The 52007-nt window shown below is 54.7% G+C and carries 48 protein-coding genes and 1 pseudogene; 30 read left to right on the plus strand and 19 right to left on the minus strand.

Going from position 1 to position 52007, the window contains the following annotated elements; genetic code table 11:
- From AACY49_RS31995 to AACY49_RS26925, 8 genes and pseudogenes are all read right to left on the minus strand, one after another.
- Positions 1-123 (minus strand): transposase (locus AACY49_RS31995; protein ID WP_445262664.1); only part of this gene is annotated, 123 nt, incomplete at its 3' end.
- Positions 124-513: 390 nt separating this feature from the next.
- Positions 514-2835 (minus strand): lipase family protein, encoded by a 2322-nt coding sequence (locus AACY49_RS26895; protein ID WP_339527374.1) that lies wholly within the window; start codon positions 2833-2835, stop codon positions 514-516.
- Positions 2832-3626, minus strand: a complete 795-nt coding sequence (locus tag AACY49_RS26900) for a hypothetical protein (RefSeq protein ID WP_339527375.1) — start codon at positions 3624-3626, stop codon at positions 2832-2834. The genes AACY49_RS26895 and AACY49_RS26900 overlap by 4 nt, the downstream gene beginning before the upstream one ends.
- Positions 3623-4471 (minus strand): DUF4123 domain-containing protein, encoded by an 849-nt coding sequence (locus AACY49_RS26905; RefSeq protein WP_339527376.1) that lies wholly within the window; start codon positions 4469-4471, stop codon positions 3623-3625. The genes AACY49_RS26900 and AACY49_RS26905 overlap by 4 nt, the downstream gene beginning before the upstream one ends.
- Positions 4468-6495: a type VI secretion system tip protein TssI/VgrG gene (gene tssI, locus AACY49_RS26910; protein WP_339527377.1), complete on the minus strand. Its 2028-nt coding sequence runs from the start codon at positions 6493-6495 to the stop codon at positions 4468-4470. Before tssI ends, AACY49_RS26905 begins: the two co-directional genes overlap by 4 nt.
- Before the next feature lie 282 nt (positions 6496-6777).
- Positions 6778-6984: a hypothetical protein gene (locus AACY49_RS26915; protein ID WP_258696632.1), complete on the minus strand. Its 207-nt coding sequence runs from the start codon at positions 6982-6984 to the stop codon at positions 6778-6780.
- Positions 6985-7243: 259 nt separating this feature from the next.
- Positions 7244-8068 (minus strand): annotated as a pseudogene (locus AACY49_RS26920) (aldehyde dehydrogenase family protein); the annotation flags it as partial.
- 1 nt (position 8069) lies between these two features.
- A complete protein-coding gene (locus AACY49_RS26925; RefSeq protein WP_339527378.1) occupies positions 8070-9083 on the minus strand; it encodes an AraC family transcriptional regulator in 1014 nt (337 codons plus the stop codon).
- 248 nt (positions 9084-9331) lie between these two features.
- On the opposite strand from AACY49_RS26925, the gene AACY49_RS26930 reads away from it, so the two are divergent.
- The 6 genes from AACY49_RS26930 to AACY49_RS26955 all read left to right on the plus strand — a co-directional run bounded on the left by AACY49_RS26930 (position 9332) and on the right by AACY49_RS26955 (position 14890).
- On the plus strand, positions 9332-10081 hold the full coding sequence (locus AACY49_RS26930; protein WP_320391195.1) for an EAL domain-containing protein: 750 nt from the start codon (positions 9332-9334) through the stop codon (positions 10079-10081).
- Between the two features lie 138 nt (positions 10082-10219).
- Positions 10220-10582 carry a metalloregulator ArsR/SmtB family transcription factor gene (locus AACY49_RS26935; protein WP_339527379.1) on the plus strand — a complete coding sequence of 121 codons (363 nt, stop codon included), beginning with the start codon at positions 10220-10222 and terminating at the stop codon, positions 10580-10582.
- 47 nt (positions 10583-10629) lie between these two features.
- Entirely contained in the window at positions 10630-11634 is a 1005-nt protein-coding gene (locus tag AACY49_RS26940) for an ArsJ-associated glyceraldehyde-3-phosphate dehydrogenase (RefSeq protein ID WP_339527380.1), read from the plus strand.
- A gap of 9 nt (positions 11635-11643) precedes the next feature.
- Positions 11644-12864 (plus strand): organoarsenical effux MFS transporter ArsJ, encoded by a 1221-nt coding sequence (gene arsJ / locus AACY49_RS26945; RefSeq protein ID WP_258696627.1) that lies wholly within the window; start codon positions 11644-11646, stop codon positions 12862-12864.
- 336 nt (positions 12865-13200) lie between these two features.
- On the plus strand, positions 13201-13800 hold the full coding sequence (locus tag AACY49_RS26950) for a serine protease (RefSeq protein ID WP_320394537.1): 600 nt from the start codon (positions 13201-13203) through the stop codon (positions 13798-13800).
- 187 nt (positions 13801-13987) lie between these two features.
- Positions 13988-14890: a universal stress protein gene (locus AACY49_RS26955; protein ID WP_339527381.1), complete on the plus strand. Its 903-nt coding sequence runs from the start codon at positions 13988-13990 to the stop codon at positions 14888-14890.
- Here AACY49_RS26955 and AACY49_RS26960 read toward each other — a convergent pair.
- Together AACY49_RS26960 and AACY49_RS26965 are read right to left on the minus strand one after the other, a co-directional pair.
- Positions 14884-15300: a hypothetical protein gene (locus tag AACY49_RS26960; protein WP_258696625.1), complete on the minus strand. Its 417-nt coding sequence runs from the start codon at positions 15298-15300 to the stop codon at positions 14884-14886. The genes AACY49_RS26955 and AACY49_RS26960 overlap by 7 nt on opposite strands.
- Positions 15301-15370: 70 nt before the next feature.
- On the minus strand, positions 15371-15493 hold the full coding sequence (locus AACY49_RS26965; protein WP_258696624.1) for a hypothetical protein: 123 nt from the start codon (positions 15491-15493) through the stop codon (positions 15371-15373).
- Between the two features lie 216 nt (positions 15494-15709).
- On the opposite strand from AACY49_RS26965, the gene AACY49_RS26970 reads away from it, so the two are divergent.
- Positions 15710-16546, plus strand: a complete 837-nt coding sequence (locus tag AACY49_RS26970; RefSeq protein ID WP_339527382.1) for an undecaprenyl-diphosphate phosphatase — start codon at positions 15710-15712, stop codon at positions 16544-16546.
- Positions 16547-16613: 67 nt separating this feature from the next.
- Here AACY49_RS26970 and rfaH read toward each other — a convergent pair whose 3' ends face one another.
- The 3 genes from rfaH to galU all read right to left on the minus strand — a co-directional run bounded on the left by rfaH (position 16614) and on the right by galU (position 18458).
- Positions 16614-17120: a transcription/translation regulatory transformer protein RfaH gene (rfaH, locus tag AACY49_RS26975; RefSeq protein ID WP_258696622.1), complete on the minus strand. Its 507-nt coding sequence runs from the start codon at positions 17118-17120 to the stop codon at positions 16614-16616.
- The gene (locus AACY49_RS26980; protein WP_339527383.1) at positions 17117-17548 is read right to left on the minus strand and encodes a phosphomannomutase; all 432 of its coding nucleotides are present in this window, start codon (positions 17546-17548) and stop codon (positions 17117-17119) included. The genes rfaH and AACY49_RS26980 overlap by 4 nt, the downstream gene beginning before the upstream one ends.
- 76 nt (positions 17549-17624) lie before the next feature.
- Complete coding sequence (gene galU / locus AACY49_RS26985) at positions 17625-18458, minus strand: UTP--glucose-1-phosphate uridylyltransferase GalU (protein ID WP_320391189.1); 834 nt, start codon at positions 18456-18458, stop codon at positions 17625-17627.
- A 163-nt stretch (positions 18459-18621) separates the two neighbouring features.
- Here galU and AACY49_RS26990 point away from each other — a divergent pair, with 163 nt between their 5' ends.
- The 20 genes from AACY49_RS26990 to AACY49_RS27085 all read left to right on the plus strand — a co-directional run bounded on the left by AACY49_RS26990 (position 18622) and on the right by AACY49_RS27085 (position 39986).
- On the plus strand, positions 18622-18786 hold the full coding sequence (locus AACY49_RS26990) for a hypothetical protein (RefSeq protein WP_339527384.1): 165 nt from the start codon (positions 18622-18624) through the stop codon (positions 18784-18786).
- 320 nt (positions 18787-19106) lie between these two features.
- Complete coding sequence (locus AACY49_RS26995; RefSeq protein WP_258696619.1) at positions 19107-19547, plus strand: low molecular weight protein-tyrosine-phosphatase; 441 nt, start codon at positions 19107-19109, stop codon at positions 19545-19547.
- A gap of 45 nt (positions 19548-19592) precedes the next feature.
- Positions 19593-21821, plus strand: coding sequence for a polysaccharide biosynthesis tyrosine autokinase (locus tag AACY49_RS27000; RefSeq protein WP_339527385.1), 2229 nt, complete (start codon positions 19593-19595; stop codon positions 21819-21821).
- Positions 21822-22111: 290 nt separating this feature from the next.
- A complete protein-coding gene (locus tag AACY49_RS27005) occupies positions 22112-23275 on the plus strand; it encodes an acyltransferase family protein (protein ID WP_339527386.1) in 1164 nt (387 codons plus the stop codon).
- 17 nt (positions 23276-23292) lie between these two features.
- Positions 23293-24543, plus strand: coding sequence for an O-antigen ligase family protein (locus AACY49_RS27010; RefSeq protein ID WP_339527387.1), 1251 nt, complete (start codon positions 23293-23295; stop codon positions 24541-24543).
- Positions 24536-25594, plus strand: coding sequence for a glycoside hydrolase family 5 protein (locus tag AACY49_RS27015; protein WP_339527388.1), 1059 nt, complete (start codon positions 24536-24538; stop codon positions 25592-25594). The genes AACY49_RS27010 and AACY49_RS27015 overlap by 8 nt, the downstream gene beginning before the upstream one ends.
- 20 nt (positions 25595-25614) lie before the next feature.
- Positions 25615-26790 (plus strand): oligosaccharide flippase family protein, encoded by a 1176-nt coding sequence (locus AACY49_RS27020; RefSeq protein WP_339527389.1) that lies wholly within the window; start codon positions 25615-25617, stop codon positions 26788-26790.
- Positions 26787-27851 carry a polysaccharide pyruvyl transferase family protein gene (locus tag AACY49_RS27025; RefSeq protein ID WP_339527390.1) on the plus strand — a complete coding sequence of 355 codons (1065 nt, stop codon included), beginning with the start codon at positions 26787-26789 and terminating at the stop codon, positions 27849-27851. The genes AACY49_RS27020 and AACY49_RS27025 overlap by 4 nt, the downstream gene beginning before the upstream one ends.
- Positions 27852-27871: 20 nt before the next feature.
- The gene (locus AACY49_RS27030; RefSeq protein ID WP_339527391.1) at positions 27872-29017 is read left to right on the plus strand and encodes a glycosyltransferase family 4 protein; all 1146 of its coding nucleotides are present in this window, start codon (positions 27872-27874) and stop codon (positions 29015-29017) included.
- Entirely contained in the window at positions 29010-30116 is a 1107-nt protein-coding gene (locus tag AACY49_RS27035; RefSeq protein ID WP_258696611.1) for a DUF1972 domain-containing protein, read from the plus strand. Before AACY49_RS27030 ends, AACY49_RS27035 begins: the two co-directional genes overlap by 8 nt.
- A 53-nt stretch (positions 30117-30169) precedes the next feature.
- Positions 30170-31573 carry a mannose-1-phosphate guanylyltransferase/mannose-6-phosphate isomerase gene (locus tag AACY49_RS27040; RefSeq protein WP_339527392.1) on the plus strand — a complete coding sequence of 468 codons (1404 nt, stop codon included), beginning with the start codon at positions 30170-30172 and terminating at the stop codon, positions 31571-31573.
- A gap of 81 nt (positions 31574-31654) precedes the next feature.
- Complete coding sequence (rfbB, locus tag AACY49_RS27045; RefSeq protein WP_339527393.1) at positions 31655-32725, plus strand: dTDP-glucose 4,6-dehydratase; 1071 nt, start codon at positions 31655-31657, stop codon at positions 32723-32725.
- Positions 32726-32770: 45 nt separating this feature from the next.
- Positions 32771-33649: a glucose-1-phosphate thymidylyltransferase RfbA gene (gene rfbA / locus AACY49_RS27050; protein ID WP_339527394.1), complete on the plus strand. Its 879-nt coding sequence runs from the start codon at positions 32771-32773 to the stop codon at positions 33647-33649.
- Positions 33646-34185, plus strand: a complete 540-nt coding sequence (rfbC, locus tag AACY49_RS27055) for a dTDP-4-dehydrorhamnose 3,5-epimerase (RefSeq protein ID WP_339527395.1) — start codon at positions 33646-33648, stop codon at positions 34183-34185. The genes rfbA and rfbC overlap by 4 nt, the downstream gene beginning before the upstream one ends.
- Before the next feature lie 430 nt (positions 34186-34615).
- Positions 34616-34894: a hypothetical protein gene (locus AACY49_RS27060; protein WP_339527396.1), complete on the plus strand. Its 279-nt coding sequence runs from the start codon at positions 34616-34618 to the stop codon at positions 34892-34894.
- A gap of 86 nt (positions 34895-34980) precedes the next feature.
- Positions 34981-36093: a polysaccharide biosynthesis/export family protein gene (locus AACY49_RS27065; RefSeq protein ID WP_258696605.1), complete on the plus strand. Its 1113-nt coding sequence runs from the start codon at positions 34981-34983 to the stop codon at positions 36091-36093.
- Between the two features lie 14 nt (positions 36094-36107).
- Positions 36108-36767: a YjbF family lipoprotein gene (locus tag AACY49_RS27070; RefSeq protein WP_339527397.1), complete on the plus strand. Its 660-nt coding sequence runs from the start codon at positions 36108-36110 to the stop codon at positions 36765-36767.
- Complete coding sequence (locus AACY49_RS27075) at positions 36764-37531, plus strand: capsule biosynthesis GfcC family protein (RefSeq protein ID WP_339527398.1); 768 nt, start codon at positions 36764-36766, stop codon at positions 37529-37531. Before AACY49_RS27070 ends, AACY49_RS27075 begins: the two co-directional genes overlap by 4 nt.
- An 8-nt stretch (positions 37532-37539) precedes the next feature.
- Entirely contained in the window at positions 37540-39630 is a 2091-nt protein-coding gene (locus AACY49_RS27080; protein ID WP_339527399.1) for a YjbH domain-containing protein, read from the plus strand.
- Complete coding sequence (locus AACY49_RS27085; protein ID WP_320391174.1) at positions 39627-39986, plus strand: VanZ family protein; 360 nt, start codon at positions 39627-39629, stop codon at positions 39984-39986. The genes AACY49_RS27080 and AACY49_RS27085 overlap by 4 nt, the downstream gene beginning before the upstream one ends.
- A 405-nt stretch (positions 39987-40391) precedes the next feature.
- On the opposite strand, the gene AACY49_RS27090 is transcribed toward AACY49_RS27085, so the two are convergent.
- The 5 genes from AACY49_RS27090 to AACY49_RS27110 form a co-directional block, all read right to left on the minus strand.
- Entirely contained in the window at positions 40392-41786 is a 1395-nt protein-coding gene (locus tag AACY49_RS27090) for an undecaprenyl-phosphate glucose phosphotransferase (RefSeq protein ID WP_339527400.1), read from the minus strand.
- Positions 41787-42284: 498 nt separating this feature from the next.
- A complete protein-coding gene (locus AACY49_RS27095) occupies positions 42285-42953 on the minus strand; it encodes a winged helix-turn-helix domain-containing protein (protein ID WP_339527401.1) in 669 nt (222 codons plus the stop codon).
- 38 nt (positions 42954-42991) lie between these two features.
- A complete protein-coding gene (locus AACY49_RS27100) occupies positions 42992-43747 on the minus strand; it encodes an EAL domain-containing protein (protein ID WP_339527406.1) in 756 nt (251 codons plus the stop codon).
- A gap of 12 nt (positions 43748-43759) precedes the next feature.
- Positions 43760-44491: a winged helix-turn-helix domain-containing protein gene (locus AACY49_RS27105; RefSeq protein ID WP_339527402.1), complete on the minus strand. Its 732-nt coding sequence runs from the start codon at positions 44489-44491 to the stop codon at positions 43760-43762.
- Between the two features lie 604 nt (positions 44492-45095).
- A complete protein-coding gene (locus AACY49_RS27110) occupies positions 45096-45509 on the minus strand; it encodes a VOC family protein (protein WP_339527403.1) in 414 nt (137 codons plus the stop codon).
- Between the two features lie 236 nt (positions 45510-45745).
- Here AACY49_RS27110 and AACY49_RS27115 point away from each other — a divergent pair, with 236 nt between their 5' ends.
- Both AACY49_RS27115 and AACY49_RS27120 read left to right on the plus strand, forming a co-directional pair.
- Positions 45746-47557, plus strand: coding sequence for an ABC transporter ATP-binding protein (locus AACY49_RS27115; protein WP_339527404.1), 1812 nt, complete (start codon positions 45746-45748; stop codon positions 47555-47557).
- A gap of 254 nt (positions 47558-47811) precedes the next feature.
- Entirely contained in the window at positions 47812-49296 is a 1485-nt protein-coding gene (locus tag AACY49_RS27120) for a hypothetical protein (RefSeq protein ID WP_339527405.1), read from the plus strand.
- 71 nt (positions 49297-49367) lie between these two features.
- Here AACY49_RS27120 and AACY49_RS27125 read toward each other — a convergent pair whose 3' ends face one another.
- Positions 49368-49883: a methylated-DNA--[protein]-cysteine S-methyltransferase gene (locus tag AACY49_RS27125; protein ID WP_258700757.1), complete on the minus strand. Its 516-nt coding sequence runs from the start codon at positions 49881-49883 to the stop codon at positions 49368-49370.
- Positions 49884-50035: 152 nt separating this feature from the next.
- On the opposite strand from AACY49_RS27125, the gene ggt reads away from it, so the two are divergent.
- Complete coding sequence (ggt, locus tag AACY49_RS27130) at positions 50036-51763, plus strand: gamma-glutamyltransferase (RefSeq protein WP_258696594.1); 1728 nt, start codon at positions 50036-50038, stop codon at positions 51761-51763.
- The last annotated feature ends 244 nt before the right edge of the window (positions 51764-52007 follow it).

Raw genomic sequence — 52007 nt, forward strand, 5'->3', positions numbered from 1 at the left:
GACGGCGGTCTCACCAATATTCAGGTCGCGGCAGACCTGCGGAACGGCCAGTCCCTGGTCCTTGATCATCTTTACCACTTGCAGTTTGAAGCTGTCGTCGAATGTTCTGCGTTTGCCAGTCATGAAAGAATCCTCGATAGATGCATTCTCCACCTATCGAGGTGTCCGGGGAAATTAGACCACTGCAGGAGCATGGGTGTTGGACATTGAACTTGAATTCTTCACGGAGAATTTAGTGGATAAACCGGTCGTCCTCGGTGCGCGGGCTCACCGGAGGAAACGGATCGTAATCCGGCAGATCGTCGTGCCCGGGGATGTTTATCAGCGCGTTGGTTTTTCGTAGCGCAGGCTTAAGTTTGCTCTATTGTTCTGGCGGTAACGGCTGTGACCAGCTCCTCCACCCGATCTCGCCGGGTCTAAACTCTGTCGGAGCCCGGCGTGTCGAGGGAGTATTGGGGGCGTTTCTTCTAGCCCACAGCAACATGAGAGACGCGCTGTCTGTGGGTATAAGAGCTAGGCAATCGAATCAATATCCAGGTAGCAAGGGGCTCCCACGGTGTGGCCACCCGTTATCGCCGCTATCGCCCGGTCATCGTCGTAGGCTGGTGGGGGGGACATTGCCAGCTGTTCCTGAGTTGTATTCTCCGGATGAGCTTTCCAACGAGGCAAATCGCCCTCAATCAGTTCGGGCAGTCCAGCGAATAAACCATACACATGGGACTCGGTGACAGGCTCGCCACGTAAAATGTCCAGTCGCGTCCGCGTTGTGCCTATGTTCTCGATTTCTTGTTGAAGGGCGGCCTTCGTCGCTGCTTGACTATCGATATATCTGTCGGGGCTCGCCGCCAGGCGTCTCTCCAAAGTGAGCAATTGCCGCTGGACGTTCTTTAACGCCCCATCCACCAGTTCAAACTCATTGTCAGTAACTAATGTGCGATTGAATTCTTGAGCTTCCTGCCAGCGGCGTAGGCTGGCCCAGCAGTTTGGAATGTAGCTGAGGACCATTTTGTGGTCTGCATTATCAACAATTTGTCGTAGGAATGAACCGCGATCCGGTAGGCCGTCGGTTGCCTTCAGCGCTTTGGCACAGCCGTGGTCATTGATAGTGCTGCAACCTGGCATCCAGAGGATCGAGGACTTTTTGCCAGCTCCAAAGTTGACCGGCATAAAGTGTCGCAGAGTACCGTGGTGGGTATAAGGCTCACCGGTAATGTTGATCATGCCCAACGCAAACCATGACACCCCGACAGGCGGACTGATCACCGTAACGACACCCTGTGCGATGTACTCCCGCTTGGTGGACGTGTTCATCCATGTCGATGGAACGCTTGGCACCGGATCGTTGTGGTTGACGGTGCGGTGGTGAATCAGGGGCGAAGCCCCCTCAACGAAGACTTTGTCACCGGCCCGTGGGGCACCGTAGGTGTAAAGCACAATGTCATAAGTAAAATCCGGTCGACGTCGCAGCATTTCAGACACTATCAGCGCAATCGCTCCACCCAGACTGTGCCCGGAGATGACCAGCTTTTGCCCAGTGTAAAATTTATCCAGGTAACGGACTGCAAAGTCATAGGCCACCTTGGCCGCACCATAAAATCCGTTATGCACTTTGCCAGGCCATTTGCCAAAGGGCACCTGAGTGGCATCCATGTCGCGCAGGGCATCCGCCCCACCGGCGGTGCCCCGGATCGAGATCAAAATCAGCGTATCGTGGTGGGTAATGAAGGCTTGGGTATCGGTGCCTTCGTCAGATGCGCTGTCATCAAAGCAGTGAATGCTGGCCGGATTTTCCTGTTTTTCACCTAGGCTTGGGCTATTAACTTCCGAGTACAGCTCTGGGTCGAAGGGCACCATTTCCAGGCGTTTGGAGTACGGCACCTCTTCATACAGAGGGTAATAGGCTTTGCTCCCCGCCTGCGCTGCATCCACCTGCCAAAGCTCGTCAAATTTTGAAAGAGCGTCACCAAACCAATTGCCAATGCTCGGTTGCAAGGGAAAGCTCACGCTGTCTTTTTCTACCGGGAGTGAGGTGGGTTGCTGTCCAAAGTCGCTGTAACTCAGAGTCGACATCAGCGCAAGTTGGTAGAGGTTGAGTGCGCAGAAATCGTTGCTAGGCGATAGCATTGGGCGCAAGGCGCGTAGCGGACGCACCTCCAGCACGGTGTGCCGGTTCGGCATCAAGGCGACGCCTAGTGGTGTGCGTGCAGGTGGTGCATTCCCCAGCTCCGCCATAGCCGAATCATGCGGCGTGACGTCCACGTTCTTTCCACCATCAATGAAGCCAGTTTGCTGGGTCTTGGGGTTTTTGACCTGAGATTTTTGCCGAAACAACGAAAACACATGGGTATTGGGTGGAAAATGGCGCTGCACTTTGGGGGGCAGATGCGCCGAATGATCCACCAGCTCGCGCACTTCAACCTGGTAAAGGGTATTAGCCTCGCCCTGTGCCGGGTTGGCTTCTGTGCGGGCGCCCGACTTATTAAAAAAACGGGTTTTTTCGGCCCGTACTTGCAGTTCGGTGATGGGCAGCGGGTAGTGTGGTCTGTTTATTAAATCCTTATAAAGTTTGTCAGCTCCTTGGTAAGGCTGATTCAGTTTCAGAACCACCGGGCCGCAATAATGGTTATCCACCTTGCCGGATCCGGACGCATCCAGTTTGCCGGTGTAGCTGACATTTTCGTAATCGGTGACCTCGTAGGCCAAACCGGCATAGGGTTTGCCATCACCCAGTTCATCCACCAATTGAAAACTGGTCGAGTGCCCACGTAACGGGCACGTATGAATACGACCGTCAAAGGACGGTTTGTCACTGTCTTTCAGGGGAGCAAGGCTCATGGGGTCACTTCCTTGTTTTCGGTGCAACCCGGATAAATGCTGCAGTTGCGACCATCAGGCATTTTGAAGGTGCTGAAGTCCTTGTAGTTACCATTGCAGTAAGCATGTTGATCTTCAAAATTGTCGCCCATACAACGTTTCCAGCCTCCAGGCACCTTGACCCAGGTATCTCCCCAGCCAGGTTTTTCCTCATCAGCCAGCTTGATCTTCAATTTCACGGTTTTGCCCGGCAACTGATCGAGGGTGTACGCGGCAAACGGACGACCTTTGGTGACATTGCCCTGGGCATCGGTGTTTTTGCAGTCAAGAATTTTTACAATGCGGCGCTTAAGGCCAACCGTGCGGAACAACCACTGGCACTGACCCGAAAACTGGCTTTCTCCGACTGCGTTGAAGGTGCCCTTGTCGCTGGAGTCGAGGTAATCCCGCACCACGATAAGTCCTGAATCTCCGCCGAAATCACCACGGTCCTCACCGTAACTCGCGTTAATGTCGAGTTGGATTTTGTCCAGCACCAACTCGCACCCTTTGCGGGTGCGGTGTATTTCGATCTGCGTATCAGGCTTATATTCGGTTCGCCACTCACGGTTGAACTGCGGTTTCAGGTTGTCACGTTTGCCCAAGTCGCAGGACTGACCGGGGACCGGCACGTAAGTCACGGACGCGACATAAGCAAAGTTCGGTGGCAGGTCAGCGATAAAAGTAAAGGTGTCGGACTTGCCGGTGGCTGAGCAGCCGACGGTCATGGCCATGCAACTGCCAAGGATCAAACTGTGAATGACACGTTTCATACGGAGGCATCTCCCTGCCAATACAGCGTTTCCTGATAAACCCGGTCAAAGTGCATCGTCGGGGTTTCGTTTGGCTGGGGTAGCCAGCTTTTTGGTGGGGCGTAGTCCGGCGCCTGCAAGCTTTGCGTCAGCAAAAAATGAATGCTGTCCGGTTCCTGCCAACCCCAGGTGTGCGCCAGGTCGAACTGGCCGCGTAGCCAAGTATCAATGTCCTGCTCCTGTGCCAGGCTGAGCAAGTTGTCGGTGTGCTCGCGGATAAGGTAACGCCGCGTGTTGTCGAACTGTACGCCCTTGAATGTGGCTTCGGGCATAGGGGTATGACACCAGGCGGGGTCTGTTGGCAGAGGGTACTGACTGGGCGCGGGGTTGTCAGTGATCGTCCATTGCTCAACCTGCCAATAACAGACGCTGGCCATCGATCCCAGATACTCTGGACGCTGTTCAGGTTGCAGGTAGGCCAGCGCACGTGCCAATACGCGGTTATCGTGGAAACGATAGACGGCTTGGTGGGGGCGCTCACCCGTCACCAGACGCTCTCGCCAATGGGCACTCAGCACATCGAGATCAGTGTTTTCAGCGCTGGCCAGCCAACCCCAGTTGCGCTCTGGCGACGAAAGCAACGTCCGGAGCGCGGGGATATCAAACGAATCGAGCTCAAACAGGTACGGTCCGTTTGTCGCCAGCGACTCAGCTGGAGTACCAATGTACAGGTTGCGGTAGCGCTGAGCTCCCAGCTCGCTGACCAACGTATTGCGTTCATCTTGCTGCCCGAGGGAATCCAGCACCAAGTAAAAGCGCCGCCCTGTCGCGGACTGTTCGTGTATCCATTGCTCCAACGTGCTCATGCGTTGTCTCCAATACTGCACAGGCCATCGCGACAAGCCTCGCATAGCGGGCAGTAGTCAGTCGCTTTCTGTTGGGTCTCTAAAACGAGAGATAGCGGACTGAGGATTATGGCGGGCAACTCACTAGCCAGCGCCTCTGTTGCTTGTAGTGGCGCCATACCGGGCATGGGCGCACCACCCAATACAATGGGTACGCTGCTGAAGATGCCCCCAGCACTGATCACTATGTGTTGACCTCCGGCTGCAAGCGTCAGGGATGCACCGGCATTGATCACCACGTTGGTGGCGGTGACATGGGCCTGCGAGCCTGCCTTGATCACCAGTGTCCCATCCGCCGTGGTGCTGCTGTTGCCGGTGATGGAGATCAGTTCGTTGCCGCCAATCACGGTGTTGCGTTGACCGTCGGTGGTGTGGGTTTCATCGCCCTTGATCAGGCTGGTGCTGTTGCGCCCGACCTGCTCCGCGCGGTCGTTGTCGATCTGGCTGGTGCTGTCGTTGCGGATTAGTTGTTCGAAGTCACGCTCGGCGCGCAGGTAGACTTTTTCCTGACCAGCGCGGTCCTCGATCATCAGCTCGTTAAAACCACCTGAACTGGGCGAGCTGTGGCTGCGCAACACGGTCTTGGTCTTGTTCGCCGGCAAGGGATATGGCGTGGGGGTAACCTTATTCACCACGCACCCGGTAATTAGCGGCAGGTCGGGGTTGCCTTCTAAATAGGTCACCACCACTTCCATACCGATCCGCGGGATGGTCACTGCACCAAAGTTTTCTCCCGCCCAACTGGACGACACTCGCAGCCAGCAACTGCTCTTGTCGCTGTTGAGTTCAGCGCGGTCCCAGGGCAGCTCGACGCGGACTCGCCCAAAATCGTCGCAGAAGATTTCTTCGCCCACAGGTCCCGTTACACGAGCAGTCTGGCTCACCAACACTGTCTTACGCGTGACAAGCGGCGGACGGTAAAACACATCCCAAGGAATCGCGCTGAAGCTGTTGCGGTAACCTTGGGTAAAACCGTCTTCGGGCTTAACGTCGCTGGTGATTGATTCCTCCAGAGACTGAGGTTGCTTGCCCGAATGCGTCACGCTGAGCAACAGCCACAACTCGTTACACGCTTTGCGAGGGTGCTCGGTCAGAGTAAAGAAGTGGCCACTGCGCAGGATCGGCTGGTCGCTTTTACCCTCGGCCAACTGGTAGTCGCTACGGTGTCGCTCCAGGGCTTGCCGGGCCAGCTGTTTGCCGAGCTTTTCATTTTCGATCAGCAACGGATAGCGATAATCCTCCAGCGCAGGAGTGGCCTCGACCGCCATTCGACTTTCCAGCAGCAGGCTTGGGCGTTGTAAATCATAGCCCCGGCGCGTGGCCGTGCTGGTACGGGTGCTGAAGCGCATGGAGAACTGGCTGACGACCGGATGATCCGCCGCCAGTCCAGCGCCTTGCTGATAGGGCGTGTCCCCCAGCTTGGGGAAATAGGTCTGATCATCGGTGAATACGAGCAGGTGGCCATCCTGGCTGTGTTGGTGGTGCCACGAAACACCATCTTCACTGCATAACCTCTGGATGAACTCGAAGTCGTTTTCACCGTATTGAGTGCAGTATTCGCGCTCTGGGCTGGTGCTGACATGAAAGGCGTACGCATCAGCCTGAAGACCATGCCCCTGGAGCACCTGGGCCACTATCTGCGGCACCGTCAGGTGCTGGAAAATCCGCTGGTTGTGGCTGAACTGCAAGTAATGCAGCGCCGGCACCAAGGTCAGGTGATAACGGGTCAGGCGTTTACCCGCTTCCCCCACGAAAACATCTTCGATACGCCCATGTATACCTTCGCCATTCAGGCCAAACTGGAGAAAAGCCGACTGGCTGAGCAAGCTCTCCAGATCGAAATCAGGGTACTCGCTGACCAGTTCAACATGGATAGCGTACAAGCTGCTGATAGCTTCAGAGCCGTGAAAGGCCAGTACCTTGAAGTCGTTACGAACAGAGGGAATCAGTAACGTGAAGTGCGCAGCATTGGCCGGCGCAAACATACGCTTATCCTTAAGCTGAGAGAGGAGGCAAAACGCGATGTCCAGGCCATACCTAGCCTAAACAAGCTCAAATTTCCAAGCACGCTAACAAGGCTGCAGAAAAATTGATGTAGGAAACGTTCTAAAATGTTTCAGAAATTTCCAAATATTCAGAATGTTTTTTCTGTGAACGACAGGGACAGTGAAAATGATGCTGAGTTCATTTTTGTGCGCTTTACATATGGTCGAAGTGAAAGTCCATTTTCCAGTTTTAAAACCCGGTGCCCGGCATTTACCTGTTTCTTAATGAAGAGTCGAAATCCTTCGACTCTCTCCAATCCGGATGCGATCAAGCGCCCGGTTTAGTGCGTCCAAGGCATCAAGGAGGGCCTTCGCCTCAGCTTCCCGGCCATCACCCCAAAGGCGTTCTGCCATTTTGTTCAGGGCCTGGATGGAGCGCTCAATTTCAGCAGCAGTCGCTGCTTTGCTTTCCAGCTGTTTCTTCAGCATTGAGTAACCTTTCTGCAGGGCAGTACTTGCCTTCAGTTGCTAGCTCAGAGTATCGGCCACCAGAACACAGACGAACAGCCTCGGTCGTGGGCATCGGCACCGCATCGATCTGCTGTTAGTCCAGTCCCCAGCATGGGGCGCCAGGGGGACGAGTGTCCGAATCACTCCATCCCGCCCCTATAATTCAAAAGGGTCGCGAGATTTTATCTCGCGACCCTTTTTATTTGTCTCGGTTTTGACGCCTTGGTTATTGATGCAATCAGCGTCGATCCAACCAAACCGTCTGCGCATTACAAAACTCCCGCACCCCAAAATGCGACAGCTCCCGGCCAAAACCACTCTTCTTCACACCACCAAACGTGACACGTGGGTCCGTCGCGCAGTAGCCATTGATGAACACGCCACCGGTTTCCAGTTCACCAGCCATCTGCTCCGCAAGCTGAACATTACCTGTGTAGATAGTTGAAGCGAGTCCGAATTCGCTGTCATTGGCCAACTCCAGCGCATGGGCGGCATCGCGTGCGGTGATGATGGAGGCCACCGGGCCAAACAGTTCCTGTTTGAATGAGGTCATCTGGTCGGTGACGTCAGCGAAGACGGTGGGCTCGTAAAAGTTGCCGGGGCCTTCAGCTTTCTTGCCACCCATCAGCAATGTCGCGCCTTCTTCCAGGGTGTCGCGAACTTGACGATCCAATTCCAGCACACACTTTTTCAAGGCCGCACCGGCCTGTGCGCCAATGGCAATGCCGGCCCGGACGCTGCCGGTGAGTGTCACCGCTGCGATGCGTGGATCGGCGATTGTCGTGGAGACGCCGTCCGGCGTGACATTGATGACCTCGAAAACGCCTTCGGGAAAGTCAGCGTGTTTGAAGGCATCCCGCAACAGATAGGCGCAGCCCATCACGTTGGGTGCATGTTTGAGGACGTAGGTGTTGCCAGCGATCAGCGCTGGAACGGCGCCGCGCAGGACCTGCCAGATCGGGAAGTTCCACGGCATCACGGCGAGAATCGGGCCGAGCGGGCGATATTCAATGCGTGCCTTGCCACCCTCGACCATTGTTGGTTCGGCGCTCAGCATGGCAGGGTCAGGACTCTTCGCGATAGCGCCCCGGGGTCATGCCGAACCAGCGCAGGCAGGCTTTATGAAAGCTGCTCTGATCGCGAAAACCCAGCAACGCGCCGATGTACTTTACGCTGCGCACCGAGTTGCGCACCGAGTTGCGCAGGAAGTTGTGCGCGAGCATCAGCCGCGCCTCGTCCTGTAGCGCGGAGAAGTGCATGTCTTCATTGCTCAGGCGCCGTTGCAGGCTGCGCGCGCTGACCCCGACCACCTGGGCGATTTTGTCGAGGTCGCTGGGCACGCCTTGGGCCAAGCGTTCGGACAGCACCCGCCGAACCCGCGCGGTCATCGAGTCGTTGAGCAGCACGTTCAAACGCGCGCGAGCGTATTCGACATGCAAGACATCCAGTGCCGGATCGGCGGTGGGCAAGGCAATCGAGCAGTCGTCGATGCTGAACGTCAGGCTGTTGTACGGCGCGTCGAACAGCAGGTTGTTGCCCAGCAAGCGTTCCAGTCGGGTGGTGTCTGCGGGTTCGGGGTAGGTAAAGGTCGCTGCCAGGGGCTGGGGTTTGTGCTTGGGCAACAGCCAGTGGACCAGCCCCAGGGTTTGCGCGGCACCAGCGTCGATGAACGGGCGGGGCGTCAGCGACGGCTCCATGCTGATGTCGAAACCGATCAGCCTCAGCGCCTGGGGTTTGCGTTCCAGGCACATGCAAAAGCCGTTGCTGATCAGTGAGTGATAGTCCACCAGACGTTGCAGGGCAGTGCCCAGCGTGGCACAGGACATCACTGCATAACCGAGCACCTCCAGATTGGCCGGGTGCGCCCGGGTATAGGCCAGCAGGCCGATGTCCGGATTGCCGGTACGCTTTGCCGCTTCTGCCATCACCTTATAGACCAGCTCCAGCCCGACTCCCTTGGGGTTTGCAAAGACCTCCTCGCTGCTGTCGAACTGCTTGAGCAAGGCTTCTACGTTTGCACCTCCGTCGGTCAAGACATCGGCAAGCACCCGAAAACTGGCGCTAGTCATTCTGTGCATAGTTCTTCCTGGGCTGATAGCTAAGTGATATCGCGCGAGCGGCGCATGATCGCAATAAACAAATGACCACAGTCGATTAACGGGACAACCACGTTTCCGAGGACAAACGAAAGGTATCCGGGAACACTTCCTGACGCAGTGAGGCGGGGGGATTATGGCCGGCAGTCAACCCTTGCAGTCGCAGGAGCGCCGCTCGGCCTGGTCACACTCAACCGGCGGCAGGCCGCTGCTTTGTCCACGGATGTGTCATGCACAGAGTCAGAAACTTTTACAGTGAGTTGGCACTCGGCCGGTTGGTGCTGGCGTTTCAGCCGGTGGTCTGGTTGCCCGACAGTAATCGGGTGCTGTACCAGGAAGGGCTGTTGCGGCATATCGATGCGCTGGGAGACGGGGTCTATCCCTTTGCGATGCTGGAGAAACACCAACTGATGCGTGAGCTCGACCGCAGTGTGGTGCATGGCGTGATCGACAGCTTGCTGCTGGACGAGCACCTGCGACTGGGCTGCAACATCTCTGCGCAAAGTGCCATCGTCGACCACTACTGGCAGGAGATCTTCGCGCAGTTGCGTGATGCTCCCTCGGTGGCCGCGCGGCTGGTGATTGAAATCACCGAAAGCGCCACACCGCCCAGCACCTTGGCGGCGATCGAGTTCGTTCTGTGCTTGCGTGAACTTGGCTGCCGGGTGGCCATCGACGACTTTGGCGCGGGTCTGGGCACCCTGGAATTCATTCGCCAGACCCGGCCGGACATCGTCAAGATCGATCAGGGTTACATCCAGCGTGCACGCCTGGAAACCAACAACGCCCAGACCCTTGGCCACCTGTTGCAACTGTGCAAGACCCTGGCGCCGTGCGTGATCATCGAAGGGATTGAGTCCGAAGCCGACCGCGCTCTTGCCACCGCCTGCGGCAGCGAGTGGGGGCAAGGTTATCTATTCGGTCGTCCGCAGATTGATGCGTTGGGCGCGCGCTGCCTGTTGCAACCCATATTGTTGTAGAGACGGTCCGGGGCAGTCTGACGCTTACGACGATTGACCGCTGGTGCTTTACCGTACATGCGGAAAAACATATATTCGGGGAAACGCATATAAGCTGACGCTCCACTGTGACGCAAAGCCCAAACCCCGAGAACCGAAATGGCTGCCCCTCTGACGCCGACCACTGTTTTCAAATGCCTGGCTGACGACAACCGCGTCCGCATGATGCTGCTCATCGCCCGTGAGGGAGAGCTGTGCGTCTGCGAGCTGACCTGTGCGTTGAATGAGAGCCAGCCCAAAGTCTCCCGGCACCTGGCACAGTTGCGTACAGGCGGATTGCTGGCGGACCGTCGGCAAGGCCAGTGGGTTTACTACCGGCTGCACCCGAATCTTCCTGACTGGGTGCATCAGGTGCTGACCGTGGTGCTCGAAGCCAACAAGCACTGGCTGAGCCCGGATGCCAAACGCCTTGAACAAATGGGCGACCGTCCTGAACGGGCAGCGGCTTGCTGCCCGGCTTGATGATTTCCAAAGCACCCTCCCTGACAACAGCAACAGAGCACCTCAACATGACTATCAAAGTGGGCATCAATGGTTTTGGCCGCATCGGTCGCCTCGCCATGCGCGCCGCGTGGCGCTGGCCGGAGTTTGAGTTCGTGCAGATCAACGACCCGGCAGGCGACGCGGCGACGCATGCGCACTTGCTGAACTTCGACTCGGTGCATGGCCGTTGGAATGATCAGGCAAGCGCCGAGGGTGACTGCATTGTCATCGACGGCAAACGCATCAAGGTCACCGCCAACAAGGCGATTGCCGATACCGATTGGTCGGGCTGCGATCTGGTGATCGAAGCCAGCGGCAAGATGAAGACCGTCGCGGTGCTTCAGGCTTATCTGGACCAGGGCGTCAAGCGCGTGGTGGTCAGCGCTCCGGTGAAAGAAGAGGGCGCGCTGAACATCGTCATGGGCGTCAACCATCAGCTGTTCAAACCGGCCGAACATCGCATCGTCACCGCGGCTTCGTGCACCACCAACTGTCTGGCGCCGGTGGTTAAGGTGATCCATGAAAAACTGGGTATTCGCCACGGTTCGATCACCACCATCCACGACCTGACCAACACACAAAGCATCCTCGATCAGCCGCACAAGGATCTGCGCCGTGCGCGGGCTTCGGGCATGAGCCTGATCCCGACCAGCACCGGCTCGGCCACCGCCATCGCCGAAATTTTCCCGGAGCTGCGCGGGCGTCTGAACGGTCACGCCGTACGAGTACCGTTGGCCAATGCTTCGCTGACTGATTGCGTGTTTGAGGTCGAGCGCGTCACCACGGTTGGCGAAGTGAATCAGTTCCTCAAGGATGCGTCCGAGAACGAACTCAAAGACATCCTCGGTTTCGAGGAGCGTCCACTGGTGTCCATCGACTACCGCACCGACCCGCGCTCCTCGATCATCGATGCGCTGTCGACCCTGGTCATCAACGGCACCCAGGTCAAACTCTATGCCTGGTACGACAATGAATGGGCTTACGCAAACCGCACCGTCGAATTGGCCAGAATGGTTGGCCTGGCTGTTTAAGGAGCGTTGATGAAAGCCTTGTCAGCCCTCGCTCCGCCAGTGCGGCAGTACCTGCTCGTGACGGGCAATTACTGGGCCTTCACCCTCACCGACGGTGCCTTGCGCATGTTGGTGGTGCTGCACTTTCACGCGTTGGGCTACAGCCCGCTGCACATCGCGGCGTTGTTCCTGTTCTACGAACTTTTTGGCGTGATCACCAATCTGGTGGGCGGTTATCTTGGTGCGCGTCTGGGGCTGAACCGAACCATGAACATCGGGCTGGGGATGCAGGTTGTGGCGCTGTTGATGCTGACAGTGCCAGTGGCTTGGCTGACGATCCCCTGGGTGATGGGGGCTCAGGCGCTGTCGGGGATCGCCAAAGACCTGAACAAGATGAGCGCCAAAAGCTCGATCAAACTGCTGGTGCCCGACGGGCAACAGGGCAAGCTTTATCAATGGATAGCCGTCCTCACCGGCTCGAAGAATGCCCTCAAGGGTGTCGGTTTCTTTCTCGGTGGGGCATTGCTCGCCCTGATCGGCTTCAGAGGGGCGTTGCTGGCCATGGCCGCCGTTCTTTCGCTGATCTGGTTCAGTAGCGTGATCCTGTTAAAAAGGGATCTGGGCAAGGCGAAAGCCAAACCAAGGTTTCGCGACATCCTCTCCAAGAGCCGTGCCATCAACATCTTGTCGGCAGCACGAATGTTCCTGTTCGGTGCCCGCGATGTCTGGTTTGTGGTGGCTTTACCGGTGTACTTGAGCAGTGTCTTTGGCTGGGATTTCTGGAAGGTCGGTGGATTCCTGGCGGCCTGGGTGATTGGCTACGGCATCGTGCAATCGTTCGCGCCACGGATTACCGGCAAGCAACGAGGACATGTCCCAGATGGCCGCGCTGCGTTTGTTTGGGCGCTTGCTTTGGCAGGCTTTCCCGCAGCAATCGCTCTGGGGCTGAACACCGGGTTATCGCAACAATGGGTGCTGTTGGGCGGATTGATGATTTTTGGTGCGCTGTTCGCGGTGAACTCCTCTCTGCACAGCTACCTGATCGTGTCCTACGCCAAGGAAGACGGCGTGTCGCTGGACGTGGGCTTTTACTACATGTCCAACGCCATGGGACGGCTGATCGGCACCGTGCTCTCTGGCTGGGTTTTTCAGGTCTTCGGGCTGGGAGCGTGTTTATGGATATCCAGCGCATTTGTTATATTCGCGGCACTGATTTCCATTAGGTTGCCGAGGCATTCCAAAGTGATCTAAATCGCTCTGAAGGCGCTGTTTCACGCGTTTTACTCGTCATAGTGCAACTTTCATTTTTATTTGTTTTGGCGTTCCTGACGCTTTTCAGGCGCCAAATATTTGCAGTTTTTTATATGGATCGAAAAGCGATTGCTCTTAGTGCAATTAATTCATACGCACTATTGCAATCTAAGCCATACATTACCAACCCGATCAGGCAGCAAGGAAAACTACAACAACCTCATCACTAAAAAACTGACACAACAAAAACAGAAATCTCCTTATAAGTCGGTGAACATCATGATTAAAGTCATGGCCTACTTTTTAATAGGAGCTGGTATTGCAGGATGCAACGGTATGGTGAAACCCGACTTGTCGGGACCTGCCAATGATTCATATTTCTCAGTCTTCTCAGGCTTTCCCTTGCCCTATCTGTACACGGCCTCGGCTGTGCAATGGAACGAGGACTACGCCGTCACCACCCGCCACACCCCACTCATCCGCAACGTGAAATACAGCTGCAGCACCGGCTGCGACCTGGTCTTCATCAAGCACAAGGCCGACGGCCATTATCCGTCATGGCGCGCACCGCGCGTGGGTGAGCACATCACTGCCGTGGGGACGAGCCCGTATATGACAACGGTCAGCGGGGAAGGCAAGGTGTATCCGGCACCTTTCATCAACAGTGATGAAGGCAGCGGAGAACGCTATGCCATCCATGATGCCCCGATGATCAAGGGGATGTCGGGTGGGCCCGTCATCGCCAGTGACGGCAACATTGTCGGTATTAATGTCGGTTTTTTCTCCACCACACTTCACGATGTGAGTTTTCACCCTGGGGTAAAGGGCGCGGAGCGGATCAGCATCTTTATCCCGTACTCGATCATTCAGCGTGAGTGGCGGCTGATGCAGGCACAGCTTAATGATCCGCACGGCGCGAAATATGCGCAGAAGTAGCGTCGGGTCATCACCGAATCCGGATCATCGGATTCGGTGCGAGGTGGCACGTCTATCACTCGCTTATTCAATCCAGGCGTATATTGATAGTGTCGATCCAGGTCGTTGAGGCGATAGCAATTCGTCGTGGTGTGGCAGGTGAGAGCGCTGGGGGAGTTAGATTTCCCGGAGTGTCTGGAGGTGTTACATGAGCCAATATCAACGACTCTTTCTGATAGCCGGTCCAGCCATGCGTCACACCCCGGCGCTGGAGCGAGCTGTCGCCATTGCCGAAGCCACCGGTGCCGCGCTGCACATCACAGTGTTTATCGAAGACTCCCACCTCCTGGGTTTGATGAGCACAGGTACGCGGTTTCGTGAGGTCTGTCAGCAAGAGAACGAAAAATGGCTGAAAGATGAGGCCGATCTGATCCGTGGGCGCGGCATCGCGGTGAGCACCGAAGTGCTGATAACGCACAACGCACTGCAAGAGATTCTTCGACATGTGACAGAAATGCCGGCGGACCTGGTGATCAAGGACGTGCAGCACGAGTCGGCGCTCAAGCGCGTGTTCATCACGCCTCTGGATTGGCACTTGTTGCGCGAATGTCCGGTGGCTGTCCATCTGGTCAGTGAAGTCAGGTGTCCGCTGCCGAGGGTGATAGTGGCGGCCGTCGATCCGTCGCGCCCCGAGACGCAGATCACCGGCATCAACGACCGCATTATCCAGGCGGCGAACGGATTGGCGATGCAATGCAATGCGGAGTTGCATCTGCTGCATGCCTACGATCTATCGCTGACTCATATGTCCGATGCAGGCGCCGGAGCCGTGACAATGCCAGGCTTCAGCAGCGATGTGCGCAAGTCTCTGCATAAGTCATTCATCGCCTTGGCCGACCACTTTGGCGTGCCCACCGAGCGACAACACTTCGTTGCAGGGCCGCCTGGCAAAGCGCTGGCTGACTTTGCAGCGCATCATCGGGCCGATGTGATCGTCATGGGCAATGCGCATCGCAAGGGACTGGGCAACTGGGTGGGCAGTACGACGGAGCATGTGTTGTATCGAGTGCCCTGCAACATCTTCGCGGTCACGGGGCAAGTGGATCAGTGAATGGATCCGTTGTTCAATGACTCGCTAAGAGCGCCTCGGCGGCTGGAGCGGGATTTTTTGAGGGCATGTGCCGAGATATCCCGGTAGGTATCGCAATCGGTTGCCGCAAGGAGCTTTCCACCGTCCTTCAAGGTGGCCATGAAGGTCACTTCAGTGCTGTTGCCGGCGAGCAGATAGCCGGCGATGGCGCCGACTGGCCCCAGCAACATCGCGCCTGCAATGCCCAGGCCTATGGCGCTCTTTATATTCTTGTTGGACTCCGTGTTCTGGACCGTCAGATCTTTGAATTCCGAGACCGGGAAACTTTTCCCCAGTCGTGGTTTAAGGGCTGTCTTGAGCGTAATGGTACCCGAGTGATACTCCCCGTCGCACTGCGGGAAATCACCGGCGAGCACTGTGATCTTTGCCATATGGAGTGTTCTCTGGGCGATCATTTTTGGGGTGGACATTGCGCGCGTCCAAACTCAAAACGTCAACGATCTAACGATGAGTGGCAGCCGCAGGCCCCGAAACACAGCGACCAATCTCATCCATGGCACAGCCGAGGGCCGTGATGTTCTGGTTGATACGGTCGAGCAGGGCGGGGACAGGATCGTCTGGCATGGTTATTCCTCCAGTCAAGAAAGGAAAGCGTAGCAGGTGAACGGGAGCCGTATACGCGGCGATAGCCCTGTCATGGACGTTTTATAACGTTTGGCAAAAGCGGGCGGAGAGTGCGCTTTAATCCTGCGTTGGTCCGACAGGTTTGATCGCGATCAGGATTTAGAGGCTTGGCATCATCAACAGACCTTTCGGCTGAGAGGGACTAACGGGGGATTAATGGACTTCTGGACCACCACGCAAGTATCGATTTTAGGGTTGGTTGAAGGGCTCACAGAGTTTTTGCCCATCTCCAGTACAGGACACCAGATCATTGCCGCGGACTTGCTCGACTTTGGCGGTGAGCGAGCCATGGCGTTCAATATCATTATTCAGTTGGGGGCTATTCTGGCGGTCGTCTGGGAGTTCCGTCACAAGATTCTGGACATCACCACCGGCTTGCCGACCCAGCGTAATGCGCAACGCTTCAGTCTTAATTTGTTGATCGGCTTCCTGCCGGCGGTTGTCCTGGGGGTGATGTTCGCCGACAAGATCCATGAGTATCTGTTCAACCCTATCACTGTGGCCGTGGCGCTGGTGATTGGCGGAATCATCATGTTGTGGGCGGAACAACGCGAGCATGTGGTGGTGATCGATCATGTGGACGAGATGCGCTGGACCGATGCCTTGAAAGTCGGTTGTGCACAGTGCCTGGCGATGATCCCCGGCACTTCGCGCTCGGGATCGACGATTATCGGTGGGTTGCTGTTTGGCCTGTCACGCAAGACGGCTACCGAGTTTTCGTTCTTCCTGGCGATGCCGACAATGGTGGGGGCCGCGGTGTACTCGGGCTATAAGTATCGCGATCTGTTCCAGGCCGCCGACTTGCCAGTGTTTGCTCTGGGTTTTTTGGCCGCGTTCTTCTTCGCGATGATGGCCGTGCGCGGTTTGCTCAAGTTCATCGCCAACCATAGTTATGCGGTGTTCGCCTGGTACCGGATCGCGTTCGGTTTGCTGATCCTGGCGACGTGGTTTTTGGGTTGGGTCGACTGGAACCACCTCTCGGAAGGGGTGTAGGTTTTCCATGCCTGCCTTTGTGGCGAGCGAGCAAGCTCCCTCGCCACGTGTGGGCTGCTGAAAGTATCTAAAGCTTGTTGACCCGCGCCAGTGGCAGGCTGATTTTCTGTTCACGCTGCAGGAAATTCATCATCAGCAGCACCCGTTCCTCGCCGTCCATGGCCAGGAACACCGCTTCGAGATCGCAGAACGGGCCTTCATTGATGCGCACGGTATCTCCGTGTCTCAACAACGTTGTCACGATCGCCTGACTGTCCCGTTCCTGGAGTTCATCGATCAGTGCATCGCGGATTGGCAGCGGCTGACCGCCGAACCCGACGACTCGCGAAACACCGCGGGTCGAGCGCAGCGGACCCCAACTGTCCTGAAGGCTCAGTTGAATAAACAGATAGCCCGGAAACAGCGACTCGCTGATCACCTTGCGCTGGCCCCGCAAAATGCGCTCACGTCTGTAGGTCGAGCGGAAACAGGCATAGCCCTGGCGCTGCAAATGTTCTTCGGCGCGCTCATCTTGTTTGGGTTTGCACTGGAGCAGATACCAGGCTTTGGTGGCGTGTTCTGCAATCGCGTTCATTTAGAGGCCTCCTCTGCGTTGATCTGCTCCAGCAATTCGGCGGTCTTGCGCTGCATTAACGAGCTGTCGCCACGACTTTCCACGGCCAGGCACACCACGCAACCCTTGTCCGAGAGGCGCAAGCTGAAGCGCCAGTCGGCAAAGACCAGATTCAGTCCGTCGCTCTCGTTGATGTCGAGGGCATCGGCGGCGTAACGCTGCTTGATGCATGCCAGCAGTGCGGGGCCATCCTTGACGTGACGATGGACTTCCCCGGAAGAAGGGAAAGCGCCGATGCGCTCCACCAGCAGCACTGGCGGCTTCTGCACGCGGGGGAAAATCAGTTCCGACGCATAGGCGCGCACGATCAGGTAGGCGAGGTTGTGTTTAAGGTCAGCGCCATACGGGGGGCGACTGTCATCTGCCTTGAAACCGCTCAACGTATTCATAGAGGCTTCGTCCATAGGGTAATAAAGACCATAAAATCGATTCGGTTAAGCACACGCTTGTCAGGGGGCAGCGCCGTCACAGGGTGTTCTGATGCAGGTGCTCGAAGCAGAAGTTGGTGGCTTCGATGTAACCTTCGGCGCCGCCGCAATCGAAACGTCGGCCTTTGAATTTGTAAGCCAGGACGCAGCCGTTCTGGGCCTGTTTCATCAGCGCATCGGTGATCTGGATTTCACCGCCCTTGCCAGGTTCAGTGTCAGCAATCAGGTCGAAGATATCGGGGGTCAGAATGTATCGACCGATGATGGCCAGGTTGGACGGGGCGTCTTCCGGACGGGGCTTCTCGACCATGCTGTTGACCCGGTAAATACCCTCGCGAATCAACTCGCCGGCAATCACGCCGTATTTCTGGGTCTGCTCATGGGGCACTTCCTGGATCGCCACGATCGAACAGCGGAACTGTTCGTAGAGCTTGATCATTTGCGCCAGCACCCCATCGCCCTCCAGGTTCAGGCACAGATCGTCGGCCAGCACCACGGCGAATGGCTCATCACCGATCAACGAGCGGCCGCTGAGAATCGCGTGCCCCAGGCCCTTCATCTCCACCTGACGGGTATAGGAGAAACTGCAGGTATCGATCAGCTCACGAGTGCCATGCAGGAACTTTTCCTTATCGGTGCCACGAATCTGATGTTCCAGCTCGTAACTGGTATCGAAATGATCCTCCAGCGCGCGCTTGCCGCGGCCGGTGACGATGGCCATATGTTGCAGGCCGGCGTCGCGTGCTTCCTCGACGGCGTACTGGATCAGCGGCTTGCTGACGATCGGCAGCATCTCCTTCGGCATGGCCTTGGTGGCGGGTAAAAAGCGGGTCCCATAACCGGCAGCGGGGAACAGGCATTTACGAATCATGGAAGCGTCCTTGAAAGTAGACTGATGGAGTGGCTGATGGCAGTAGGAAAGATTCGATCCGGATGTCGGAACCGGTCACGCTGAGGAGTGCGGGCTCGAAATGGCCCGATCACTCGAGAAAAATGTTCGCAACGCTACAGGGGCAACGAAAGGCCCGTGCGCCATGTTTCTCGTCAGGCGCGGGCAGGGGGAATATCGGGTGGCCGGCGAGCATGCCCGGTTGTTCCATGGCATGTTCCTGACGCAATCCGCTGTAAAAAAAGTTATTGCCCAAGGCGCCCTTTACCCAACGACTAACCGAATGTCCGACACCCTGGCAATGCACTAGCGGAACAGCTATACATTAGCCATTCGCTATTTCGGTGTAATTTAGATTGAACGAACGCGGGAAAACGGCAACTGTTAGAAATTGTCTGGATAAAATCCTGAACTGTTATTTTCAGTGCCTGAAAGCGAAATGTTATTTTTTGTCTGGAGAAAAAGTTGGGGGTGGTTTAGGTGCCATGGTAATAAATACGCATCGATTGTTTTAATGTTTCTTCTGCAGTTACCGGGTTTTTAAATACCTGAATTCATTCGTAGATTAAAGCTCTTATGTTCGGCAAGTGTTAGGTCACCGCCAATGTTGACAAGACGGGGAAGGTTATCTTGCTTAAAAGGGTTTTGATTGTTTGTGTCGGCAATATTTGCCGCAGTCCCACCGCGGAGCATTTGCTGCGCGGGGCACTTGTCCATTCCGATATTCAGGTCAGCTCGGCTGGTCTGGCCGCCTTGGCAGGCAAACCCATCGAGCCGACGGCACACGCTGTACTCGAGGAGCATGGTCATCTGCCCCATGAGCACCAGGCCGTCCAACTCACGTCTCAAGCCGTCAGCGAGGCGGACTTGATTCTGGTGATGGAGCGACGGCATGTCAGCGGGGTGCTCAACATTGCCCCTGAGGCGCGAGGCAAGGTGTTACTGCTGGGCAAATGGCAGGACGATCGCGAAATCAGCGACCCCTACCGTCAAGGCAAACCTGCTTTTGTGCATGCTTATGCGTTGATCGAAGAAGCCGTACACGCATGGGCACAGCGTCTAGCACGCTGATGGCCACTCCTTTTTGAATCGTAATCAAGGCAAAGAATCCGACTTATGCAGCAAGCACCGGTAGTCAACGTGCGGGACGACGACAATGACGAGATTGATCTTCTCGGCTTGTTTGGAACACTCATCGACCATAAATGGCTGATTGCCGCGATTACCGGTGCCTTCATGGTGACCGGTGCCGCGTACGCGGTGCTGGCGACCCCGGTATATCAGGCGAACGCGCTGCTGCAGGTTGAAGCGAAAAAGAACGACTTGCTGGGCTTCTCCGATGTCAGCAGCATGTTGGGGAAAGAGTCGCCTTCCGCGACTGAGATCGAGCTGATCAAGTCTCGTGCGGTGATTGGCAAGACAGTCGATGAGTTGAAACTGGCCATTATCGTAGAGCCCAGTTACTTCCCCATTATCGGTGAGTTCATTGCGCGTCGTTTTAAAAATGCTAGCCCGGATGAAGTCGCCAGTCCATGGTTGGGTATGACGGGTTACGCCTGGGGTGGCGAGTCGTTAAAAATAGCTCGCCTTGAGCTGCCACAAGATAAGTTAGCCAAAAAACTGACCTTCATTGCCGGTGAAAACGGGGCTTTCCAGCTGTTCAATGAAAGTGACGAACTTTTGGTTGAAGGGCAGGTGGGAGAGGTTGTCGATCAACGCGGCGTTAAATTGCTTGTCGAAGAGTTGCGGGCCAACCCCGGAACCCGGTTTCGTATCGTCCGCAAACCACGGTTGACCAGTATTCTGGATTATCAGGAAGCACTGGATGTCATCGAGCGTGGGAAAGAGTCGGGCATCATCGGGTTGGCGCTGGAAAGTACCGAGCCGGAATTGGCGGTAAAAATCCTCAATAAGATTTCCGAACTCTACGTCGAGCAGAACGTACAACGGACTTCTGCCGAGGCCGAGCAAAGTCTGGAGTTTTTGAAAGAACAGCTGCCCCAGGTCAAGAATGATCTGGAGAAGGCCGGCAACGCGCTCAATTCGTACCAGACGCGCACCAAGTCCGTGGACATCAGCCTGGAAACCAAAGCGATCCTGGACCAGATTGTATCGTTGGACACGGCTATCTCTCAGCTAAAACTCCAGCAAGCCGAGATGGATAGAAAGTTCACCCGTCAACACCCGGCCTACCGTGCGCTGCTCGCTCAGATTGCTGAACTGAGCAGCAAACAACAGCGTCTGGCCGAGAAGGTCCAGGACCTTCCCTCGACCCAGCAAGAACTGCTCAGCCTGACTCGTGACGTCGAAGTGGGTACGGCGATCTATACCCAGCTGCTGAATAAGTCCCAGGAGCTCGATGTCATGCGCGCCGGGACGGTGGGCAACGTGCGTTTGATCGATACGGCGGATGTGAACCTGATCAAGCCGATCAAACCCAAAAAAATCCTCATTGTTCTGATTGCCACCTTTCTTGGTGGGTTCCTGGCCGTGTTGCTGGTTCTGCTGCGCAAGGCCTTGAATCGCGGGCTGGAAAGCCCGGAAGCCATTGAGCAGCTTGGGCTCCCGGTATACGCCTCCATTCCCTACAGCATGCTGCAAAAAAATGCAGATGAAAAAAGTACGCGTGGAGGGAAGCGTTCCGGCAGCAGCCAATCGGTGCTGGCCGTTAACCACCCTACCGACCTGGCTATTGAAGCGCTTCGCAGTTTGCGCACCAGCCTGCATTTCGCGATGCATGAAGCTGACAACAATCGTCTGATGATTTCCGGCCCTAGCCCGCAAGTCGGTAAAACCTTCGTATCGGTCAATCTGGCAGCCGTGATCGCCCAAACAGGGCAGCGAGTCTTGCTGATCGACGTCGATATGCGTAAAGGCTATATCCACAAAGTCATGAATTCCCACAGCACCAACGGGCTTTCCGATGTCTTGGCCAAACGCTGCGATCTGAAAACCGCGATCCACAAAACAGACATCGACAATTTCGACTTCATCAGCCGCGGTCAGATACCGCCCAACCCTTCGGAACTGTTAATGCATCAAAACTTCACTGAGCTGCTGTCGCAGGTCAGCGAAATGTATGACTTGGTCATCCTGGATACCCCTCCGTTATTGGCAGTGACCGATGCGGCGATTGTCGGCAGACAGTCAGGTACAAACTTGATTGTTGCGCGCTTCGGTTTTAATCCCTCCAGAGAAATAGAACTGACCATTCGCCGGTTCGCGCAAAACGGCATCGAGTTGAGAGGCGCCATTTTCAATGGGGTAGAAAAACGCGCTTCGGCAAAATACGGGTACGGTGCTTACGGTTATTACAACTACGAGTATCAATCGGATAATAGTTAAATCGAGTGCGGCCCGGGTCCGTAAATCTTTCCGGTTTTTTGAGTTGTTTTGATTGTGTGAGGTATCAGCACCTGACACCCCACCCGGGTGGCAGGGGTAACGAGCTGATACCCATGTTGCCCGACAAAAAATACATCGTGTTCTCAGGAAATTGACTATAAATCCTGGGGCGGTAGCGTGGTTTTTTCGAAAAAAGTCTGAAGAAAAGCCTGTTTCTCGGATTGAGCTGATTGGCAAGTAATGGGTGTGCAGTTCCAAGTGACTCCTCCTGATGGATAGTTGAGAAAAAGATGGCCATGGCAAATAAACAGGGATTCTACGTAGAGCTGGAATCGATTCGAGGGTTGATGGCGTGGTGGGTCGTTTTTGGACACCTGTATTCCTGCTTTCGTCAGGCGATAGGCAACGTACCTCCTATCATCAATGAAGTGTTGTTGGCCACGGCTATTCCAGTCGATATTTTTATTTGTCTAAGCGGCTTTTTTATCGCCAAAGCCCTGAACGGGAAAAGTAGCGACTATAAACCCTATATTGTTCGGCGCGCTTTCAGAATCATTCCGATTTATCTGCTTGCCATGTTCCTGGCTGCCTTGTTGTTTAATGAGAGGATGAGTGTTCGCATGGAGATGCCATGGAACACCCCTGGGCAATTAGCAGCGGTTGAAAACTATTGGTCGACCATCAGTGACAATGTGGCCGCTTACTTGATGCCTTGTTTAATGTTGCTTCAGGGGCTGATTCCGGACCAGGTCCTGCCCCATGCAGGAGATGCCTTTTTAGCGCCAGCGTGGAGCCTGACACTGGAGTGGCAGTTTTATCTGATTGCGCCGTTGTTAGTGGGGGGCTTTTTGCTGAAACGCGGGAAAGAACTGCTTGTGGCGTCAAGTTTGCTTGCGCTGCTGCTTCTGACTCACTCTGGCCTGACATTCTCTTACGGCAGCTTCATCCTTATAAAATTACCTGTTTTCATTATTGGTATGTTAACCCACGATTTGATTCGCCGTGGCGAGGACGAACTGAAGAATGGACTTTTGATCATTGTCATCGTCTTGGGGATAGGTCTTATTAGCCGATCCCTTGCCAATTTTGCGTCTATCACTTTATGGTCAGTATTGGCGATCGTGTTCAAATTGAACGGCCGATTCAGGCAGCCGTTGATCACCAGAATGCTGGAGTTGTCTAAAGCCCCACTCAGGAACAAGATGCTGGTCAAACTGGGTGTGCTGTCGTACTCCACGTATTTGATTCATATCCTGATTATCGACGCCGTGATGATTGTCGCGAGAGCGTTCGGTTATCTGAGCAGTGACTTGGTTGCGCTCTTCATCGCGCTATCAATAGTCTTCACTTATGCGGCTTCATCGGTGATTCATCGGTATATCGAGACGCCCTTTATTGATATCGGTAAAAGAATAGCCACGTCAGTCTATTCTCGAGAACTAAAATGCCAGTAAGGGTCCTCGTCAACTATATGCTGTTTCCGTTGCTTCTCGTAGCGACGGCCTTCAACCTGAGATATCGATTGACGGGGGCTGATATACACCTGGGGGGCGCGGAGCTTTCCATAGCACCCTACGATATTTTTCTATTTCTGATACTGGTTTCCATCATTTTTTTCAGTAAACAAATCAATCTGGAAAAAATCAAAATTGACCGCATAACGGCGATGGCAATATTTTTTGTCGTGTTGTCCTCCGTGTCGATCATTAATTCGGAAGCGGTAAGCTTTACCGTGTATGAAATTTTAAGGCACTGGAAGATCATCGTACTGTTTCTTGTGGTGAGATCGGTTTTCCAGGATGGCAAGTCCATGGAGAAGTTCACCAGGGTTGCCGCGTTATTGATACTCTTCGAAACATTGTATGCGGCGTATCAACTGGCAACCGGCGATGTCACGGAAGATGCCCAGCAAGTTAAAGAACTTTTCGTAGAAAATGGAATCACCCGGGTCACGGGTACATTAAGACACCCGGCGTTGCTGTCTCTGTTTACGGTGCTGTTATTACCGTTCTGTGTCTATGGCGCGGTAAATGGAAAGGGCCGGCTGCTGTATATCGGTGCAATTGCAGCAGGCTTTGTGGTTATTTGCTTGACCTACTCAAGAACTCAAATTGTATTGTACTTTTTTGTTGTAGGGCTTTGCCTTTTCTATTTTAAGCGTCCGAATGGCAGCTCGATTCTAAGAAACAAAAAAATCATTTATACCTCTGTGATTTTTTCTTTGGTGATTATGGCAGGTGCCATTTATAACCTGGAAAACCTCTACGCACGATTTTTTGATGCACCTGAGTCGAGTACGACCTCAAGGCTGATTTTGGCAAAAATTGCGCTCAATATGTTTGTAGAACATCCACTCATCGGTGTGGGGTGGAATAATTTTGTAGATGTCATGGAACAGTACGATGAGTTCGGTGCATCTAAAAGCTTCAGGTACCCGGCTCACAATATGTATTTGCTGGTCATGGCCGAGACAGGACTGATAGGGATTATTAGTTATTTGGCTCTTATATATGGAATTTACAAAGTTCATAAGAATACGATCAAAAGGGCAGGTGATGTTTCTGTAAGTAATGCCTCGGCGGCCGCGCTGGTCTCTATTATCGCGATATTAATAACCGGTATCCAGGGTTGGTCATTCCGGGCGGATAGCATACAGGCAATCATCTGGATCAATTTTGGAATCATTTGCGCCCTTAATGACAGAGCGAAACGACATGCTTAGACGAGTTTTCCTGTGTGTCATGCTTTTGGCGGTTGCTTTTAACGTCTCGGCATCGACTCGAAGTGCTCTGGATTATAAGGCGGGCATGCCGTTACGAGGATTCAACGTCGATTTGAATTTAAGTGAGCGGGACTTTAAAAGCTTGGATGATCTGAATGTCAATGCGGTGCGTGTGGCGTTTGCATCACATCCATTGTTTGATGAGAGGGGTGGGTTGGACAGTGCGGCAATCGCTGTACTTGATAACTATATTCGGTATGCAAAGAAATACAATATTCTGATTCTGATCGATATTCATACTTTTCCTGGCAATGTCAAAAAATACTCGGGTTCGATAGGCGACGAATATTGGCGTAATACCGACTTGATGAGTGAGCTGATCAAGAGCTATGCGCAACTGGCCGAGAAGTTGAAAGACGAAAGCATGGTCATTGGTTATGACATTGTGAACGAACCGGCGCAGGCTGACCTTTCGAACTACCTAGGTTTTCTAAAACAGGTATCAGAAACAATCTTGAAGATTTCGCCAGGTAAACTGGTATTGATCCAGCCCCGCATCACCATTCAACCGAATGGAATTCCTAACGGGCAGCGCTCCAACTGGAGTGAGATCACTCACCTGATTGATGACAAAACAGTCGTTGGCAGCCTGCACTATTATGATCCAGGGGATTTCACTCATCAGGGTGTTCATCAGTTTCCTGTCAATCAACGCCTGCCATTTTTGCTTAGAAGTGAAAAGAGCTTGAGGTTGTATTTCAGAAAAACACTGTCTCGGATTTTAAATCACCCGGGGCCGGTGATAGTGGGTGAGTTCAGTGTGTCGAATTATAGTCCGGTGGATGATTCTGAACTGTACATGAATACATTGCTTGATCTGTTTGAGCGCAACGGCTGGAGCTGGTTTTATCACTCTTATAAAGAGGCAGACATCTGGAACCCCGAACTGTCGCTGACAAAAAGAGGTTTGGCCCCGGACGGCGCATCCAAGAAATACTTGCTGTTGAAGGCGCACTTTAGATTAAACGATCGATTTCAGGCCGCTGACTAATCGCGAGCAGGACACTTTACTTGAAAGCAATTCAACTGTTGATCTCATCGTTTGGCGCCGCGGGTGCGACTTTTTTACTTCAAGTTCTGCTCAGCAGGACTTTGGACGCCGCCAGCTTTGGCCTTATATCATTTTCCAATGCGATTACCATCACGCTGGGAGCGCTGGCGTTCAGCGGCATAAATAGTTTGTTGTTGAGGCGTGTCAGCCGGGCTCCGTCCGAATATACCGGGTATATGCAAATTGCCTATGTTTGCCTGTTGCTCAATACACTGGGCGCTTATGTCATCAGCATGGCGCTGTTGTATGGAGCAGGCATAGGTCTTCTGGAGTCGGTCTTGCTGGCGACAGGTGTTGTAGCACTGTCTTCTCAGGCGATCGTGATCACTCAAGGTCAGCTCAAGAGCAGTCCCCTGCGGATCTCGTTTGGCCAGGTAGTGGTGCCGCTTTCAAGGATATTGTTGGTTGCGGCAATTTTCTATTCGATGGTCCCGAATTTTACCACCGCCGCGGCAGCCTTGGGGGCGGCTAACATTCTTTGCCTGATGTTGTGTGTCGCCTTGATAACACGGCACGGAAAAAAAGCAGGTGTGAAAATTCGAGACTTTTTGAAAGACTCCATTAAATACTCGTTGAATGGCGCCCTGAATATAGCTCAGTTGCAAATTCCCATCTCCTTGTTAGGGGTGATCTACGGCTCTACCTATTCTGGCTATCTGGCGATTTGTAATACGTTGCTCACGGCGCTGTATATAGCCCCTAATACGGTATTTAATACCTATCTAATAAAGAAATACCATGCGCTTTCAAGTGCTGAAAAATCGATACCTGTAAAACATTCATTGTATTCCTTTGCCGTGGGGGCTGTTTTTGCGGGTGGCTTGAGTTTCTACTCCCGAGAGCTTATTCATTTGCTGTTTGGCGGTGAATATGGTTATGCGGCCCAGGTGTTGCAAATAGCGGCGTTGTCTATTCCGTTCAGGTTTTTCGCGACACCTTTTGGCGCTGCATTATTGAGCGAGGAGTGGGTGAGTAAAAAGATAATGGTCGCCAGTATCGGGATGGCGTTACAGGTCGGCTTGTTTGTTTTGTTAATGCAATTTGAAGCAAAAGGCATTGGTGCAAGTATCTTGGCTAGTGAGTTCTTCATAGCGGTTTCGTACTATATTCTTTATAGAAAGAGCATGCGAGTATGAATGTTTCTATTATCGGCTATTATGGGGATAACTTTGGTGATCTGCTGATGCTGAAGTCACTCCTGTCTTTGAAGAAGCCAGGTGCGGTGTTTACCGTACTAACTTACGGGGATGGTCAGTCACTCAGGAAGCAAAGCTTCATTAGCGATAATGATGTGGGAGTGGTGGAACTTAATAAGGCCAACACATTGGCCGCTTACAGAAAGGTAATAAACAGTTCTGCGATCATCTGGGGCGGTGGTACTTGCTTCATGGATGAGGGGGGTACCGGTGGGATCAAGTACATGGCGCTGGCCCGCTTGTTCGGCGCGAATGTTATCTATGCAGGCATTGGGGTAGATAACCACAAAAAATTGAAAACCCGGCTGATTTTGTTTTTGGCAACGTTAATAGCTAAAGCGCTTTACATAAGAGATTCGGCTTCGCTGCAAGCCGTTAAAAAAATAAATCCGTGGATGCGCTCCGGAAAAATAAAACAATCTGTGGACTTGGCGTATGCGCTTGATATAGGCGATGTCGAGGGCGCGGGTGATCTGGAGGGCGCGGATGATTACATTATCTTGTGCTTACGTGATCTTGAAGGATATGGCGAACAATCCAGTGGCGATATCTATAGGCAGTTATTAGGTGTTTCAATAAAGGCGTGTAGAGCGTTGGGTGTTAATAGGATCGGCGTACTGAATGCGGACGCCGAAGTTGATGCGGGCGTATCGCTGTACGCCGAGCGTGAGTTGGAAGATTGCGGGTTCTCGGTATTTAAAATTCCAGGCAGTGATATTGATCGGTCCATCGACTGTATTAAAAATGCCAGGCATGTGATCAGTGCCCGGTTGCACCCTGCGGTGGTCGCTTATTCGGTAGGGACTCCCTTCTCTTTGTATAACTATTCAGACAAGAATAAAAAGTTTACCGCTGAGACGCACACCGATGAGTGTTTGATTCACAGGGGGGCGATAAACAGATTTGTACCTCAATACAAAATCGGTTCCGCGGGCGAAAAAAACACGCATAGACAGCTGGCGCAATCGACTGTTCACGAAATATACCAGTTGTTAAATTGATCTGAATAAGGATTCTCCTCATGGGTCACTTGAATTATTTCATCATTGAACCGGTAGGAGGGCATGGTGGAATGAATTATTACAACACCGGCCTTGGGCAAGGATTGGTTCTGAATAACGCCACTGTACATCTCTACACTTGCCCTGAATCGCAGGAGCAAAGCTCAAGTAATTTCACGATAAATAAGTTCTTTAAAGGGGTCTACGGTAAGTCTAATAAAGTTATCAGGCTCGCCAGGTTCGTCACGGCGTTGACGAGATCCATCATTGATATAAAGAGGAAAGGCGGAAAAATTTGCCATTTGCATTTTTTTCAGTACTCGCTGCTCGAGTTGATAACGTGCAACCTGTTGAAGTTTAGTGGGATAAAAATAGTTGCCACGATTCATGATGTTGAATCGTTTTCAGGGAGTTCTCTGACAAGAACCCATACTTCCATATTGCGAGCGCCGGAGGAGTTTATTGTTCATAACGAGTTCTCTCGGCAAGAATTACGGTCGGTGATTTCCGCGCAGGGTATCAATAAAAAGATAGCTATTATTCCTCACGGTAACTACCTTCCGTTCGTGAAAAGGCGAGAGACCGTTTTGTCTCGCCAGCACTTATCATTGCCCGTCGATAAAAAGCTCATACTCTTCTTTGGTCAGATAAAAAAGGTCAAGGGCCTGGATGTTCTTTTGAGTGCAATGGAGATTGTGTCGAAACTTGAGCCTGATGCCGTGTTGCTCATCGCCGGTAAAGTATGGAAGGATTCGTTTCAGCACTATGAAGACATAATAAAATCAAAAAACATATCGGGTGTGGTGATTCCACATATTCGCTATATCAATGACGAGGATGTCGACTTTTATTATTCCTCTGCCGATATCGTGGTCCTGCCCTATAAGAAGATCTACCAAAGCGGCGTACTGCTAATGGCGATGTCGTACGGCTGTATTACCGTGTCTTCACGTCTGCCCGCCATGGTTGAAGTTGTGGATGACAGTCGAAATGGCTTTTTGTTTGAAACGGATGACCCACAGGATCTGGCTCGGCAAATACTTGCAGCACTGGGCTCAGATGCTGCAGAGGACATTTCGCAGAACGCTCGAGCCGCGATGATCGAAAAGCATGATTGGACGCGCGTAGCGCGTCAGCACATTAAGGTATTTGAAACTTATGAATAGGCACTTGTTGATTCTAGGGATAAGAGGCATTCCGGCACAGCATGGCGGCTTCGAGACATTTGCCGAAAAGCTGGCGGTCTACCTGAAGGAAAGGGGTTGGAGAATTACCGTTTATTGCCAGGAAAGCGGCAGTGGCGCCATAACGGAAACCGAATGGCAAGGTATTCGTCGTGTTCATATACCGGTCTCCAGAGAGGGTGCGCTGGGTACTGTTATTTTTGATTTCAAGGCTGTGCGTCATGCGTTGAGTGAAAAAGGTTTGTTTTTGACGTTGGGGTATAACACCGCCATTTTTAATCTGCTGCAACGTGCGAAAGGCCAGACCAATATAATCAATATGGACGGCATTGAATGGCGTAGAGAAAAGTGGGGGGCGATTGCCAAGACCTGGTTCTGGATAAATGAGCGATTGGGTTGCTGGATAGGTAATCATCTGGTCGCCGATCATCCGAAGATAAAAGACCACCTTGCCACTCGAGTCAGTGCCGATAAGATCACCATGATTCCCTATGGTGGCGATGAAGTGAAAACGGCGTCTGTCGAAGTGTTGGCAGGTTTCGGCCTGGAACCGAAAAACTTCTCTATTATTATTGCCAGGCCTGAACCGGAAAACTCTTTTTTCGAGATGGTCGATGCGTTTAGTTCCTCGGTCAGGAATCATAAACTTGTGGTGCTTGGAAACTTTACGCCGAGCACGAACGAATATCACAAGAAGGTGATGGACGCCGCAAGTGATGAGGTGATATTTCCTGGCGCCATCTACGATTCGAACATCGTTCAGGCACTCAGGTATTTCAGTCGTTTCTATCTCCACGGTCATCGTGTTGGCGGAACCAACCCGTCTTTGGTCGAGGCGCTTGGCGCTGGCTGCGCAATTATTGCCCACGATAACCCATTTAACCGTTGGGTCGTGGGTGAGGGTGCAGCCTACTTTTCGGACAAACAATCTCTTTCGTGCCTGTTGGATGAATGGCTGGCGGATGAAGACAGAATTGCGGATATGAAAGAAGTCGGTGCCGCGAGATTTGTCGAGTGTTTCAAGTGGGAAAAAGTGTTGAGTGCGTATGAACAGCTTTTCATTGAATGGCGACCTTCATAAGTCATCCATTACTTCGATCTAATCCAGGCTGTTACTTTTCGATGAGGTGCTAAATGATTCCGGTTATTTTATCTGGAGGTTCTGGCTCGCGCCTGTGGCCGCTTTCGCGACAACTGAACCCCAAGCAGTTTTTGTCTTTAATAGATACCAATCTCTCTTTGTTGCAGGCCACCATTCAGAGACTTGATGGGCTGGAGATACAGCCCCCCAGGCTCATCTGCAACGAAGAACATCGGTTTCTGGCCGCTGAACAGTTGCGAAAACTGGGCATGGGAGATGCCAATATCCTGCTTGAGCCCGTCGGTCGTAATACGGCGCCAGCGGTGGCGTTGGCCGCGCTGCAGGCAACGGTCGAAGGTCAAGACCCGATGCTGCTGATTTTGCCGGCGGATCACACCATTAAAGATGTCGACGCTTTTCAAGAGAGCATCAGGGTCGCGCTTCCGTTGGCGATGGAAGGGAAGTTAGTGACCTTCGCAATAGTGCCCACCTATCCTGAAACGGGGTATGGCTATCTTGAGAAGGGCGACGATATCGGTGGCGGTTTCAGAGTGAACCGTTTTGTCGAGAAACCCGATCTGGCGACGGCTCAAGCGTACGTGCTCACGAACAATTTCTTCTGGAACAGCGGCATGTTCCTTTTTCGCGCGAGCCGTTATCTGGAAGAGTTGCAAAAATTCCGGCCCGATATTTTGTCTGCCTGTATCGAGGCCTTGGGCAACGGTTCGCAGGATTTGAATTTCACTCGGGTGGATCGGGCTTTGTTTTCTGCGTGCCCCGAGGACTCTATTGACTACGCGGTAATGGAAAAGACCGACGACGCGGTGATGGTCGCGATGAATGCCGGATGGAGTGACATTGGCTCCTGGTCTGCGCTCGCCGATGCCTTTGCAAAAGATGCTGACGGTAACGTGCTCAAGGGGGATGTCTTCGCCGAGAACACATTCAATACCTATGTTCATGCGAACAGCCGCTTGATCGCGACCATTGGCGTTGAAGGACTGGTCATCGTTGAAACCAACGACGCCATTCTTGTGGCCCGCAAGGATCAGGTGCAAGACGTTAAAAAAGTAGTGGAACGGCTCAAGCAATCCGATCGGCATGAGTACTCGAACCACAGAGAAGTTTATCGCCCGTGGGGTATGTATGACTCGATAGATAAAGGCGCTCGGTATCAAGTGAAACGTATCACGGTGCAGCCGGGAGCGAAGCTGTCTGTGCAGATGCATCACCACCGCGCCGAGCACTGGATCGTCGTTAGCGGTACGGCCAAAGTGACCAACGGTGAGCAGACCTATCTGGTCTCCGAGAATCAGTCGACTTACATCCCGATCGGTCAAGTGCATGCGCTCGAGAACCCGGGTGTCATTCCTCTTGAGCTGATCGAAGTTCAGTCCGGCTCCTACTTGGGCGAGAACGATATCGTGCGGTTTGAAGATAAATACGGCAGGGCATGAACCTCCGTCATCCATTGGGTTAGCCGACAGCGGTGCGGGTCACCGATTTAATCTTTCATTTCGCCGTCAGGATCTCCACTCATGTTTAAAAAAATCCTCGTAACCGGTGGGTCCGGTTTCATTGGATCAGCAGTGGTACGCCACCTGATAAGTGAAACCACCTGCAGGGTCGCGAACGTTGACAAGTTGACCTACGCAGGCAATTGCGACTCCCTGTCGAGCATCGACGAGTCGCCGCGCTACCACTTCTTCAAGGTCGATATCTGCGACGCTCAGGCACTGGATCAGGTATTCACGGTATTTCGACCGGATGCAGTCATGCACCTGGCCGCAGAGTCCCATGTCGATCGTTCCATCGACGGTCCTGCGGACTTTATCCAGACCAATATTGTTGGCACCTATACCTTGCTCGAAGCGACCCGGCGTTATTGGAGCGGGTTGTCGGAAGAACTCAAACAGGCTTTTCGCTTCCACCATATCTCCACCGATGAGGTGTATGGCGACCTGGAAGGCACCGATAGCCTGTTCAGTGAAACCACGCCTTATGCGCCCAGTTCACCCTATTCGGCCTCCAAGGCCAGTTCAGATCATCTGGTTCGGGCCTGGCAGCGTACGTATGGCCTGCCCGTGCTGGTGACCAATTGCTCGAACAACTATGGCCCTTATCACTTCCCCGAGAAGTTGATTCCCCATGTGATTCTGAATGCCATCCACGGCCGGCCTCTGCCGGTTTATGGCGACGGCTTGCAGATTCGCGACTGGTTGTTTGTAGAAGATCATGCGCGCGCTTTATGCGAGGTCGTGCGCCGTGGCGAGGTTGGCGAAACCTATAACATCGGCGGCCACAACGAGAAAACCAATCTTGAGGTGGTGCAAACCCTGTGCGATCTGCTCGAGGAGTTGGCTCCCGATAAACCTGCGGGCGTCGCGCGTTATCGCGAGCTGATTACCTTCGTCAAGGATCGTCCGGGGCATGATCTTCGTTACGCCATCGATGCGGGCAAGATCGAGCGTGAGCTCGGTTGGCGACCACAGGAAACCTTTGAGAGCGGCATACGCAAAACGGTTCAGTGGTATCTGAACCATCAAGGATGGTGGGAACGGATACTCAACGGCCAGTACCGGTCGGAGCGTCTTGGCCACGTCGGCTGAAACATTCAAACCCTGCCTCTATTAAGTTTCGAAGGGAATCCTCATATGAAAGGCATCATTCTGGCGGGAGGCTCCGGCACCCGCTTGCATCCCATTACCCGTGGTGTATCCAAACAGCTGCTTCCGGTCTACGACAAGCCGATGATTTACTATCCGCTGTCGGTATTAATGCTGGCGGGCATTCGCGAGATCTTGATTATTTCCACGCCGCAGGACTTGCCCAACTTCCAGAACCTGTTGGGTGACGGTTCTTCTTTCGGCATTGAACTCAGCTATGCCGAACAACCTTCTCCCGATGGTCTGGCCCAGGCCTTTCTGATCGGCGAGCACTTTATCGGCGACAGCAATGTGGCGCTGATTCTGGGCGACAACATTTTCTACGGTTATGGTTTCAGCGCCTTGTTGCGCGAAGCGTCACAACGACACAGTGGTGCCACTGTCTTTGGTTATCGAGTCAGCGACCCGGAGCGCTTTGGCGTTGTCGAGTTCGACAGTAACGGCAAGGCGATCTCGATCGAAGAGAAGCCTAAACACCCGAAGTCCGACTATGCCGTCACCGGCTTGTATTTCTACGACAAAGACGTGGTGAGCATTGCAAAGCAAGTCAAGCCTTCGATCCGCGGCGAGCTTGAAATCACTGATGTGAACAACGCGTATCTACAGCGCGGGGATTTGCACGTGAGCGTGCTGGGGCGTGGTTTTGCCTGGCTGGACACCGGGACTCATGATTCATTGATGGAGGCCGGGCATTTCGTCCAGACCATCGAAGCGCGGCAGGGCTTGAAAGTGGCCTGTCTGGAGGAAGTGGCCTACCACCAGGGTTGGTTGTCGGCTGCACAACTGGATCAGCAAGCCACGGCGTTATGCAAAACCGGTTACGGCCAATACCTGGCACGGGTGCTGAGCACGGAGCCTGCGATATGAATGTCATCAACACCCGGTTGCCTGGCGTACTGATTATCGAGCCCAAGGTGTTTGGCGATGGCCGCGGGTTCTTTTTCGAGAGTTATCACCAGCAGCGTTATCGCGACGCCGGCATCGAGTTGCCTTTCGTCCAGGACAATCACTCGCGCTCGCAGTATGGCGTGTTGCGTGGTTTGCACTTCCAGCGGACCCGGCCCCAGGGCAAGTTGGTGCGGGTTTCCCAAGGGGCGGTGTACGACGTGGTGGTGGATATCAATCCCGAATCGGCCACTTGCGGCGAGCATGTAGGGGTCAAGTTGACCGCCGACAACCATCTTCAGCTATGGGTGCCGCCAGGTTATGCCCACGGCTTTTGTGTGCTCAGTGAAACCGCCGATTTTCAATACAAATGCACCGATCTGTATTTTCCCGAGGACGAAGGTGGTCTGCTCTGGAGTGATCCTGACCTGGACATTGCCTGGCCTTTGGAGTCACCTCAACTCTCGGAAAAAGACTTGCGCAACCCGCGCTTGCGCACGCTGTTGAGCGGGGAATGACGGATTAATAATGGTCTATAGTTAATATTAACTATTGATGACCTGATGTTATTTAGCCTGAATTTCCAATCGCAGTAGAACCTTGCGGGATAAGAAGTCGGGAGAATCCTGACTAATAATAACAATAGACGCCTGGGGTGAGTGACTCGCGCTCGTAAGTTTGTACTTAAAATGCCTTGTTGTGTGGCGAATATCTTTGAAAATCGCCTTTATTTGTCAATAAGCCTTGCCCCGCGCAAGCGCTTTTGCCGAGGATGTGACGAGATTCGGCGTATGGCACGCACTCCCTATAAATGACATCCTCCAAATGAGGCAATGTGCATGAACGGGCTCGTTCAACTTACGAGTGTCAGTTCATTCATCTGCTGTTCCATTCCCGGTCCCTTAGTATCAAATCTAATGCAGAGTTGATGTCGAGAAGGAGTCTGATATGAAGAAACTACTTACTGCCAGCTTGCTGGCTGTCATGAGCACCGCGGCGTTGGCGGCGGATGCACCACCGAGTGAAACGGCAAGCGAAGCACTGGACGAGCCACTGTCCTTGAATACCCCGCTGGTCGGGGACGTGACGGTCGCCGAAACCGTGGTGGTCGGCGCGGCCATTATCGGCGCTGCTGCGGCCGCCTCCAGCTCCGGCGGCAGTTCCAATGGCGGTACCTCTGGAACGGGTGGCACAACCGGTACTGGTGGTACGACAGGTACCAACTAAACCCCGCGAAGTATGTTGTTCAAGATCACTCAGAACTTTCTGGGTGATCTTGTTTTAGACTTGCCCTCGACTAGCGTAGTGCCATTATGATCCGTAGATTATCTGTTGTTATGCTGGCAAGTATCAGCTTGCACGGCTGTATGTTTTCGCCTGGTCAACACATGGACACCAGTCAAATGGTCAGTGACGGCTCTGTGGAAAGTAGCCGGGTGGAGCTTATTCCCATCACGCCTAAATTGATTGCCATGGATGCCGCCACGCAGGTTCGCGAATCGGTGCCATCGGCGTTGTTGTCCTATGTGCCCGGTGGTTATCGCGTGGGTGCCAATGACCTGTTGTTTATCACGGTCTGGGATCACCCCGAGTTGACGGCGCCTTCGGGGCCGCAACAGCAAATCGATGCCAACGGTCGTCTGGTTCGTCCGGACGGCACGCTGTTTTATCCCTACATCGGTAATGTGCCGGCCGCCGGTAAAACCATCGAAGAGTTGCGAGCCTTTATTGCCGAGCGCTTGTCGCAATTTGTCGAAAGCCCCCAGGTCGACGTCAGCGTATTGCGCTTCGCCAGCCAGACCGTGGTGATTTCCGGTGCGGTGCTCAAAGCCGGCCAGCAGCCGATCACCACCACCCCGCTGAGCGTGGTGGAGGCCGTTGGCGCGGCCGGTGTGGACCCCTCGAATGCCGACCTGTCGGGCCTGACGCTGACCCGGGACGGGCGTGAATACAAGCTTGATCTGGACACCCTCAATCGGCAGGACTCACAGCTGCAGGGCGTCTACCTCAAGGGCGGCGACCGGCTGTACCTGCCTTATAACGACCAAAAACGTATCTATGTCATGGGTGAGGTCAACCAGCCTCGCGCGCTGAGCTTCAAGAGCAAATCGATCAACCTGACCGATGCGCTGGGCACGGTGGGGGGCTTGAACCAGACCACCTCCAACGGCAATGCGGTGTACGTGATTCGCGGCGCGGACCACCTGGAAACCGAACCGGCCAAGGTGTTCCAGCTCGATGCCGAATCGCCTTCGGCCCTGGTGCTGGCCACCCGCTTTGACTTGCAACCGCAAGACATCGTCTATGTCGGCCCGGCCGGCGTGACACGCTGGAACCGTCTGATCAGCCAGCTTCTGCCTACGGCCACCGTCCTCGGGACCGGTGCCAGCTCTCTTAATGACCTCAGCGAAGCCAACAGCAGATAAGGCTCAATCCCGCCGTGAAAAATTTGCCTACCTTCGCCAGTCTGACGATGGCGCTCTTGCTGTGCGGGTGTAACCCGTTGATGAAGGCCTCCTGGGACACCCTCGAAACATCCGTCGTGGGGCCTGCCTCCATCAACTTGACCCGTGCTCAGGTCGATGCCGTGCCGTATCCGCAGATCCTGGTCACCACCCCCTCCAGCGAGGGGGTGATGGCCATGGCTCGTCGGCGGGGCGACCTGCAGTTCTGGGTCGCTTCCGGCAAGCAAGTGCTGATGATGCGCGACGGTCTGGTGGTACGTACCGTCGGGCTGGGTGTTTCACTGGATGGCACTCGTTTCAATGATGAGTCGCCCTTCAAGCGCGGCCTTCAGTATTTGCCCGACGGTTATACCAGCACGCGCTGGATCGACATCTACGACGGCAACCGAATCGGTATCGCGGTCAACAGCCGTTTCAGCCCCCACGGCATCGAGACCATCAGCATTCTGGACAAGGAATACGCCTTGCTGCGCATCGACGAGCAGGTGGATGCACCCACCCTGAATTTCCACGCCACCAACCGCTACTGGGTCGACCCCCAGGACGGTTTCATCCTGCGCAGCGAGCAGCATCTGACGCCGCAGCTGTTTCTGAACATCGTGCAGGTGCGCCCTGACAGGGGAGCGGCCCGGTGAAGTGTTCAAGCCTTTTCTTGCTTGGCCTGCTGTTGATCGGCCCGGCCGTGGGCCAGGCGGCCGTCACGGTCAGCGGTGACGTGCGCAGCCCCGGCCCCATCGAGGTCAAACCCGGTGCACGCTTGCTGGACGTTATTCGCGTCGCCCAACCCAACGCCGAAAGTTACTGGCTGGGCGCGGCTTGGCTGCACCGTTCATTGGTGGACAAACAGGCGCGTTTGAAGGCGGGCGTCCTGTTCGATCTGAAGCTGCTGCAACGGGGCGCCTTGCTCGACGGCAAAAACACGCGAGCAGAGTTGAGTACGCGTCTGTATGAGCAGGTCGCGCAACTGTCGGTCACCGGACGGCAGGTCGCGGTGCTCGACCCGATCGCCGTGGAGGTGGGGTTCGCCCGCAACGCTCTACTGGATGATGGCGACCGTCTGATTTACCCCGAGCGGCCATCCACCGTAGAGATTCTGGGGGCGGTCGCGCAGCCCTGTCGGGTGCCTTACCGCGCCCTGCTGGAAGCGCGTGTTTATGCCCGGGACTGCACCATCCTCGACGATGCCGAGCGCGATTATCTGTGGCTGATCCAGCCCGACGGCCAGGTACGGCGCGTGGGCGTGGCGGCATGGAATCGTGAGGATGGCGTCGTGGCGGCTCCTGGCAGCAGGATCCTGGTGCCAATCAGGAGCGACGATCTCGAGACGCCGACCCCTGAGCTCAATCAACAACTGGCCGAGTTTCTCGCCACTCAACCCCTGGCTGAGGTGGCCCCTTGAAGTGCCCGTTGAAGTTACGTTTTGCTGCTGCATTGCTTTTGCCTTACGGACTGGCTCACGGTGAACCGCGCTACACCCAGAGTGATTTTGGTGGCGTCGGTCTGCTACAGACCCCCACCGCTCGCATGGCCCCCGCGGGGGAGTTGAGTGCCACGGCCAGTCGTACCGATCCTTACTCACGCTACAGTTTTTCCTTGCAGCCGTTCGATTGGCTGGAGGGCTCGTTTCGTTACACCGCCATCACCAACCGCAAGTACGGCACCGAAGAATTGAGTGGCGACCAGAGCTTCAAAGACAAGGCCATCGATTTCAAGGCACGGCTTTGGGAAGAAAGTCGCTGGGCGCCGCAAGTCGCCATCGGCGCCCGGGACATCGGCGGTACCGGGCTGTTTTCCAGCGAATATTTCGTCGCCAACAAGCGTTATGGCAACCTCGATTTCAGCCTCGGCATTGCCTGGGGTTATCTGGGTAATCGGGGGGATTTCAGTAACCCGCTGTCGGTCTTCGGCAGCCAGTTCAACGACCGGCCGCAGAGCACGGCGGCTGTCGCCAGGGCAGGGGACGTGAATGCCAACGCGTATTTCAGAGGGCACCCTTCGTTGTTTGGCGGGGTCGCTTATCAAACGCCGTGGGAGCCACTGAGCCTGAAGATCGAGTACGAGGGCAACGATTACAAGAATGAGCCGCTGGACAACCCGCTCAAACAAGACCTGCCGATCAACTTCGGTGTGGTCTACAAGCTGGCCGACAGCGTCGATCTGAGCGCCGGCTGGGAGCGCGGCAATACCGCGATGTTCGGCATCACCCTGCACACCAACTTTGTCAGTCGCAAGGCGCCGGTCAAAGCTTACGACCCTCCCGCCGAGCCGCTGCCGGCACAGGCGCCGTCGACCCCGCCCGACCAGGTCAACTGGGCCGATGTCTCCAACCGGCTGCAACAAAATGCCGGATACAAGGTGAAGCGCATCGCCCGGCGCGGTTCGGAGCTGATGGTGTATGGCGAGCAGTCCCGTTATTTTTATCCGGCCAAGGCCGTTGGGCGAGCCAGCCGGATTCTCGATAACAGCGTCAATCAGGACATCGACTGGTTCACCCTGGTGAACCAGCGCTATGACATGTCCGTCGAGGAAACCAGCGTGCCACGGGAAACCTTCCGCGCGGTGGTGAACAACGACCAGCCGCTGAAGGATCTGCACCGTACGACCGAGGTCAATCCGGCGACTGCGCACCGGGAAACCACGCTCTACACCCAGGCGCTGGAACCGTTCAGCTATGGCTTGGGCCTGGGCTACAAACAGAACATCGGCGGCCCCGACGGGCTGCTCTATCAGTTCACCGCCGATGCTGACGCGGAGTACCGTTTCACCCGCAACACCTGGTGGAGCGGCCTGCTCAGTGCCAACCTGCTGAACAACTACGACAAGTTCACCTACGACGCGCCGAGCGGGCTGCCGCGAGTGCGCACCGATTTGCGTAAATACCTGACCACCTCCGATGTGACGATGCCGACGTTCCAGTTCAACCACGCGACGCAGCTGGATAGGGACCTGTATGGCATGGTCTACGGCGGCTATCTGGAATCCATGTATGCCGGTGTCGGCAGCGAAGTGCTGTATCGACCCACGGGGAAACGCTGGTCGGTGGGCGCCGATCTGAACTTTGTGCGTCAACGGGATTTTGATCAGGGCTTCGGTCTGCGCGATTACCAGACCGTGACGGGCCATGTCACCAGCTATACTGAGCTGCCCAATGACATGCTTGCAGCGGTCAGTGTCGGGCGTTATCTGGCACGGGACTGGGGTACCACTGTCGACTTGTCGCGGGAGTTCAAGAACGGCGTGAAGTTTGGTGGCTGGGTCACTCTGACTACCGCGTCGAAGGCGGAATATGGTGAGGGTAGCTTCGACAAAGGGATCTATATTTCCATCCCGTTCGACGAGATGATGAGTACCTCGACCATGCGCCGGGCCAATATCGTCTGGGCGCCACTGACCCGCGACGGTGGTGCGCGCCTGAACCGTGCCTACTCGCTGCAGACCATGACCGACGGGCGCGACAGCAGCCTGTTCTACAACAACTTCGAGAAAATCACTGAATGATCACGTGGCTCAAAGGCTTGGTCGAGTTGCCATTCTGGCTCCGGGGCCTGGCCTTTGCTGCGGTGACTGTGATTTTGCTGTACGCAGGTTTGCGCCCTCAACCGATCCCGGAGCTGTTCGTCGAAGAGGACAAACTCCATCACTGGATCGGCTTTCTGGTTTTTACGTGCAGTTGCCGCCTGGCCTTCCCCAATGTGAGGTTTCTTTGGGTCGCCTTGGGGTGTTTGCTCACCGGCGTACTCATTGAGCTCGCGCAAGGTTTGATGCCGCTGCGCACGGCTTCGCCCTATGACATGCTGGCAAACTGTATCGGCGTGTTGATGGGGTTGTTGGTCTCCAGGTGCTGGGTGCGCTGAAAGGCGTTAGGCACCTGGCAGTTTGTCGGCATGTTGTAACCGTTGATCCTCGCTGTATCCCCCTCCAGCAACACCTCTCTTGCCCTCCATCCGCCCGTAGCAGCTGCCGAGCCTGCGTTCGGCTGCGCAGCAGTCGTCAAACCAGAGCTTGCGGTGCATCAGGCAAACCGCGTCAGCCGGATTCACGACTGCTACGCAGCCGAACGCAGCCGAACGCAGCCGAACGCAGCCTCGCAAGCTCGACAGCTGCGACAGGCGAATGCAGCCGTCGGCAGCTGCTACAAAACAGAGGGCGAATGAGGTGAGGCGGGGAAAGGGGTTTCGGGCAGTCAGAGATCTGACTGCCCGGACTGCGGTCTTGTCAGCCACAAGGTGAAGAAGAGGCGGGGGGGCGAATCGCGGGGGTTAATAGATGTCCTTGGAAAAGAGTGTGAAAGGGGTCTTGATCAGGATCTTGATGTCGAGCCACAACGACCAGTTGTTGATGTAGTTGAGGTCGATTTCCACACGCTTTTGCATCTTGTCGAGGGTTTCGGTTTCGCCACGGCAGCCACTGATCTGGGCCAGCCCGGTGATGCCCGGCTTGATTCGATGACGGGCCATGTAGGCGCGGATCTTGCCGGTGTAGTAGTCGTTGTGGGCAATGGCATGTGGCCGAGGCCCGACCAGCGCCATATGGCCTTGCAGCACGTTGAAGAACTGCGGCAGCTCATCGATGGACGTGCGTCGTATGAAACGGCCGACCGCGGTAATGCGCGGGTCTTCACGGCCGGCCTGGCGCACCTGATGGTCGTCGTGCAGGCGCATGGAGCGGAACTTCCAGACCTTGATGATCTTGCCGTTCCAGCCATGGCGCTCCTGCTTGAAGATGATCGGCCCCGGGGAGGAGATCTTCACCGCGACGGCGATCACCAGCAGCAGCGGACTGAAGCCGATCAGCGCCAGCGCGGCGAGGCCTCTGTCCAGCAGGGTCTTGCTCAGCGCCGCCGTCGGGTAACTGGTCAGCGGGCTTTCATTGAGGTGAATGGCGGGCAAGCCATCCAGTTCGCTGACGGAGTGATTGAGCAACGTCATGCTGCCCAGGTCGGGAACCCAGACCACATCGACATTCGAGTCGAGAAGATCGATGTACAGCGCTTCTACCTGTTTGGCTTCGCTCAAGGGCAGCGCAATGTACAACCGCCGGACATCGTGCACCCGGATCAGCTCACGCAGTTCCTGCAACTGGCCCACGATCCTGTGGGTATTGACGTTGATCGACAGTTCGTTGGGTTTTGAGCTGATCAGGCCGACCAGCGGCGGATAGTCGATTTTGGCCAGTTTGTCCGCCAGATTCACCGCCAATTGGTCAGTGCCGATGATCAGGGTGTTGTATTGGCTGTGCAATTGCCGGTGGTAGTGCCTGGAAAAACTGTGCAAGGGCAGGTACAGCAAGGCCTGCACGCAATAACCGGCCACAGCCCAGACCAGGATGATCTCTCGGGAGAACAATTCGCTGGTCTTGCTGAGAAAGCCGATGCTGGTCAGCCCGGCCAGCGTCAGCAGCCAACCCAGCAGCAGGCGTCCCAGGCCGGTGAGGTAGCCATGCTGCTTGTGATAGACCAGCAGCAGGGAATAGGAAGGGACCGAACCCAGGAAAGTAAGCACTGCAAGCACACGATAATGGGCGTCGATTTCTCCTGTCTGGTACAGCGCCAGAGCAAATAACAACGCATTGACCGAAGTGATGGCAATTATCCATTGCCCCCAGAAAGTCAGTCCTTTGGTTATGCTGTTTCGATTAATACGATTATGTACCATCGCGGTGTCCCTCGGGCATGCGCCACGTTGTGTATCAGTCGACGGTTAATAAATGGCAGCCACGCGCAAAGGCTGGGTGAGCGCGGTTAAGTCAGGAGTTTTTTTATTATTAGAAGGGAATAACGCGGGCTTATGGCTGGCCACCCTGCTTTTGTTTTCAAGTCAGCTGATACGGTTGTCTCAGTGTCTGGTTTTTATACTAGTACCTTAATCTTCGTGGGTGTCTGACGAATTATAACGGTCACTCTGTCAGAGGCTTTGTTATAAAAGGTCGTGCTCTTTTGTTAGGTGAGTATCACTGAATCGTCTATATAATTGCAGTATTCCGATAAGCGCTTGCCAGTACAGGAGGGAGGAAGCCGGGCAGGAACTATGGCGAGGATGACAGGAGGCGGGAAGTGCAGCGCAAGGCGGTCAGGCGGTCAGGCGGTCAGGCAGTCAAGCGGTATCGGGTAGGACGGGAGGTCGCATTTATTGTTATTGTTTTTGCGATCTTGCTCAGTAAGCGACTCTTATCCTTTGTGCCAGGCAATAACCACGGTTTCTGACCGAGCGAACCAGTCGTTCTCCGTTGGCGGCAGTTTTGAACTTCTTCTGCAACCGGCTCAAGCACATCTCAAGACCGCTGTAATGCTCCGGGTCTTTGTCGATGCGTAGAATAAGATCGTTCTTGCTGAGTACCCGTCGGTCGCTGATGACCAATTGGGTGAGCATTAACGATTCGGTGCCGGTCAATGGAATGGTTATATTTTCCTTGACTAATGTTCTATCGTCAGCGTTAAACCACCAGGTCTCGGGTTTACCCTGCGACTCTTTAACCCGGCTCACTGCGGTGATGAATTCTTCGTCGGCCACCGGCTTCTTGAGAAAGCCATCAACCCCGAAATGCGAGAAGTGATGGAGTTCTGAATGTTCCGAGTTGGGCGTTATGAGTATGATTTCTGCATCTTTTTGATTCTTGCGGATAAAACTGACATCGCTCAGCGATATGTCTGCCTGGTCGAGCAGGATGTGCGTGAATCGACTCTTTCTGATGCGTTCGCTGCTGAGTTTGCCAGACTCGATTTCGAAAGATAAATACAGGCGTTGTGCGAGAAGCGATTCGATTGCTTGTCGTGCCAGTTGGTCGCGGGTGAAAATTAGAAAGCTGTTATTTGGGGTATTCACAATAAGGTTCCTTCCTAGTTCGGTGAAATTTTTAAAGCTTAAATGACCTCGGTTGGGGAGTAGTACCGCCCCTGAAAAAAATCGAAAGGCATGCTGCGGGCCAGTGTGTGCAGTGCTTTGTGCTCCACCCGGTCCGCGATGAACTTGATTTTGCTGTCATGGATCATGCTGCTCAGGCAGTCGTAAGAGCGGTTGAAAAAGTCCTGGCTGTTGTCGACCATGATGTCGAAGTTGGATCGGGTCAAGTCCACTTTTATGTAATCGAACAGCTTCGGGCTGATCAGTTTTTCAGCGCTGTCATCGCTTAAGTCATAGCCATCGAAAGCGATCTCGATCCCGTTGTCCTTCAATAAGTGAATGTGATTGATAATGGTTCTTTTTTCTTTGAGGTTGAACGAAAGGAACGAACTGCTGTTAATGCTGGGGATCAGCTGTTGCTCATGCTTGTTGAGTGTCGTCTGAGCGTCATTCAGTTCCTTGATGAGTGCTTTATCCAACAAAGCGAATGGGTTCATGGTCATGAACAGTTTGTTGGGTGCCTGCACGGACGGAGAAGGCATGGCCTCGATCTGTGAAAGGGCATTTAATTGGATCCGCATCAGTACTTCGCGATAGATCGCCAGCGGGTGATCGGGATGCAGTTGCTGATAGCTCTTGTTCAGAGGTGTCTGCTGTTTGGTCGCCTTGGCATAGATTTCACTGCCGAACAGTTCATCGTTTCGTTTGAGAATCGATTGCCTGAAGAAGACCAATGCGAAATTTTCTTGCACTGTGTATTGCCTGCTGGACTCCATCATTTAGTCCCTTTAAGAGTGAAAGTCTGCTGGGTTGACTGATACGACCCCTCGAAGCAACCGATAGCCATAACCGCGAACGCTGTGAATGATGTTAATGCCAAAGTGTTTTTTGATTTTATTTCGCAACCGGCTTATGGATTTCTCCAAAACGCGTGAGTCATAGAGTTTTATATTCAATCCCATGGATTCGGCCATGCAATCGTGGTGCAGGATATTGCCTTCTGCGTTGATAAGTGCATCCAGGGCTTTCATTTCCTGATAGGCCAGATCCAGTTTGTACTCATCGTTGTATAAGTGCAGGCATGTTTGGTCCAGGATCAATTTGATGGCGGGTTTCCATTCAGGCGTTTCGAGCAGCTCTGAAATTAACCTGGCCTTTTCATCCTGGTCGTGAGGTACATTGATGCAGTGGTCGGCACCGGCCAGGTAGCACTCAATTTTAGTGTGCGGAGAACGATAATTGATTGCAGCGATAATGGTCAGTTCTGTCGGAGTTGTACGTAATTTCTTAATCAGCGCCAAGCAGTCATTAAGAAGGGAGGGAGTTTCAATATCGATCAGTACGGTATCGAGCGTCTGAGTTTCGATATCAAGGCTTAGCGGGGTTGGGTAATCTAATGTATAAACATGCGTGAGATTGGGTACAAATAGTTGGCGTAGTTTCTCTGTCGAGCGCCAAGTGCGCCCAATAGCGAGAATAGCTCTCTGGCTATTTTCGATCTTGCTCTCAGTACTCATCATGTAAATTACTCATATGTGCTGGCGTTGCAATCTTAATACACAAAATACTGAAGTTATCTGACTTTTTATAACATTTCGACCTCGTCAACAGGCGCATTCCATCGTCAGTACTTTCAGCTGGTTTCAATGGCGTAGCCAACTGTGGAGGCTTTAGCCAATTTGTTTTTTTTGATATCCGACTTTAGTTGGTGTGCCCTTTCCGTCGGACTAGGCTCTCTCGGTTGACTTTTCCATGAACAATACAGACGCGTGGCCGATCTCCCGATCAGGCTACAGAACGAGGCATAACTGAGAAGTCTTGCGTATGAATTGTGCGAAGGTCCGCATTTTTGAAAACTGGAGTTGATTTATAAGGATATTCCACGGTGTTCTATCACGGTGTAGGCGCGCTCTCGGAAGGCGTCAGTTCAAATGTCGCCTCTTTTTAGGGCGAACGAGGCAGGGGCCTATATTAATTGACTCCTCTTGCATTATATTTGTAATATTTTGTGTCAAGGGCTGAATTTGTGAACCTGTAGTTATTCCGTCTGGTTATTTAATAAAAAAAGCTAAAGTTGATATTAAAGCGCCATTAATTTTATGTACTAACCGGGGAGCAGAGCGGTTACTGATCCTTTTCGCAGTTAACCATCCATGACACGCCAAACCGATCGACCAGCATCCCGAAACGTGCCGCCCAGAACGTCGCCTTCAATGGCATTTGAATACTTCCACCCTCCGCCAACGCAGCAAATACCTGCTCTGCCTCCGCCACACTGTCGACATTCAACGAAACCGAACAACCGCTCATGCCCGTGGTAGGGCGATCAGGTGTGGTGTCCGACCCCATGATCGCCTGATCGCCCACCAACAGACGCGTATGAATGATCAGGTTGTGGCAGTTCGCCGGAACGTGGTCACGAGCCGGGGTTTCACCGAAGGTCATCATGACTTCGATCTTGCCAGGCAAGCTTTTGGCGTAGAACGTGAAAGCGGCCTGGCAGTCGCCGTTGAAGATCAGGTAGGGGTTGATTTTCATGATCGGCTCCCGGTCATGGAGTGGGGGCCATCGGGGGCTCATCCTCGAGTCCCGATGGGCATTGACTCTCCATAGCAAAGCGCTAAAACGTAGCGAGTGATGGTGTTTTTTTAGATGCCTTTACTATGGGCGAGGCGAGGCTTATCGCGTCATATCCACGTAGAGTGGATGGCTCATTCCACGTACTGTAGAGCCTGCCGCGCTTCTCTGATATCCGCTACCGAGTCCATCGCCCTATGCCTGTCCTTATCCGTTTCGCCTCGTTGCTCGACCAGGCCAGACGTGCCTTGCTGCTGGTCTGGGGAACGTCTCGCGGGCTGTTTCTGGGGTTGGTGCTGGCGACGCTGATCGCCGGTGTGCTGCCGGCACTGGCGGCCTGGTTGGGGCAGCGGATTGTCGATGCGGTCGTCACCGCCATGCAGTTGCACGCCCAGCAGGGCAGCGCGCCGTTGTGGCCGGTTGTGCGCTATGTGTTGTTTGAAGCAGGCGTGCTTGCGTTGTTGTCCGGGACGCAGCGCGCACTGTCGGTGCAGCAGTCGTTGTTGCGGGTGCAGTTGGGGCAGAAGGTCAACACGATGATTCTGGAGAAGGCCCAGACGTTATCGTTGGTCCAGTTCGAAAATTCCGAGTTCTACGACAAGCTGGTTCGGGTGCGGCGCGAAGCGTCGACCCGGCCGTTGGCGCTGGTGATGAAGTCGCTGGGGCTGATCCAGAACCTGATCGTGTTGATCAGCTTCGGTGTGTTGCTGGTGCATTTTTCGCCGTGGGCGCTGGTGTTGCTGGTGGTCGGGGCGTTGCCGGTGTTTTTTGCCGAAGCGCATTTTTCCGGGGATGCTTTTCGGCTGTTCACGCGCCGGGCGCCGGAGAGTCGGCAGCAGAACTACATCGAGACACTGCTCTCCCATGAGGGCTACATCAAAGAGGTGAAGCTGTTCGGTTTCGCGCCGCTGCTGTTGAAGCGTTATCGGGACACGTTTGCTCGTCTTTACGCCGAAGACCGACGCCTGACATTGCGTCGCGATGGCTGGGGTTTTGTGCTGGGGCTGCTGGGCACCGCTGCGTTTTATCTGGCCTATGCCTGGGTCGTGGTCGATACCGTTCACGGCAGCATCAGCCTCGGGCAAATGACCATGTACCTGGTGCTGTTCAAGCAGGGGCAGGCCGCCGTGAGCAGCAGCTTGAGCGCGATCAGCGGTCTCTACGAGGATGGTCTTTACCTGTCCAGCCTCTACGAGTATTTGGCCGAGCCGGTGGTGGCCGACACCGGAAGCCTTATCGTGGGCGCGGTGCCCGACGATGGTTTGCGTTTCGAGAACGTCGGTTTCCGTTATCCGGGGGCGAGCCGAGCCGCTTTGCAGGGCATCGATCTGCACTTGTTGCCCGGACACAGCGTTGCACTGGTGGGGGAAAACGGTTCGGGTAAAACCACGCTGATCAAGTTGCTGACTCGGCTGTATCGCCCCGACCAGGGCCGTATTTTACTGGACGGCAGCGATTTGCAGTCCTGGGCAGAAGAGGCGCTGAGACGGCGCATCGGCGTGATCTTCCAGGACTACATTCGCTACCAATTCTCCGTGGGCGAGAACATTGGCGTGGGCGATACCCAGGCGTTCAACGATGAAACGCGTTGGCAGCAGGCGGCCGCCGAGGGCATGGCCGCGCCTTTCATCGAGCGTCTGGATCGCGGTTACGCCACGCAATTGGGGCGGTGGTTCGCCGGTGGGCAGGAACTGTCCGGTGGGCAATGGCAAAAGATCGCCTTGTCTCGCGCTTACATGCGCCGCGATGCCGATATCCTGATTCTGGATGAGCCAACCTCGGCCCTGGACCCGGCGGCGGAAGCGGCGGTGTTCGAGCATTTCAGCCAACACACCGAAGGCCGCATGACGTTGCTGATTTCTCACCGCTTCTCCAGCGTACGCAATGCCGACCACATCATCGTGCTGGACCAGGGATCGATCCTTGAGCGAGGCGATCACGACAGCCTGGTCGAAGCGGGTGGGCGCTATGCGCAGTTGTTCAAGGTGCAGGCTCGCGGTTACCGATAGCCTGAAGGCACCTCTATTTCCTTGTGTGCGGGCTTGCTCGCGAAGGCGTCGGGTCAGCCAGCATCAATGTTGAATGGCACACCGCTTTCGCGAGCAAGCCCGCTCCCACAGGGGATTTTGTGCAACGGACCCTACCATTCGTCCGCAATATTCATTTACCTATAAGTTCTGACAGTAGCGCATGTTCCCGAACCGGTGTGTGATGAACCAGCGTCCCAAGGGGGGCAAGGTTAATCACTCTCATGGAAAGAATAATGAATGTTCCGTCTGCCGCAGAAGCGCTCATCGACCTGCCGCCACCGTCCATCAAGGAAAACCCCGACAACACCAACCTGAACCCGGTGGCGGTCAAAGATACCCTGACTGCCGTCGTGCAGTACGCCCTGCAACCCACCGACAGGATCAGTGTGACCTGGACAGGCGCGGCGGGCACCCCGGCCGAGGGTTCATACACCACGGGTTTCGTCGAGGCCGGTAGTACATATCCCAGAGAAATACCGCTGTACACAGCAATGGTGGCCTTTAATCTGGGCAAAACGGTGACGGTGACCTACGCCATTATCCGAGAGAACTCGGAGCCTGTGACCTCGCTACCGCTGACATTGAATGTGTTGCCGCTTGCGCAAGACGCGCTGCCCAGACCGTTCATTACACAAGCACCCGACTATGGCGCAGGTTCGGTGCTGGACGTGAGAGACCTGACTGAATTCACGCTACGCATGAACGGCTGGCCACTGATCGCTTATGGTCAGTACGTGTGGCTGCACCTGAAAGGAACCAACGCCGACGGTAGCCTTTTCAACGTTACGTACTGGAAGGCTCCCACCGACAACGTCAGTCAGCCCTGGATCCGCTACGGCTTTCATCAGCAAAACTTTTCGGCCAGCCCACTGAAAGGGCTCAAGGACGGCAGCACGCTAACCCTGGAGTTCAAAGCGGCACTGGGCAGGAGCCTGAATGAGGATGAGGCGGTGAGGTTTGCGCTACGAACCTACACCGTCAGAACGCTTGCAGCGGTGCAATTTCCGCCACCGTCCATCAAGGAAAACCCCGACAACACCAACCTGAACCCGGTGGCGGTCAAAGATACCCTGACTGCCGTCGTGCAATACGCCCTGCAACCCATCGACAGGATCAGTGTGACCTGGACAGGCGCGGCGGGCACCCCGGCCGAGGGTTCATACACCACGGGTTTCGTCGAGGCCGGTAGTACATATCCTAGAGAAATACCGCTGCCCAATGCAGTGGTGGCCTTTAACCTGGGCAAAACGGTGACGGTGACCTACACCGTTATCCGAGAGAGCTCGGAGCCTGTGCCCTCGCTACCGCTGACGTTGAACGTGCAGACTATCCCGGCAGATAAGTTGATTGCCCCGGTGATTACCCAGGCGAACGGTACGGCGGTGTTGGATTTGAAAGACGTGTTGGAGGGCGCGACTCTTCTGTTTGGCAGCTGGCCACTTATTGCCGCCGGGCAGCGGGTTTGGCTGGATCTGGAAGGTCGGAACGCCAATGGTGACACTCACAATCTTACGATGTGGGTGGGAGGGCGCAACTCGGTCACTCGAGGGTGGGCCTCATCCGGCAGTTTCAGCACCTATGTTGCGTACAGTTACCTGCGGGAACTGGGCGATGGAAGCACACTGTCCATCAGGTTCAAGTTGAATATGGACAAGGTGGCGAATCTGGCAACAGCCGTGGCCTTTCCAGTACGTACTTATACCGTCTTGGGTCTTTAAAGAGGGGCGTAGCGGAATCAGCAGATCGCGTGCCGGCGTCGCGGGTCTGATGGGCCGTCAAGGTTCTTCAGTTAAAACAAATCACCCGTCCTGCCGGCCCCCGACCATTCGCAGCCTTCCAGCGTCAGCAACCGCTCTTTCGCCTCAAGTCCACCGGCAAACCCGGTCAATTTTCCCGACGCGCCAATCACCCGATGACACGGCGCGACAATCGAAATCGGGTTTTTACCATTGGCCGCGCCCACCGCCCGCACCGCGCCGGGATTGCCGATCTGCCGGGCAATCTCGCTGTAGCTGCGCGTCTGGCCAAACGGAATGGTCAGCAACGCCTGCCACACCTGCTTCTGAAAGTCCGTCCCGACAAAGTCCAGCTCCAGCTCGAAACGATGACGCGTGCCGGCAAAGTATTCCTGCAACTGCTGTGCGGTGCGCACCAGGATCGGTTTGTCCGCCGCTTCTCTCATCGGCCCCAGCCTTACCCGGCCGGGTTTGTCGTTTTCCCAGAGGATGGCTGCCAGTCGCGCGTCTTTGGCGACCAGCTTCAACTCGCCGACCGGCGACGCCAGGGTGGTGAAGGTGTAGGTCATGCCGACGGACTCCGCAAAAGTGCTGAACAGGCGGCCAAGCATACTGCCTCGTCGGGGAGGCGCAATACGCAATCCCGGCCATACTTGCCTACTGCTCTTGAACCGATCCCTCTGTTTTTGTACAGAGCCTAAAAACAAAAAGAGACCGACTCATGAAGTTCGAACCTTTTGCCAAATCGCTCATGGCGACCACATTGGCGCTGAGCTGTCTGACGGCCCACGCGGCCTCCGTTGCCCCGGTCGCGGCCGAAAACGGCATGGTCGTTACCGCCCAGCATCTGGCCAGCCACGTCGGCGTCGATGTCCTCAAGAACGGCGGCAATGCTGTCGATGCCGCCGTGGCGGTGGGTTATGCGCTGGCGGTGGTGTACCCCGCGGCAGGCAACCTGGGCGGTGGCGGTTTCATGACGATTCAATTGGCGGACGGGCGCAAGACCTTCCTCGACTTCCGTGAGAAAGCCCCGCTGGCCGCCACCGCCGACATGTACCTCGACAAGCAGGGCAATGTCATCCCGGATCTCAGCACCCGTGGTCACTTGGCCGTCGGCGTGCCGGGCACCGTGTCCGGCATGGAGTTGGCGCTGAAGAAATACGGCACCAAACCCCGCAAGGAAGTGATCGCCCCGGCAATCAAGCTTGCCGAAGACGGCTTTGTGCTGGAGCAGGGCGATGTCGATTTGCTGGAGTACGCCACCGACGTCTTCAAGAAAGACATGCGCGACTCGGGCTCGATCTTCCTGAGCAACGGCGAGCCGATGCAGGTCGGCCAGAAACTGGTGCAAAAAGACCTGAGTAAAACCCTGCGGGAAATTTCCGAGAAGGGCCCCGATGGTTTCTATAAAGGCTGGGTGGCCGACGCCATCGTCACCTCCAGTCAGGCCAATAAGGGCATCATCACCCAGGCTGACCTCGACAAATACCAGACCCGCGAACTGGCACCGATCGAGTGCGACTACCGTGGCTACCACGTGGTCTCGGCGCCGCCGCCAAGCTCCGGTGGCGTGGTGATCTGCGAGATCATGAACATTCTCGACGGCTACCCGATGAAAGACCTGGGCTACCGCTCGGCTCAGGCCATGCACTACCAGATCGAAGCGATGCGCCACGCGTATGTGGACCGCAACAGCTACCTTGGCGACCCGGACTTCGTGAAAAACCCGATCGCCCATTTGCTGGATAAAAACTACGCGACCAAAATTCGCACCGCCATCGACCCGCAAAAGGCCGGCGTGTCCCGTGAGCTCAAACCCGGCGTAGCGCCCCACGAAGGCAGCAACACCACCCATTACTCGATCGTCGACAAATGGGGCAACGCAGTGTCGGTAACCTACACCCTCAACGACTGGTTCGGCGCCGGCGTGATGGCGAGCAAAACCGGGGTCATCCTCAACGATGAAATGGACGACTTCACCTCGAAAGTCGGCGTGCCGAACATGTACGGCCTGGTACAAGGGGAGGCCAACGCCATCGCCCCCGGCAAAGCCCCGCTGTCGTCCATGAGCCCGACCATCGTCACCAAGGACGGCAAAGTCGTCATGGTCGTCGGCACTCCCGGTGGCAGCCGCATCATCACCGCAACCTTGCTGACCATCCTCAACGTGATCGACTACGGCATGAACATCCAGGAAGCGGTGGATGCGCCGCGTTTCCACCAGCAGTGGCTGCCGGAAGAAACCAACCTGGAGAACTTCGCCACCAGCCCGGACACCAAGAAGATGCTCGAAAGTTGGGGACACAAATTTGCCAAGCCGCAGGACCCCAACCATATCGCGGCTATTCTGGTAGGTGCGCCTTCGCTGGAAGGCAAGCCAGTGGGCAAGAACCGCTTCTATGGGGCGAACGACCCACGGCGTAATACCGGGTTGTCACTCGGTTACTGAAACAGGCGATCATCGGCCACCTGAACTCCCCGGGTGGCCCTGATCCCCGTAGGAACTGCCGAAGGCTCGGGCCGCGATCGGACGATCTTTTGATCTTGCTTTCGCTGACATCAAAGGCAAAAGATCGCAGGCTGCGCCAGCTCTTATCAAACAAAAAATAACGCATTGTTTTTGCTCTGAAATTTATCCAACCATCACCAACTGCATCCCCAGCTTGCGCGCCTTGCGTTCCAAGGCGCGCCGT

Origin of the sequence: Pseudomonas sp. EL_65y_Pfl2_R96 (genome assembly GCF_963970905.1) — a bacterium.
GTDB lineage: Bacteria > Pseudomonadota > Gammaproteobacteria > Pseudomonadales > Pseudomonadaceae > Aquipseudomonas.

What these genes read in the sequence shown, in the direction of transcription:
- AACY49_RS26895 (WP_339527374.1), bottom strand. Translation starts at nt 2,835, where the DNA reads ATGAGCCTTGCTCCCCTGAAAGACAGTGACAAACCGTCCTTTGACGGT.
- AACY49_RS26900 (WP_339527375.1), bottom strand. Translation starts at nt 3,626, where the DNA reads ATGAAACGTGTCATTCACAGTTTGATCCTTGGCAGTTGCATGGCCATG.
- AACY49_RS26905 (WP_339527376.1), bottom strand. Translation starts at nt 4,471, where the DNA reads ATGAGCACGTTGGAGCAATGGATACACGAACAGTCCGCGACAGGGCGG.
- tssI (WP_339527377.1), bottom strand. Translation starts at nt 6,495, where the DNA reads ATGTTTGCGCCGGCCAATGCTGCGCACTTCACGTTACTGATTCCCTCT.
- AACY49_RS26915 (WP_258696632.1), bottom strand. Translation starts at nt 6,984, where the DNA reads ATGCTGAAGAAACAGCTGGAAAGCAAAGCAGCGACTGCTGCTGAAATT.
- AACY49_RS26925 (WP_339527378.1), bottom strand. Translation starts at nt 9,083, where the DNA reads ATGCACAGAATGACTAGCGCCAGTTTTCGGGTGCTTGCCGATGTCTTG.
- AACY49_RS26930 (WP_320391195.1), top strand. Translation starts at nt 9,332, where the DNA reads ATGCACAGAGTCAGAAACTTTTACAGTGAGTTGGCACTCGGCCGGTTG.
- AACY49_RS26935 (WP_339527379.1), top strand. Translation starts at nt 10,220, where the DNA reads ATGGCTGCCCCTCTGACGCCGACCACTGTTTTCAAATGCCTGGCTGAC.
- AACY49_RS26940 (WP_339527380.1), top strand. Translation starts at nt 10,630, where the DNA reads ATGACTATCAAAGTGGGCATCAATGGTTTTGGCCGCATCGGTCGCCTC.
- arsJ (WP_258696627.1), top strand. Translation starts at nt 11,644, where the DNA reads ATGAAAGCCTTGTCAGCCCTCGCTCCGCCAGTGCGGCAGTACCTGCTC.
- AACY49_RS26950 (WP_320394537.1), top strand. Translation starts at nt 13,201, where the DNA reads ATGGTGAAACCCGACTTGTCGGGACCTGCCAATGATTCATATTTCTCA.
- AACY49_RS26955 (WP_339527381.1), top strand. Translation starts at nt 13,988, where the DNA reads ATGAGCCAATATCAACGACTCTTTCTGATAGCCGGTCCAGCCATGCGT.
- AACY49_RS26960 (WP_258696625.1), bottom strand. Translation starts at nt 15,300, where the DNA reads ATGGCAAAGATCACAGTGCTCGCCGGTGATTTCCCGCAGTGCGACGGG.
- AACY49_RS26965 (WP_258696624.1), bottom strand. Translation starts at nt 15,493, where the DNA reads ATGCCAGACGATCCTGTCCCCGCCCTGCTCGACCGTATCAACCAGAAC.
- AACY49_RS26970 (WP_339527382.1), top strand. Translation starts at nt 15,710, where the DNA reads ATGGACTTCTGGACCACCACGCAAGTATCGATTTTAGGGTTGGTTGAA.
- rfaH (WP_258696622.1), bottom strand. Translation starts at nt 17,120, where the DNA reads ATGAACGCGATTGCAGAACACGCCACCAAAGCCTGGTATCTGCTCCAG.
- AACY49_RS26980 (WP_339527383.1), bottom strand. Translation starts at nt 17,548, where the DNA reads ATGAATACGTTGAGCGGTTTCAAGGCAGATGACAGTCGCCCCCCGTAT.
- galU (WP_320391189.1), bottom strand. Translation starts at nt 18,458, where the DNA reads ATGATTCGTAAATGCCTGTTCCCCGCTGCCGGTTATGGGACCCGCTTT.
- AACY49_RS26990 (WP_339527384.1), top strand. Translation starts at nt 18,622, where the DNA reads ATGTTTCTCGTCAGGCGCGGGCAGGGGGAATATCGGGTGGCCGGCGAG.
- AACY49_RS27000 (WP_339527385.1), top strand. Translation starts at nt 19,593, where the DNA reads ATGCAGCAAGCACCGGTAGTCAACGTGCGGGACGACGACAATGACGAG.
- AACY49_RS27005 (WP_339527386.1), top strand. Translation starts at nt 22,112, where the DNA reads ATGGCCATGGCAAATAAACAGGGATTCTACGTAGAGCTGGAATCGATT.
- AACY49_RS27010 (WP_339527387.1), top strand. Translation starts at nt 23,293, where the DNA reads ATGCTGTTTCCGTTGCTTCTCGTAGCGACGGCCTTCAACCTGAGATAT.
- AACY49_RS27015 (WP_339527388.1), top strand. Translation starts at nt 24,536, where the DNA reads ATGCTTAGACGAGTTTTCCTGTGTGTCATGCTTTTGGCGGTTGCTTTT.
- AACY49_RS27025 (WP_339527390.1), top strand. Translation starts at nt 26,787, where the DNA reads ATGAATGTTTCTATTATCGGCTATTATGGGGATAACTTTGGTGATCTG.
- AACY49_RS27030 (WP_339527391.1), top strand. Translation starts at nt 27,872, where the DNA reads ATGGGTCACTTGAATTATTTCATCATTGAACCGGTAGGAGGGCATGGT.
- AACY49_RS27035 (WP_258696611.1), top strand. Translation starts at nt 29,010, where the DNA reads ATGAATAGGCACTTGTTGATTCTAGGGATAAGAGGCATTCCGGCACAG.
- AACY49_RS27040 (WP_339527392.1), top strand. Translation starts at nt 30,170, where the DNA reads ATGATTCCGGTTATTTTATCTGGAGGTTCTGGCTCGCGCCTGTGGCCG.
- rfbB (WP_339527393.1), top strand. Translation starts at nt 31,655, where the DNA reads ATGTTTAAAAAAATCCTCGTAACCGGTGGGTCCGGTTTCATTGGATCA.
- rfbA (WP_339527394.1), top strand. Translation starts at nt 32,771, where the DNA reads ATGAAAGGCATCATTCTGGCGGGAGGCTCCGGCACCCGCTTGCATCCC.
- rfbC (WP_339527395.1), top strand. Translation starts at nt 33,646, where the DNA reads ATGAATGTCATCAACACCCGGTTGCCTGGCGTACTGATTATCGAGCCC.
- AACY49_RS27060 (WP_339527396.1), top strand. Translation starts at nt 34,616, where the DNA reads ATGAAGAAACTACTTACTGCCAGCTTGCTGGCTGTCATGAGCACCGCG.
- AACY49_RS27065 (WP_258696605.1), top strand. Translation starts at nt 34,981, where the DNA reads ATGATCCGTAGATTATCTGTTGTTATGCTGGCAAGTATCAGCTTGCAC.
- AACY49_RS27085 (WP_320391174.1), top strand. Translation starts at nt 39,627, where the DNA reads ATGATCACGTGGCTCAAAGGCTTGGTCGAGTTGCCATTCTGGCTCCGG.
- AACY49_RS27090 (WP_339527400.1), bottom strand. Translation starts at nt 41,786, where the DNA reads ATGGTACATAATCGTATTAATCGAAACAGCATAACCAAAGGACTGACT.
- AACY49_RS27100 (WP_339527406.1), bottom strand. Translation starts at nt 43,747, where the DNA reads ATGGAGTCCAGCAGGCAATACACAGTGCAAGAAAATTTCGCATTGGTC.
- AACY49_RS27105 (WP_339527402.1), bottom strand. Translation starts at nt 44,491, where the DNA reads ATGATGAGTACTGAGAGCAAGATCGAAAATAGCCAGAGAGCTATTCTC.
- AACY49_RS27110 (WP_339527403.1), bottom strand. Translation starts at nt 45,509, where the DNA reads ATGAAAATCAACCCCTACCTGATCTTCAACGGCGACTGCCAGGCCGCT.
- AACY49_RS27115 (WP_339527404.1), top strand. Translation starts at nt 45,746, where the DNA reads ATGCCTGTCCTTATCCGTTTCGCCTCGTTGCTCGACCAGGCCAGACGT.
- AACY49_RS27120 (WP_339527405.1), top strand. Translation starts at nt 47,812, where the DNA reads ATGAATGTTCCGTCTGCCGCAGAAGCGCTCATCGACCTGCCGCCACCG.
- AACY49_RS27125 (WP_258700757.1), bottom strand. Translation starts at nt 49,883, where the DNA reads ATGACCTACACCTTCACCACCCTGGCGTCGCCGGTCGGCGAGTTGAAG.
- ggt (WP_258696594.1), top strand. Translation starts at nt 50,036, where the DNA reads ATGAAGTTCGAACCTTTTGCCAAATCGCTCATGGCGACCACATTGGCG.